The organism is Psychrobacter nivimaris (genome assembly GCF_904846365.1).
Lineage (GTDB): Bacteria > Pseudomonadota > Gammaproteobacteria > Pseudomonadales > Moraxellaceae > Psychrobacter > Psychrobacter nivimaris_B.
This window is the reverse complement of the sequence record NZ_CAJHAL010000001.1, coordinates 57,672-115,342: the sequence shown is the minus strand read 5'-3', so window position 1 is coordinate 115,342 and position 57,671 is coordinate 57,672. Positions and strand designations below refer to the sequence as shown.

The window sequence follows — 57,671 nt, the reverse complement described above, 5'->3', positions numbered from 1 at the left end:
ACGATGATGAGCGGCTATAAACACTATAAAACGTTCTCATATATTCGTTGCTTTTTACGATTATCACCCCATTATTAGTAGGGAGAATGTTAGAATAGCTATTTTTTAAAATAGTCTATTGGTCATGGCTTTATATCGCTCTGACTCAATCACATAACACGATAGTCAACTTCACATAAATTAGATGCAGGTTTGTTTAGTCTACTATTTGTAGTACCTTTGCTTGTATCAAGATTATGTTGAACCAACTATATTTACAATCGATCATTTGGTAAGCAGATTAGAAGATTTTCTATCGAATTTTCTATCCGCTATTTACTGACATTGATAACATCATACACTCATATACCTCGACGCTAGAGGTGTTTGTTCATCATGCCAGCAGACTGATTCTTTTTTTAAAGAGGCACGTTTATGTCAGCACAACAATCCAATAAAATTCCTGTACAACAAGTCGATCTTGATGCAACCAAGCATCGTGTACACCCAAGGTTTGTCACAGGTTTTTATCAAAATATTCGTGTCATCACGATGTATGCTCTTTTGGTGGCTTTTTTACTTTTGCCATGGCTGCGCTATAATGATAGACAAGCGATATGGTTTGATGTGCCATCACAGCATTACTATATTTTTGGCATGACATTTTTGACGCAAGATTTCTATTTTATTGCTGCATTTGCCATTATTGCCGCGTTTACGCTGTTTATGGTGACGGTATATGCAGGGCGCGTTTGGTGTGGTTATGCTTGTCCTCAAACGATATGGACGCATCTATACCAATATGTTGAAAAATGGGTGATTGGCGATCGTAATAAACGCATCAAGTTTGATAAAGCACCATTAAGTGCGAGCAAAGTATTCAAACGCACGGTTGTGTATTCAATTTGGTTCTTGCTTTCTGTGATTACAGCAGCGACCTTTGTTAGTTATGTAGCAGGGACAGATTCTCTATATCATAGCTGGCAGTCAATAGGAATGATTCCGTTCCCTGATTGGCCAACATGGGTATGGGTCTCAATGTTTATTTTCACCTTTGCTACTTATGCCAATGCAGGCTACATGCGTGAGCAGATGTGTGTACAGATTTGTCCTTATGGCCGTTTTCAGAGTGTGATGTTTGATAAAGACACATTGATCGTATCTTATGATTATGAACGCGGTGAGCCGCGCGGTGCCCGTAAAAAAGGCACAAATCCAGAGCACCTGGGCGACTGCATTGAATGTACCATGTGTGTGCAGGTCTGCCCTACTGGTATCGATATTCGTGATGGTTTGCAAGTTGGCTGTATCCAGTGTGCAGCTTGTATTGATGCCTGTAACGAAGTGATGGACAAGGTCGGCTATCCGCGTGGACTGATTCGTTATACGACCGAACGTCAGTTAGCAGAAAAAGAGCCAAGCCGCGTACTACGCCCACGATTATTTGCTTATTTGACATTATTAGCTGTGCTATGTGGCGGTGTTATATATGCATTAACCGATCGCGTGCCCTTAGAGATTGATATCCGCCGTGACCGTAATCAGTTGTCATCTATCAACAATCAAGGCATGATCGAAAACAGCTATATCGTTAAACTAACTAATAAGACACAGGATGCTCATACCTACACGATAACACTAGCACCGCAAAAAGGGCTGAGCTTAGAGCTGCGCTTTAACGATGTACCATTAGAAGCGGGCGAAAGCTTTGATATGCCAGTTAGTATTTATGGTGATCCTGATGTGATAGAGTTTGGCCAAACGCCTGTCACGCTAAATGTGAGCAGCGAAAACGGTAAGTACAAGGTAAGCAAACAAAATATCTTTACGACCCAAGGTCAGTAAGTGATTAGCAGACCTATTGTTTAATTTCATGTATATCATTCGGTAGTCTGTAGCTAGTGCAAGTAGTTAAATAACTAATTGTTCTAGCGAAAGGCTATTGGATACACGTTTTATCATTAAACTGGCAGCGCTTAGCCGCCAAATTATCCGTTGATACCATTTGTAGATGTCTAATGAACAGCTATCTATCGAATGCGTATCTGATGCATAGGTATTTTATGTCTACTCCAGCACCGAACTTTAAACATCAAGATAAGCAGCCATGGTATAAAAATTACATGGTCGTTATCTTTGTGATTGGCATGCCTGCTGCGGTCGTGATCGCTTGTATTTGGTTTGTTTATTACTCTTACCAGATCCGTGATAGCGTGGTACGTGATGACTGGTATATGGATGGCAAAACGCTCTATCATGATGTGTCTCGTGACAAGCTCACGTATGATTTAGACTTGCATGGACAAATGCAGTTTGCAGAAAATGGCGATATTGTGTTTTATCTCAACTACCCTGAGCAAAGCGTCCAGTCAGGCAAGCTGCTAAACGGCACACCACTTACTTATCCTGATACGTTAGAACTTTCTATTTCTCATGCAACGGATATCAAAAAAGACCGCGATGTTGTCCTTAAGCATGTTGAGGGCAATAAATACAGCGCCCAAGTTGATATTGACCCTGTAAAAGCCAAGTATTACCTTCAGGTTAGCAATGACGGTAAAGATGATTGGCGTATGCAAGATGTCGCAAAACTGCCTCGTTCAAAGGTCAGCTTTGACCCACTACCAGTTTTTGCTAAAAGTTAATACTGTTAGTAGCACTTAGACGTGAAAAAACCAGCCACTCGTCAGAGATCGGCTGGTTTTTTTTGAGCTATTTAATATTCTACTAATGAATAGGTACTATTTAATATGACCCTGATTCATAACTACTAAATCACAGGGTTAATCGTTGGGATTTTCTGTGCTTTACGCTCGTTTTGCGCGGCTTTGTCCGTCTCTGTTGAATAAGACTTGTCACTAGCGAACTTAGGATTGAACGTTTGTGTCCTTGGCGATACAGGTAAACCAATCTCAGCCAAACTATCCGTCTGCCCAGCTTGAATATTGTCGCCTTCAAATAAACGCTCATCATTATCACGATCAAGAGTGAGTGTTTCAAAGTCAAATAGCTCACGATCAGCTAACTGTGATGGCGCTACGTTTTGCATGGCCTTAAAGATCGAAGCCAAACGCTGCGGGTGAGCATTATCCCATTCACGCAGCATATCGTTGATGATGGCGCGTTGTAGATTGGTCTGGCTGCCACATAGGTTACAAGGAATGATTGGGAATTCTTTTAATTTGGCGTACTCAATGATGTCTTTCTCTTCGACATAGGCCAATGGGCGAATCAGCATATTTTGCTTGTCATCACTCAGTAGCTTGGGCGGCATTGATTTGAGCGCACCACCATGGAATAAGTTCAAAAAGAAGGTCGCTAGCATATCATCACGATGATGACCAAGGGCAATCTTAGTCGCGCCAATTTGTTTGGCAAAGCCATATAGTGAGCCGCGGCGTAGACGTGAGCATGCCGAGCAGTAAGTCTTACCTTCTGGCACCACGCTTTTGACGATGCTATAGGTGTCTTTTTCTAAAATATAGTGGGCGATGCCCTGCTCGTTTAGATACGCAGGTAAAATGTCTTCCGGATAGCCTGGCTGCTTTTGATCAAGATTCACCGCGACGATATCAAAATGAATCGGTGCAATGCGTTTTAGCAGCAATAAAATATCGAGTAAGGTATAGCTGTCTTTACCACCCGAAACACAGACCATCACCACATCGCCATCTTCAATCATATTAAAATCGCGGATTGCCCAAGAGACTTGGCGACGCAGCTTCTTTTGTAGTTTACGAAAGTACGCTGATTCGGTAGGTGCTTTCGCATCGGCAAACTGCTCGTCAATCATGTCCTCATCACTGCCCTCTTCAAAGACGTCATCGTACTCTCTACTATCAGTATCGGTCTCCAAAGCCTGACTATCAAAGCTCATTGCATCAGATACATCATCAGCTTGAGAAGGAATATTTGGCGTAAATAAGGTTGCTGCGGTCATAAGTTACTCAATATCTTTATAAGGGTGATTTTACTATAAAGCGATTTTCGATAAGGCTTTTAAAGCATTATCACCGGCGTCATGTGACTGATACTTTAAAAGCTGCGATTATAACAAATATTGCTAACAGATTGAAAAGATGACAGTAATACCGACTTTATTTTATTACGATGCTGTTTAAATTTGCTTTGGCAGCTTAGTGACGGGTGATTGGTCGCTTCGTGGTTCTGTAGTAGACGTATTTTTGCTAAAATAGCCGTTTTCGTAAACCAATAATAGATATCACTATGACTAACGTTACTTTGCAAAACACTTCCAATCAAGCATCCGATGCTGACTTAGCTGCTCTTACCAAAAGCCAGAATGCGGTTGTCCTTTTATCAGGCGGTCTCGATTCGGTGACTTGCTTACATTGGGCAAAAGCGCGCTATGCATCAGTGACAGCAGTCAGCTTTAACTATGGTCAACGTCATAATAGTGAACTTGTCGCCGCAAAGACGATCGCTGAGACAGCAGGTGTCAATCATAGAATCATCGATATTGATATCGCACAACTGGGTGGTTCATCACTCACCGATCACAGCATGATCGTACCAGACGGTGATTCAGACAAATTCCCTAGCAAAAAACGCGACGAAATCGATAACGACGCTATCCCAAATACCTATGTGCCTGCGCGCAACACTATCTTCTTATCGTACGCGTTAGCAGTCGCCGAAGTCGCTGATGCCAATCATATCGTCATCGGTGTCAGCTCAGTTGATTACTCGGGCTACCCTGATTGTCGCCCAGAGTATATAGCTGCCTTTGAACATATGGCCAATCTCGCGACAAAAGCGGGCGTTACTGGTCATCGCTTATCGATTCAAACGCCATTGCAGCAATTATCAAAAGCCCAAACTATTGAGCTTGGTCTGTCACTAGGTGTCGATTACGGACAGACGATTTCTTGTTATCGCGCAGATGCCAATGGTCTTGCTTGCGGTGTTTGTGATAGCTGCGCATTACGTCGTCAGGGTTTTGCCCAAGCTGACGTAACCGACCCTACTCATTATCAGTCTTAATTAATTTTAGTCAGTCCTATATAAGTTGGATACGGTATAAGGCGCGCTTAGTCTACTACTTGTATTACGTCTACTCGCCTATCTTGTACCCAAATCATATAAGGCCGACTATGTATTAACGCTAAATGCTGCGTGGAATGGTGACACCCATCAACATTCGCGCAACATTCGCTTGCATTAACACAGCACGTCGTTCTTGTATTCTAATCGATATACTTGCTATCGTATGAACGATTATATTTATCGAAAGATGTACATGACGATATCGGTCACTCATATATTGATGAGTTGACTTTGCATTGAGCAAAAGATAAAAAATTGACGCTACCCGTAAGAGGAAATTTATGAAGTTGTTGCCAGTACTACCCCTAGCCTTAGCGGCCCTGTTTGCCTTGCCACAAGCCAACGCTGCTGACATTAAGCAAGACAATATCAATTCATGTGTCAATGGCGCAGTCAAATACAAAGTCGCTGACAAAAGCAACGCAACCAAACTATGTAACTGTACTATTGGTGTGCGCAGCAACATGACTATCGGTCAAATGTGGGAAATCGAAAGCTACGCAGAAGATAAGAAAGACCCTTCTAACCTGCCATATGTGAAAGCGATGCAAAAAGATTTGCAGCAGTGTACCGTTGGCTTAGATTTGAAGAAGCCGCAAAAACCTGCGTAACTTCTAATCGTTTGATATACAAAAGACTGGCCATTGCCAGTCTTTTTTGTTGCCAATGAATGGACAAAGTGTAAAACTGATTATTTATTTCTACTAATCTGCTTATAATAATAACACTATAAATAGAACCATCATTAAGCCAGTACACATAACTAAAATTAATAAGGATTTTACAATGGCCAAGCCAACGACAGAAACCATTCACCTACCTGATTTTCCAGTAACCATAGTACGCAAGCTTGCTGGTAATTTTATCCATGATGAAATTAATTTAAAAGAAATGGTCGCCAATACCGATAAAGGCCTTATTCTGTATTTTTATCCCAAAGACAACACGCCAGGCTGCACCACACAGGCAACAGAGTTTACCTCGCACCTTCATGACTTTGATGAATTGGGCTACGACATTATTGGCGTCTCTCGTGATAGTGTTGAATCTCATGAAAAATTTATCGACAAATATGACTTACAGATTCCAATCATCAGTGATACTGATGAAAAGCTATGCCAGTATTTTGATGTTATCAAAGAAAAAAATATGTACGGCAAAGTTACGTTAGGCCTTGTACGTTCGGCATTTGTATTCGATAAAAACAGTGAGCTGACTCATGCTCAGCGTAACTTACGTGCTAAAGACTATACCAGTCGCTTACTGACTATATTGGCGCCATAATTACTGGTTATGTACTTAAATCAGTATTATTGGCACTATAATTAAGTCAATATTCATCATAAGAACGATAAAAATAGAATAAAAAATATAAGCCGAGAATTTAGTCTATTACTGAATATAACCTTTACCCTATTAGAGAATAATATGAATAAACAATCTGGCACTACCACTGACGATACGCTAAGAGAAGTCACGCGCAAAGTATCTGTCGCTATTATTGGTGCTGGTACCGCAGGTCAAAATGCTTTTCGCCAAGCAAGTAAAATCAAAGATGATGTGGTCATTATTAATGAAGGGTTTTGGACCACGACCTGTATTGCGGTCGGCTGTATGCCTAGTAAGCTGCTAATTGCAGCTGCTGATCGCGCACACGATGCCAACCATTCTGCTGAATTTGGTATTCATGCAACCGCGCAAGTCGATGGCAAACAAGTCATGGAGCGTGTGCGTGACGAACGCAGTCATTTTGCCAGTTACATTAAAAAACAAGTAGACAGCTGGCCTGATCATAAGAAAATCGACGGTCGTGCTCGTATTAATGAGCAAGGCCTAATCGAGGTCAATGATGAGTTGATTGCTGCTGATCAAATCATTGTCGCCACAGGTAGCTCGCCGTTTATTCCTGATGGATGGGCGGATAAGCTTGGTGATACTATGCTCACTTCTGATAGTGTCTTTGAGCTTGAAGACTTACCAAAAACGATGGCTGTCGTCGGTGCTGGTGCCATCGGTCTAGAGCTTGCACAAGCGTTTACACGCTTGGGTGTAGAAGTCACGCTGCTAAACCGTGCCAAACAAGTGGCTGGTCTAAAAGATGATGATATTAATAATAAAGCCATGGATTGCTTAAGTCATGAATTGACCATGCATCTAGGCAGCGAAATTACCGATGTAGGTACACAAGCAGATGACGGTAATAAAAGTGCATTTATCAAATATAAAGATAGTGCTAGTGAGTCTCAGCAATGGCAAGGTGAGTACGTCTTAGTTGCTACTGGTCGTCGCAATGATATTAAGCAGCTAGGTGTCGAAAACTTAGGCGTTAAGCTAGACGATAAGAACCGTCCAAAAAACTTGAGTAAAAAAACAGGTCAGATTGGCGACTTAAACGTCTATATCGTTGGTGATGCCAATGCTAATATTCCGTTACTGCATGTGGCTAGCGATGAAGGCTATAGTGCGGGCAGTATGGTCTGCGAAAACACAGAAGCGGCCTATATTCGCCCACCTGCGACTCCTTTCTCTATCGTATTTTGCTCACCGCAAATCGTTAATGTTGGTATGTCGCTACCAGAAATTCAAAAAGATTCAGAACTCGAATTCGTTATCGGTAGCGTGAGCTTTGATAATCAAGGACGCAGCCGTGTGATGGGCGTCAATTGCGGATTGCTACATATCTATGGTTGCAAAAAGACAGACAGAATTTTAGGCGCTAGTATGGTCGGCCCTGACGCTGAATATATCGGTCATATACTTGCTACAGCAATTACCAATGACCTAAGTATCAAAGACATGCTCGACACTCCTTTTTATCATCCAACGATACTAGAGGGACTACGTACGGCTCTACGTGATGTACAGTACAAAATGGAGATACCTTTCCAATCTCAAGATGCTCAAGAAAACAATTTTTAATCTACTAATTGGTTAGTTCCTCAAGTCAGTAATAATTTCAAACTGGCACTAATGAGTTTGAAGCCTTGCCCCTATTTGATTGCCTTGACGACTTGAGGTAATTTATAAATAGATATTCGTTTACAACTTTTTGTACAAACACATCCTGCATGGACGAAAAAATGCCAATCGCTAGTGTTACCGACTTTTTTGAAGAGATCATTCGCGACTTACATACTAGCCTATATCTTGCTCTCGGCGGCTCTATAGATGAAGAGTCACTTAATTGGTCCTCTCAAGCAGTAGAACTGGCGAGCACTGGCATCAAAATCCTAATACTGCTTGCGGTATTGGGATTTTTTTATTGGTTGGCCAACTATATCCTTAGACAAAGCCGTGCCAAAATTCGATTAAATGAGCGCCGCACCAAGATTGTCCGTTCAGTTTTGCGCTATGTCTGGATTGTCGCCAGTCTGATAGCGATTATGAGTCAGATAAACTTTGAGCCAGAAACCATCAAAGCCACCGCGAAGGCAAGCACTTGGGCAGGTATCTATTACGTACTTTGGGCATCATCAGGACAAATCATTCACAGAGTCCTGCAGCATTATGGTCTCAATGCTTCCATAGAGCAGCTACTCAAAAATATTTTATCTGTACTACTATTGGTACTCGGGCTTGCCAGCGTCATGGCTCAATTTGGCTTTGACATCGTATCGTTAGTGGCGGGTTTGGGTATTGTTGGTTTGGCGGTTGGTTTCGCCGCTCAGTCTACCCTTGCTAATTTTATCGCTGGTATCACCATTCTGCTTGAGCAGTCTTTTCAAGTCGGTGATTGGATTCATATCAATGATAATGAAGGGCGGGTGGTACTCATCGCGTTACGCACCACTCATATTCTCACTCGAGACAATATCACTGTCATTATCCCGAACTCCAATGTTGCCTCATCAGAAGTCATCAACCTGACTTCCAAGAACTTTATCCGTTTTGATATTCGTGTACGTATCGCGTTCGAAGATGATATTGAGACAGCTCGCAAGGAAATCTTGCAAGTACTCAGCGATACCGATGCGGTGCTTAATCGTCCTGAGACCTCAGCTACTGTGGCAGAAATTGGTGAGTACGGGGTGTTCTTTATCGTACGTTTTTGGGTCAAACCAGCAGCCGTTGCCCGCATACCCAAAATTAAAGAAGTGCTGCAAGAAGAGATTAAAATTGCGTTTGATGCTGCCAACATTTCTACGCCCTATCCGCATATGCGATTGCTGATGCCAAAAGATGTTGACTACCCTATCGCGACTAAACCCTTTGCAACCACTACTCAAATCGTCCCAGAGGAATTACCACTGACGAAAGGTGAGTAGAGAATTTGTTTTCCCGTATTTGACTATCGCATCTTAAAATCTTAAACACGGCTACTTTGAACCATCCTACTGTGAATTATGGTAAAATTGCCGGTTACACCGATTATCTTATTATTTGCTTTTTTGTCAATTTAGCCCACAGGTACCCGTATGACCGAACAAACCGCGCCCGCATCTCTAACAGCAGCTTCACCAGAGTTGTCGCTTGATCTTATTATTACCTGTGCCGATGGGCTTGAGGCACCACTTCAGACTGAGCTAACCAGTTTTGGCATTGACAGCGAAATCAAAAGTACCGGCCGTCTAGCCGTAACTGGTGGCTTGCGTGAGCTATATACCATCTGCCTATGGTCACGCGTGGCCTCGCGGGTATTGATGCTGATTAAACGTAAAAACATCAATGCAGAATACGACGTTGCAGAGCAGCTATACGGCTTGGCAAAATCGGTCAATTGGACTGAGCAGTTTAGCCTAGAGCAAACCTTTGCTATTCGTCTGTCTGTCGATAAGCGTGTCGCTGTCAGTCAGCAGTTTGCGATGCTACGTATCAAAGATGCAATTGCCGATACGTTTAACGAAGTTTACGATAGCCGTCCTAACGTCGATAGCAAAAACCCAGACTTCTCTGTTTTTGCAACCATCAATGACAAGCAAGCTGAGTTGTATTTAGATTTATCTGGTACCAGTTTGCATCGCCGTGGTTACCGTGTGGCCATGACAGAAGCACCATTAAAAGAAAACTTGGCAGCCGCCCTACTCTATAGCGCTGGTTGGCACAAGAAAAATGAAGCCGGCGACGCACCTTTCTATAATGCGTTAATTGACCCAATGTGCGGCTCTGGAACGTTCCTTATCGAAGCGTTATTGATGCATTGTGACTATGCTGTGGGTATCGACAAAGCTGCCAATCAATTTGGTTTTTACCAGTGGCAGCATCATGATGAGACGCTATGGCAAGAGATGATTGATGATGCTCAAACGCGTTTCCGCGAAGCATTAGAGATTGCCAACGAGCAGCCTGATACGTTGCCACTTATGCTAGGCTTTGATGCTGATAGTGGTGCGATTCTTGCCACAGAAAAGAACTTAATTGCCGCAGGTCTACAGGACATTTTACCGCTACTCGATATCGAACATCGTGCGCTTGACCAACTCAGCAACGTGCTCAAGCCATTGGTTAATGATGGTCGATTGAGCAATCCTTTGGTCATTACCAACCCACCATATGGTGAGCGTTTGGGTGATGAGGACATGATTAAGCCGTTGTATCAAGCGATTGGGCTGATATTGCAAGACAGCTTTGCCGGTAGTGGCATTGACCCGATGCTTGGCATATTGGCCTCTCATGTTGAACAAGTAGATATTCTACCGATTAAAGAACCAAAAACCTTACGCTGTCATAATGGTGCTATCACCGTCTATTTCCGCTACGGAACGCTTATCGCTGGGCAAACGGGCAATCTTGTTAGTCGTTTTGAGAAACGCGAGATCGAAGTAGAAGATGGTCAAGACTTTATTAATCGTCTGCAAAAAAACCTTGCTAAACTCAAGAAACTGGCCAAAAAAGACAATGTAAGCAACGTTCGTGTTTACGATGCTGATTTACCTGATTTCAAAGTCGCGATCGACTTATACGGTGATTATGCGCATGTGCAAGAATATGCGCCGCCAAAGACCATCCCACCTGAAACTGCAAAGAAACGCTTTAACTTGGCATTGATGGGTATCCGTGAAGTCTTTGATATTAACCGTGAACAGATCTTTATCAAAACGCGTGCTCGTCAGTCTGGTAACGATCAGTACAGCAAGCAGAACACCACAGAAAAACGTGGCAAGTTTCATGTTGCGCGCGAAGATGGTGCCTACCTGTATGTCAACTTTACAGATTATTTAGATACTGGTCTGTTTATCGATCACCGTAATATGCGTGCTCGTATCAAAGATAACAGTCGCGGTAAAGCAGTACTTAACCTGTTCGCTTATACTTGTACCGCAAGTGTGCATGCAGCGCTTGCTGGTGCGAAAAAAGTCACTAGCGTCGATTTGTCACAGAACTATCTAGATTGGGGCAAACAAAACTTTGTCTTGAACGGTTTGGACGTTAGCCGCAATAAATACCAATTCGTTGCTGCCGATATCTTTGAGTGGATTAAAGACAATACCGAACAGTTCGATGTTATCTTTATTGATCCGCCGACTTTCTCAAACTCTAAAAAATTCCAAGGTACTTTTGATGTGCAACGTGATCATGCTGCATTGATTAATCGTGCGATGAACCGTCTAACCTCTGATGGTGTCTTGTACTTTTCTAACAACTTTACGCGTTTTGAGTTAGATGAGCAGTTGACTCAGCGTTATGACATCATTGATATCACGCAAAAAACCATTGGCTTTGATTTCAATATCAAAAAGCCGATTCATCAAAGCTTTGAGATTCGTCATCGTCAAAGTCTATAATTCGAAGTTTCAGATTTATAGTTTAGAATCTAAAGTCCGTAAATAGGATTTTGATAAATAAAACTATAGATTTATAGTGGCAGCATAAGTACCTGAAACTTCTGTTTTTTGCCAAATGTATATGAAATATAACAATGGCCCAATCAGCTTTGATTGGGCCATTTTTTGTTGCTATGATAGAGCGTTACTAGGCGATGGATTTGCGCAGTTATTGCGTAAGCATCGCCTTTTTTCGATGACCTTATAAAACCACTAACGTCTAATAAAAAGGATAACACCATGGCTTTATCACTTAATAAAGGCGGTAATTTATCGCTAACGAAAACCGACCCAAATTTAACCAAGTTACTTATCGGTCTTGGTTGGGATGAGCGCGCCACTTCTGGTGCGGAGTTCGATCTTGATGCTAGCGTATTTTTGCTAAATGGCGCGGGTAAAGTACGCGGCGATCATGACTTTATTTTCTATAATCAGCTGAAGTCTGACAATGGCGCTGTCGAGCATACTGGTGACAACCGTACTGGCGAAGGCGACGGTGATGATGAAGTTATCAAAGTAAATCTCACTCAAGTACCTGCAGACGTAGATAAAGTAGTCGTGACGGTGACTATTCATGATGCTGCAGCGCGTAGCCAGAACTTTGGTCAGGTCGCCAATGCCTTTATCCGTGTTGTTAATGAAGAAACAGGCACTGAAGTCGTACGTTTTGATTTAGCAGAAGACTACTCTGTAGAGACAGCAATGGTGTTTGGCGAAGTATATCGTCACAATGGTGAATGGAAATTCCGCGCTGTTGGTCAAGGCTATTCAGGCGGTTTGCAAGCGATGTGTCAGCAATACGGTGTCGATATTTAAAACCATTATTTACTGGTATTTAGTCAGTTATTAGTCACCGTCATCACGTCCAAAATAGCAAACCGCCATCGTTGCAAATAGTCACAATTTTTAATGGCCAAATGACTAGTAATGCTTTACGTTTCGTTTAAAATTATGCATAAAAAGTGGTTAGTAATAACCGCTTTTTTGCGGTTCATGCCTATACTAGGTAGACCTTAGCTTTACGCAACCATACAGGATGTGTCATGAGACATTTTTATTTAGACTTTATTTTCACCGCAATTGCTTTGGCAATAGCAGCATGGTGGGGATATTCACATGGCGGTATGGGTGGCATGATAGCCACTCTTTCTATTACCGCTATTTTGGCCGTCATGGAGATTTCATTATCTTTTGATAATGCGGTGGTCAATGCTTCAGTCCTTAAGGGCTGGGACGAATTTTGGAAAAAGATATTTTTAACCGTTGGTATCCTAATCGCCGTATTTGGTATGCGATTGGTCTTCCCTATTGTCATCGTCGCGGTTACTGCCGACCTTGGTATGATGGAAGTCATCAACTTGGCTTTATATAGCCCTGAAGAATACTCGGCAAGACTGATGGCACACCATGCGGAAATCTCAGCATTTGGTGGTATCTTCTTGCTATTGGTATTCTTGAACTTTATTTTTGATGACAAAGAAGTACATTGGTTTGACTGGCTTGAAAGCCGTTTAGCCAAGCTAGGCAAAGTCGATGCCATGAGCGTATTTGTAGCGCTTATCGTCTTGATGATTGCGGTATCGTGGGCTAATGCCGAGCAGTCAAGCGCTGTCCTAATCGCAGGTGTTTGGGGTATCTTGGTTTATCTGGGCGTACAGGTTGTATCAGGTATGCTTGAGGGCGATCTGGAAGAAGACCTAGAGAACGAAGAAAATGGTTCGGGCGCTGCGGCGACCAGTGCCATTATGAAAGGCGGTATCATTGGTTTCCTATACTTAGAAGTCCTAGATGCCTCATTCAGTTTCGATGGTGTGATTGGCGCATTTGCAATCACCAATGACGTGATTGTTATCATGTTAGGTCTTGCGATTGGTGCGATGTTTGTACGTTCTATGACTATCTTCTTGGTAGACAAAGGCACGCTTGACGAGTTCATCTATCTTGAGCACGGCGCACATTATGCTATCGGCGCACTGGCACTGATTATGCTATTATCAGTGAAGTTCCATGTGCCAGAGATTATCACTGGTTTGATTGGTATTGCCTTTATTGGTTGGGCGCTGCTAGCGTCACTTCAGCATCGTAAAGCTGAGAAAGCAAGCCTAAACTAAGGCGTGTTCTCAGTGTAGTCTGTATCTAGTTATACATTTAAGCAGGTCATATCATCAGGTATGGCCTGTTTTTTTTCACATTATTTCGCCATACTGTTAGGTCATATTGAAGCCTCAAGATATCGGAATAACCAATAATTAAGACAATCAATGGTTAAAATTACGTTTGCCCTGTTACTATTACCCTATCTTCAGTTAAAATCCTCGTCCTTAAATAACTTGTCGAAATAAGACCCTATAAACGATATGCAAAAAATTCTTGATGATATTGCCGCAGAGATGGCAAGAGAAACTGACCGCGGCAAAGTCGCAGATTATATCCCGCAATTGGCTCATATTGATCCTAATCAGTTCGGTATAGCCGTAGCGACTCCTGATGGGCATATGTATGCAGCAGGTGATGCCAGCACTCTGTTCTCCATCCAAAGTATCTCTAAGGTATTTACCTTAACCATTGGTCTTGGCAAACTAGGCGATACACTTTGGACACACGTCGGACGCGAACCATCTGGCGATCCTTTTAATTCAATTGTGATGCTCGAGCATGAGTCTGGCCGACCGCGCAACCCATTTATCAATGCTGGGGCAATCGCAGTTGTCGACGCCATCATGATGGGACATGAGCCAAAAGAAACACTGGGTGAAATCCTGCAGTTTATTCACCTCATTGCAGATGATGAGTCAATTCGCTTTGATCATAAAGTAGCGGCTTCTGAGATGGCGCACAAGGACCGAAATGCCTCTCTGGCGCACTTTATGAAATCCTTTGGTCGTTTAAAACACGATGTGGATAATGTATTGGGTACGTATTTTCATCAGTGCTCAATTGCAATGAACTGCCAACAGTTGGCCAGTGCCGGTCTTTATTTAGTGTCTAACGGAGTTGATAAGCACTCAGGAGTACGTGTAATCAATGAAAAACGAGCACGCCGTATTAACTCATTGATGATGATGTGTGGTCATTATGATGGTTCTGGCGAATTTGCTTACCGCGTGGGCTTACCAGGCAAAAGTGGTGTTGGTGGCGGTATTTTGACGATAGCACCTGGTAAAGGGTCTATCGCTGTCTGGTCACCAGGGCTTGATCATGTAGGTAACTCTAAGCTTGGACTAAAAGCACTAGAGCGCTTCGTACAAAAAACTGGCTGGTCGGTTTTTGCAGAATAAGAGATACATGTATATTTATCTAAATAGGTTTTTTATATAATGCCATGCTCTCATACTAGCTGCGAAGCATACCTAAGCCATGAGTTGGTTTATTCTAAGCCCATATAGTCAGTCGGTGCTTTTTAAAGCGATTGTTTTATCTAAGCTACCTTTGTGCTAAATCCCTTTTGTATGAAACATTACTTTTCATAACAATATCTTAACGACTATTGCTAAGTTGATTAGAAATTATCAAAGATACAGAAGTATTATGTCCCTTAGTAAGCATATAGTAAGCGCACAAAATACGCCTTGCTTAGTGAGCAAACGCTTAGTATAGTAAAACCTAATGATATGCAGGGCATAGGATACAAGTAAGTTTTTATTATTTGCTCTGAGATATCAGTCACTGCACAACTTTTAGTTTATTTTTTATCAATCAATCCACTTAACTATTAATCCAAAGGATATTTGTATGGCTATTAGCTTAACAAAAGGCGGCAACGTAAACTTATCAAAAGAAGCGCCAGGTTTAACTAACATTACAGTCGGTCTAGGCTGGGATCCACGTGCCACTGACGGCCAAGAGTTTGATTTAGATGCAATCGGTTTCTTGATTAACGAAGCAGGCAAAGTCCGTAACGACCAAGATTTTATCTTTTTCAATAACCTAAAATCAGACAACGGCGCTGTTGAGCATACTGGTGATAACCGTACTGGCGAAGGCGATGGCGATGATGAGAAAATCAAAATCAATCTTGCTAGCATCCCAGCTGACGTCAACAAAGTAGCTATCTGTGCCATCATCTATGAAGGCCAAGCGCGTAACCAAAACTTCGGTCAAGTTGGTGATGCTTATATCCGCGTTGTAAACGACAATGGCGAATCTGAAATCGCTCGTTATGACCTATCAGAAGATGGCAGCACTGAAACAGCGATGATTTTCGGTGAATTATATCGTCACAGCGGTGATTGGAAATTCCGTGCGGTCGGTCAAGGTTTCAGCGGTGGTCTTGGACCATTAGCAGCCTCTTATGGCGTAAATGTTTAACGTTAAAACCAACGTAAACGTTTAGCAAGCCAATTATCATAATCAGACGTCTGGTTATGATCCAATGAGCCATCAAGTGTGCCCCTTTAACGCATTTGATGGCTTTAAATTTAATTGGCTTACCATTAAAATCTATAAAGCATCTAAAAGCACACGCACACATTAAGAGCATTTAACAAAGATATTAGAATAAGGATTTGCAAGCCATGGCCGCAACATTCAGTTTAATCGGTACTATTGAACCTTTTTTGCATTGTAATCTTAAAAAAGGCGATTCAATTTATTGTGAAGCCAATGCAATGGTGATGATGGAGTCCAATCTTGAGCTAAAAGGTAAGCTACAAGGTGGCCTGATGCAGTCACTGATGCGCCGCTTTGCAAACGATGAATCGTTGTTTCAACAGCAGATTGAAGCGGTTAATGGTGAGGGCGACTGTCTGCTTGCGCCCACGCTTGATGGTGATATGCAAATCATAGAAGTTGGCAAACAGCAGTATACACTCAGCGATGGTGCGTTTGTCGCGGCCCAAACTGGCGTCGATATCAGAGCCAATATTCAGCGCAATTTAGGCGGTGCAGTGTTTGGTGATACAGGCGGCTTTATGGTGATGCAAACCCAAGGCCAAGGTCAAGTCGTGGTATCTGGTTTTGGCTCGTTGTTTGAAATTGATGTCACACCAGACAAAGATGTCATTATTGATAACGGTCATGTGGTCTGTTGGGACTCAAATCTTGAATACAAACTGTCCGTTTCGACCAGTAAGAAAAAAGGCATCATGAGCAATATTATCAACTCTGTTACTAGTGGCGAAGGTATGGTTCTGAACTTCTCAGGAAGTGGCAAAGTCATTATTTGTTCACGCAATCGTGACAATTATCAAGGTTGGATACAAAGCGTCCTAGGTAGTAGCTCAGGCGGACGTGGCGGCGGTGGTGGCTTTTTAGACAATATCTTATAGTGCATTTCGCAATTTATAACACTCTTTAACGTTATTTTTCAACGGTTTTACTCACAATTATTATAAGGATACTCACATGGCAGTTAGTCTTCAAAAAGGTCAAAAAATCTCCCTAAGCAAAGAAGCTGGTGGCGATCTTACTCAAGTTAAACTAGGTCTAGGCTGGGATGTTGCTCAAGGGCCACAAGATAAAAAAGGTGGTTTCTTAGGAAAATTATTCGGCGGCGGTTCTGATGGTGATTCTATCGATTTAGATGCTTCATGCATCATGTTCGATGCTAACAAGCAAGCGGTCGATGCCATTTGGTTCAGTCAGTTAAAATCGAAAGACGGCAGTATCGTGCATACTGGTGATAACCGTACTGGCGACGGTGATGGCGATGATGAAGTCATCAACGTCGATCTCTCAAGAGTACCTGCTAATGTGGTCTCATTGGTATTTACAGTCAATAGCTTTACTGGTCAAACGTTTGAGACAGTAGAAAATGCGTTTTGCCGTATCGTTAATGCCAATAACAATAGCGAAGTAGCACGTTATAACTTGTCTGCCCAAGGTGGACATACAGCGATGGTAATGGCAAAAGTTTATCGTCATAACAATGAATGGAAAATGCATGCGATTGGCGAGACAGCTTCTGGCCGTACTTTCCACGACTTAATGCCTGCTATCACACCGCATGCATAATGGACTTGAGACTTTAACTGGATTATTACCAATCTAGTTAAATAGTTTATTTCAAAAAAGAGCGGCCCATCTATCAATAGTTAGGCCGCTCTTTTTTGCTTATTATCTATAGTTAAGAATACTATTTACGTCCACGTTTCCAGCTAAAGCCCCAGTTAAACGCTTTGTCCATTTCTTGATGACCTTTGAAGTATTGGTTGATACGCTCAACATTGATACTGCCTTGTTGATTGACCAAACGGGCAATGGCACACATTGGTAGATTACCCGCACCTTCGGTCAAACGTGTCTCAATCGGTGATTGTTCTGGCACATGGATAGTCACAACCCCATCAGTTTTTTCCCAGTTGGGTGCGCCTTCGTAAATAAACGCAAAGATGAACACCTCTTCAATCTGCGACCATTGTTGACCGTTGATATCCAGCCATTCACCGCCACTTACCTGCCCCGTTCTATCATCCGCACGTAAGCAAACATAAGGCGCTGATTGTAAACTACCAAAGCGATTACCCAACGCTTGAATAAGGGTTTTTTCACCGTTTTTTAGATGAATCATAGCACCGACATCTAGATCGATACCACTTGATTGATGCTGCTTAAACAGATCTCCCAGTATGCCTTTTTTGGGCGCTGATTTATCATTTTTCGGGCGTTGGTTCCAATCTAAATTGACCGAAATTTTGCCAAAGTCATCACGTTTTTTAAGATTAATGCTAGATTTATTTTTAGTTAAGGTTATTTTACTTAAGTTAATTGAAGGGTTAGCAGGAATCGGTGGCGGGTTGTTAGCTTGAGACGTGTTGCCTGCTTTTTGTGTATTGATTGGTCGCTGCGTGTTGATAGGTTGAGGTTGGCTTGGTGCAGGACTATTATTTTGGGCAGGTGCGTCATCAGCGATTTCAACACCAAAATGCTCAGACAAAGGTTTTAACCCTCCTTCAAATCCTTGGGCGATAAAACGAAATTTCCAGCTTCCTTGTCTGCGATAGCATTCAGCCAATATAATGGCTTTTTCATTACGTCCAGCACTACTCAGCTGACAGGTCATCAGTACTTGACTACCCTGCAAGACTTGAATGTCCACATCGCCAACTTGCGACAGTGTTTGCGCACTAGAGAACGCTAGGGCAATTTTCTCAATAGTTGCAGGCTGTGCAGACAAATTGACATCAAAAAACCCATCACTGTCATGACCACGGAAGCTAACACTACCATCATCGCTACGTATCTGACCATAAAATATCATGTCACCATCACCACGTACTTTGCCGTCAGTAGTCAGACGATAAGCGGCACAATCAATAGCATTTTGGCTTAAAATACGAATGCTAATATTGTCAGTTGGCAGGGGCGCATTGGCACCTGCAATTAGTTTTTGAGGTTGGTTTTGACTCATCATACGTCCTTTAGATTATTTATTATACTGTTGTCATTGTCATGCCGACTATCATCATATAGTAGCATGGATATTATGAAAATTTTGAACTAGACAATCGCGATATAAGCGATAAAGTCGTCCTTACAAATCCCTATGACTATTTTATCAGAGGCGTTTATAACGCATATCATTTGTATATAATACGTCCTATTAAACCGTATACCTTTGCTAATATTACTACTAGATATGCAGTAACAGTATCGACTTGCCCATTCCCCTACACCTAATGATAACGCTGAGAGAATTATGAATAATCTTGCTGACAATAGTAACCCTTTAATACCAGTAGCGGCGTGGTTAGCTGAAGGTCAATCTAGCCAGCGTGATATGTTGGAGAGTTTACAAAGTCTAAAGAGCAAATCAAGCAGTCCTTCAAACAACCTTTTTCAAGTTATTGCCTCACACCGTCATGATAGACCTGAGATTTTCGAATTCGCCGATATGGTTTATCGCGAGCCATCTGACTCGATCGTAGATACTGATAACCAGATGACTAGCGAAACTGCTATACCACGCTGGCAGTTCGTATTAGAACAAGCTCAAAAGCATAACGTAAAAGTGCTGCTGACTGGACGCAATGGTATCGATTATGAAATGCATCGTGAGAAATTTGACGCTGCGGGTATTCGCTTATTGACGGGCGCAACCAGCGTAGCGGCACTAGAATCAATCGATGATAAATTTTCTTTTATGCAGCACTGTCACACTCACAATATTCCAGTGGCAGACGCATGGCGTTTTGACAATACGGCGGAGCTTGAGGCTTTATTAGCCGAGCATGGCGACCAGCCTCTATGTGTGAAACCTGTTGTCGGTATTTTTGCCCAAGGGTTTTGGCGACTAGACACGGGTAAAGCAGATAGTACTGCGTACGATAGCTTTGAGCACTTATATTTCACTGAAGAGAAAAAAATAAATACAGCCCAATTTGTGAATGCCTATGCTAACAGCGAAATGGTACACGATCGCCCTATTCCAATGTTGCTTATGCCTTATCTGTCAGGGCAAGAGTACTCTATCGATGTGGTTTGTGAATATGGCGAAGTTCTAGCTGCTGTCACTCGTCATAAAACAGGAAAAATACAACATGTTGGTTATGAGCAGTCTGTCATGGATGTCGTAATCCCACTGATTAGGGCTTTTGGCTGTGATGGCATCGTCAGTGTACAAACTAAGGCTGATGATAGCGGTCAGCACCGTGTTCTTGAGATCAATAGTCGTCCATCAGGTGGTATTGGTTATACATCTCATAGTGGGATTGATTTGACGCAAGTCGGATTTTCTTATTGGTTGGGGTTATCAGAGAGACCTAACTTAGAGACCAATATTCAGCATATTGAACCATGCCAAGTACGCTCTATTATGATGAGTGTGAAAATTGAAAAAGGTGATGAATAAATAGTCTGCTAAGCATGCACGTGGTTAGCAAATGATTTGAATAGGCATAAAAAAGGTTTTTAGATTAATATCTAAAAACCTTTTTTATTATCTTCATTCTTGAAAAGTATTAAAAATCAATGTTTAAAATTATTCACCAAATGCTAGTGTTGCTTGCTTAGGTGCATTTTTAGAAGCAATAACCCATAGTAAGCTCAATACGATTGCTGAACCGATGAAGATCATAATTGATGAAGAGATAGCACCTGCATGCGTATAATCCATAGACATCGAGTGATTAGTCATCGTCATTTCCATCGCGGCTATACCAGTGTAATGCATACCACAAACTGCCAAACCCATGATAAACGCACTACCAAAACGCTGTAATGTACCACGTAGATTGAATGCCAACCATAGCGCAGCGATAGCGGCTGCAATAGCAATCACAATCGATAGGATAAGCAGCGGTATATTGTATGACATGGTAGCGTCCATCTGCATAGAGGCCATACCAGTATAATGCATGGCTGCAACACCCAGCCCAGTAAGTATGCCGCCACCGATTAACTTAGCAACGCTTGGTTCACCGCGACCTACGATGACAATACCAATTGCAACAAAACAAATCGCGAGTAGCATTGAGACAATCGTCAGACCCAAGTCATAAGTCACAGGCATTTTCATATCTACTGCCATCATACCGATATAGTGCATAGACCAAATCGCACCACCGATAGCAATCGATGATAGCGCTACCCAAAAATACAAGTCCGTTCCTGGCTTAGCAGAAGGTACTCGAATGGCAAGGTTTAAGCCAACATAAGAACCAAATACTGCAATGGCGTATGAGACCAACACCAAAAGTAAGTTATATTCAACTTCCATCATTTTTTTGCCTTTTATCTATCATAAGAATTGAGTCAAATAACGTTACTTTTATTGCAACACGGTGCGTCATTCGCTCGTTGATTTTTTTGCATAGACATAAAATTATCTACACACAGTTTTTCTTACCCAATGGTAAATTCACAAATATTGGTACTACCTGCGCCGCAGTTAGTCTCTTCAACCTGAACCACATCTATAGCGGGGTTGCTTGCCAAAAAGCCTTCTATATAACCTACAATAAAATGGCATCCTGAGTGAGTATGATCTGACGACTTACAGAACGGACATTTGATTAAATAAATTACATTATTCTTTGCTTTAACTTTAGACAGGCCTTTTAGTGCTGGCACAAGCTCACGAGTAATCGTAGTAGGCATCTTCAGTGGGCTACCAAGTGAATAATCACGCTGGTAAATACCGCCACCAACCTTACGACCCAACTCTTGCAATGCAGTCACACGTCGCTCAATAGGCAAACTATCTTCATACTGACTGACAATATCTGCTATTTTAGGGTAATAAGCACCGATGGCTGATAAGACGCTTTTCTCATCCAATGTCTTCTTTGCAGGGGCAGCTGACGAGCCGCCCTCTTCATCGATTTCTAGATTAAAAAGCGTACAGCCTTCAATTGAAGACAAGTCATCGATTAGATCTGCTTGCGTTTTAGAGCCTAGGCTTCTTGCGATCACATGAATGATATTACCACCATTCTCTGAAGCCTCTTGTCTTTGGGAGACCAGCTGATAACCTGCTTTGATAAGCGGCGAAATAACATTGACCAGACGAATACGTTCAGAAGACGTTTCTAATGCACAAGAGAATTTCACAGAGCACTCCTTTTCTTAAAATACTGCTACGCTTTCTTATATCAAGCCATCTAGATAAGCTAATGTGAATAACGTTTCAAAGGTCCGACCAACTGGCTTTCTCACAATATAAAAGATATGCAGACATCAACCATATGATAGTTTTTATATATCTTTTATATTATAAGAAATGAACTATATTCAGTAGATGAAACTTCGATTTTTATAGTTATTAGGCATATAAGCGCTCTAACTACTAGAAATTCATTAATCGAGAAACAGCAATCAGCTTGAAAATAAGATTAGAATTAATAGGTTTAAATCAAATACTATATTTAGAATTTACAGATAACACTTAGTCACAGTAGAGTTACTAAATAGCAATAGATTTTGATTGTATTATCACCGGAATCTTGTTTTGTAGCAATACACTATATGGCTTTGTCCGATAAGTGGCTACATTAACCGACAAATGGCTAGACTATAAAACCCCATCATTATTTTCTAAAAGTAATTAATTATTAAAACGAATCCCGAAACTATTTAAACCTATATATCTTGATATATCTATTATGCAATTAATCTTAACTATATATTAAAACACCTATTAACATTTTCTCTTTGTAGAATAATAGGTTCAAAATAAAATAAAAAACCTTTGTATAGTCAGACTTTAGTCTCAAGGATAAAATCATTAAACAATAAAAATAATTATAATCACGCAAATAAACTAAGGAAATGTGATGTTGAAGCAAGTCGAATTAGTGCTAGGAGCCAATACGGTTATCGAAAATACAAAGTGTTCGATCGCATTTTCTACTACTAAATCATTGGGATTTGGACAGCAGCTTGGGCTATTGTGGTTGCCATTAGATGCCTATCGTAAAGCCGTTTGTAGTCCTGCTTATTTACATGAGTCTAAAGACTGGGCTCAGCTCGATAACAAGGATAATCCAAGTACATGGCAGTTAGATTTACCCCAGCTATTTGATACGCTTGGCGTTAGTTTCTTACAACTGATTGCTTATATTTATCATGAGCCAAGCCTAAACTTGCCAGCGGTAGAGTTAAACGACGTAAGCCTCACGCTCAACAACGGGGATATTCGCTATAACTTCACAACAAACGAGCGGCATATCAAAGCGGCGATTATATTAGAAATATATCAACGTAATGGACAGTTCAAATGTCGAGCGCTTGGCGAGGCATCAACGCATGGCTTAGCGAGCCTTGAACATCATGTACAGGTTAGTCTGGATGTTCGTCCACCTAGCACACATACGCTTATTCAAGAAGCTCAACAGCAGCAGCGTACTCAACCAAACAACGAAGCTCGCCCTCCCCGTCATGTACAAGCAGGCGAAACTTGGACAGGAACAGCGTTTGCTATTGCTCCCTATCATTTGCTCACCTGCTATCATGTGATTGAGTCAGCAGCGATGGTTGGCGTACGTCAGCAAGGTCAGCCTGATCGCGAGGCACAAGTCGTACTCAGCGATATCGGAAGCGACTCAGCTATTATTAGAGTTAGTGATCCTTTGCCTAGCTACCTCCCATTGGCGCAGCAATGTGTTGATATATTGGGTGAGACCATTACCACACTGGGGTTTCCGTTATCAGGACTGAGTAGCCAACTGCAAGTCACTCAAGGCTGTATATCAGGATTGACAGGCTTAAATAACGATATCCGTCACGTGCAATTCACCGCACCCATTCAGCCTGGTTCTAGTGGTAGTCCTTTATTATTGCCGACTGGAGAGGTTGTCGGCATGGTCACATCAAGTCTGGTTCATGAACATGCACAAAATATGAACTATGCGGTGAAATTTCAGTTATTATCTGCCCTACTGGCGAGTGCTGGCATCAGTTTGGAGAACACGTCTGATTTGACCAGTGCTACGCCTCTTACAACACCTCAGCTAAGCAAGCAAAGTCGCAGTGCCTTATGGCTAGTTGGCTGTCAGGGTTAAAAATCTACGATGACATATAATTAAAAGCGCCAAGGAATATGAATGTTAAATGAGCAACACAGTACGACCATCACCCTACCCCGTGGTACGCTAGATCTAACTTATCAAACCAACTCAGCTGCTAATAAATCAGCCACCAATAAAAATGGCGCAGAACAACACGCCCATTATCAGTTAGAAGATTTACTTGGATTTGCACAGCGTATTAATCCAAAACGGGCGTTTTTGTTTGTCTCAAAAGTGCTAGGTCGTCATATTCCCGTTGCGCCAAGCATCATGCGAGAGGCATTTACTGATTTGGCTGATTTAGTGCCTAATAACTTGCCTGAGCCAGTTCTAGTCATTGGTATGGCAGAGACCGCTGTTGGTCTATCTGCTGGTGTCCATCAAGCGTTACAAACGCGCTATCCTCAAGCTCTGCTATTGAACTCTACGCGTCATGCACAGCACGATGAGAGTAGTGATGCAAATGGTACCGACTCCTTGCTGACGACATTTTGTGAAGACCACAGTCATGCCAGCCAGCATTTGATTTATCAAAGCAAAGATAGCGTTACTCAAGCGCAGCTACTGGCTAGTAAAACACTGATTATGGTCGATGATGAAGCCTCAACGGGTAATACCTGTGTGAATGTCGTCACTGCCTTACGTGAAGCAGGACTGAGCCAGTTAGAGCAAGTGCATCTAACAACATTGGTCGACTGGTCATTAGATCAAGAAACACCTAATCCACAGTCAGATGCTAAGCCTGCACGTATGGCGAATCGTCTCGCTGGTATTGAGTTTCATCGTCATCATTTACTGTCTGGTGCATGGCAATGGACAGATGCACCCAATCCTGAACCCATCACGATGCCATCGGTTGATACTACTGCCGCTGGTAGTCAGGCGCTCGGTGTTACGGGCAACTGGGGGCGTTTTCCAACGCTAGACAGTACAGATGGTTTTGCTAACTATCTTTCAAGTTTTCAGACTGCTTTTACGCGCTTCGATGGCCAAGAAAACTTTGATGTTACTCAGCTACCAAAAAGAATCCTAGTATTGGGTAGCAATGAGTTTGTTTGGTTGCCATTTTTATTGGCTGAATGGCTTGAATTAGAGTCTAAAAAACTGAGCGGAGATACAGCGTCCATGGTTAATTTTAGCGCATTAACCCGCTCACCGATTGCGCTTGGTGGAGCGATTACTACGATGCTAAGCTTTAGCGACAATTACGGGCTTGGTATGACCAATTTTGCTTATAACGTTGAGCCTAGTGATTGGGATTTGATAGTGTTGTGTATAGAAACATCAGCTGATAGTGTGGATGCTATGTGGCGAGGTTTGGATAGCGTGCTAGTGGTGAGCCCTAGTCTTTAAACTGCTCTCTAACTTTCAAACCTATTATTTACGGACGACGCCATGACTACCTCATTTTTTAAAGCCAACCCAGATATCATCAAGCCTTATGCCTTGATGGATTTGGACGACACATTATTTCAAACCCAGCGCAAAATTGATGCATGGGACTTGCCCACTACTGAACCTGAAACTTTGGTATGTGCGACGGTCAATAAACAAGACGAACCACTGAGCTTTATGAGCCAGCGCCAAGCAACCTTTTTTAACTGGCTACTTGCCAGTACTGAATTAATTGTAGTGACGGCGCGAGATCGTAGTGAGATTAAACGCGTTAAGCTGCCATTTGATAGCTGGCAAGTATTGACCCATGGAGCGATTATTTTAACGTCTGACGGAGCACTTCTGAGCAGTTGGCAGCAGCATATGTATAGTAAGCTTGCGCCATTGCAAGATAAGCTTAACCAGTTAAGTCAATTGTTTGCCAGTCATAGTCAAAGCGAGCAAAGTCATCTAGTATTTACACCGCATATCGATAGCTTTAACAATGGTTCTACGGATAAAGAGCTAACCATTTATCTGGCTATCAAACATGCACAGAAAAACCATCAAGCGCTCGTAGATTTAGCTGAGAAACTGCCCACTCTGATACGTGATTTTGATCAAGATTTCTATGTACATGTGAATGCTAATAACCTAGCGATATTGCCCCATGCGGTTCATAAGCGTCATGCGGTACAGTTTTTATTAGAGCATCATTTAGACCATCAGCGTCCCAGTTTTGGCTTTGGTGATAGCTTAGCTGATCTGCCTTTCTTACAGTTATTGGACTGGTACGGTATGCCCAATCATGGCCAATTGCATGAGCAATACCAGTCTAAATCATCAGCTTAAACTGCAGCCACGCAAATCCACTGTTATCATCACGAGTGCTATTATTCATACTATGACTTTACCTAATATACAGACAAAAAGAGCTACTCTGCAAAACTATGGCTCAGGCAGCTATCTTGCAAGCGATGTGACTGTCCTACTCGATATGGTGGATAAAGACGCGGTTGCCGATGTGCCCGTCAGTCAAAAAGAAGCCCTTATCCAAAGCGGCCAACGCCATTACTCTGACATGCTGACTTTAGAGCAAGCACCTACTGCAATGCATGAGCAGCTATACAAGCAGGCATTAGAGCAAGGGTCAACAAGAACCGCGACCGATATCGCTCATTTATCTCATACGCTATATCATGTTTTTCAGCAGAATGTGAGTGATGAACATCCACTGATTTTGGTCAGCTTGGTGCGAGCTGGTCTGCCAATTGGGGTGTTATTGCAGCGTGCGCTATCGGATACAGACAGTAGCTATCACCTGCCAAGTGTACATTATGGCATCAGTATCATTCGGGATCGTGGTCTTGATCCAGTGGCCCTGCAAATGCTACTGGAGGCTTATCCAAATAGTCCGATTGTATTCGTCGATGGTTGGACAGGTAAAGGCGCTATTTATCAAGAGTTGGCTCGCAGTCTAGAGACGTTTAGTGATTCTACTCATGTTAATTTTGCCAACATTTTTCATCAAGGCGCTAACGTCATTCCGTTACTGACCCTTGCTGATCCGGCTGGCGTTGCTTGGCTCGCGGCAAGTGAAGAAGACTGGTTAATCCCATCGGGTTTGTTGAACAGTACCGTATCAGGGCTTATTTCACGTAGCTTGTATACAGAGCCGTCATCAGGCCTGCATCGCAGTGTCTTTTATGATGATTTAATTGAGGTAGATCACAGCCTGGCATTCGTCGAGCGTATCGATGCCGTGAGACGATCATTGGCTACTACTCCAGCACGTTTACCGATTTACCAGCAGCCACGCTACCAGACTGCGGCGTTGATAGAGACGTTGGCAGCAGACTATAAAATTATCAATCGTAACCGTATTAAACCAACAATTGCCGAGGCAACACGTGCCATATTGCGCCGTGATCCCGAGCGTATATTGCTCGCCACTGCTGAGCACCCTGATACCGTACTGCTACGCCATTTATGTGCACAACGAAACATCAATATTAGTGTATTAGGTGATAAAATACTGCCTTATCAAGCCATCACGCTTATCAAGCAGCGCTCCCAAGACACTTAATACATTTAACGGTATTAAATACTTTCTTTTTCGTTCTCTTATACTCTCTACTTATGATGCCAATTATGTCAGATATGCTAAAAACCGAGTCAGACCTTTACAATGATACCCAATCTTATGCGCATCTGATCACTGAGCGTCATGCGATGGTCAAACCGCACACGCACCATCCATATCAGCTTGGTGCTAGCTTATACATGCCTGCGACTCGCCAAGATATTTGGCAAGTCATCAAGCGAGATAAATTACCGACGATTAATAGTATTATTATCTGTCTAGAGGATGCGGTCAGTCAGCAGGATGTAGAGTTGGCGCTTGAGCGTTTGCGCACCCTGCTGGATACTTGGGCTGAGCATGTGAATAGCATTAATGCGCCATCTAAATCAGCAAAGATTCATGCTCAGCATCCGACGCGTCCACTGGTTTTTATACGTCCACGTAGCCCGATGATGCTACAGCAACTGGCTGACTATACCCATATCGATCTTATCGATGGTTTCGTTATGCCAAAAGTTGATATGTATAGCTTATCTAACTGGCGCATGGCTTGTCAGAACCTAAAAGTAGATCAACTACTTATGCCGACGCTCGAAACCGCAGCGCTGTTTAATCCGCATCACAATCAGGAGCTTGCCATCGCTTTTAAAGAAGCGTTTAGCCAACCAGTTTTTGCATTGCGTATCGGCGGTAATGACTTATTCGCAGCACTGCGCTTACGTCGCCCAAAAAACAGTATTGTCTATGACTCGCCTATCGGTACGTTGGCTTATCAAATGCTGGGCTGTTTTGTGCCGCATGGTTTTTATCTTACCGCGCCAGTATTTGAGTACTTGGATCAGCCGACGCTATTTATGCAAGAGCTAAACCGAGATGTCAGCTTAGGCATGGTGGGCAAAACCGTCATTCATCCCAGCCAAATCGCCCTAGTACAGCAAGCGTACTGCGTGCCATTGAGTACACTGGATGAAGCACAAGCGATCCTTCACTCTGAGGCCAAAGCGGTGTTTAAGTACAATAATACGATGCTAGAGCCTGCGACGCACCGTGCTTGGGCGACTGAAATTGTTAATCGTGCAGAAGCCTTTGGAACCATCGATGACGGACATAGCCAATACAGCTCACGAATGTAGCTTTCATCTCTGATGATGGCTGTCTGCCGTTTAACAACTTGCACCATACAAAAAGCCACTATCAAATACAGGTAGCGGCTTTTTTATATAGATATCTGCTTAGGTTTTTCTATAAATATGAGGTTTTAAAGCTCTCAAACAATATCTACATTAAGCACAACTTTCCAAAAACTGACGAAGTACTTGGTTCACTTGATCAGGCTCTTCTACTGTCGATGTATGACCCGCACCTTTGATAATAGCAAGCTTGGACCCAGCGATAGCAAAATGCATGCGTTCAGATTTGGCATAAGGCGTGGCGGCATCTTCATCACCTACCACAATTAGTGTCGGCGTTGTAATCTCACCCAACTGCTCATAAGTACCTGTACGCTCAATCACACCCATTGTTGCTTTGACCACGCCGCCTTTGCGATTGCTTTGTAGCATAGTCAACCACTGCTTACGGTCGGATTTGCGCAGTTTGTCTGCCAAAAACGTACTGCCAAACATGATTGGCATCACTTTATTACTCACACGCTTCATACCCAACCAGCGAATCGCTTTCACCAGCTTGCGATACTGAGGTATGTTTTTTGGATCTTCAGGGTCAGCAGAGGTTTCTAACAGCGTTAATGACAACAGCAACTCAGGGCGTTTGAGCGCGATACGTTGAGCCACGAACCCGCCCATAGATAGCCCAACAAAGTGACATTTATCAATACCAAGCGTTGCAAGTAAGCCAAGCGTATCTTCAGTCAGCGTCTCCATATCATAGCCAGATTTGGTAACCTGCGACTGACCTTGCCCGCGAAAATCAAAAGCAATACAACGATAGTCTGTTTGAAAATGCTCCACTTGCTTGTCATACATCTGTGAGCTCCACAGTAGACCGTGAGCAAATACGATAACGGGCTTTTGTTTGTCATTCGGTGCACTGTCTTCGTAATAAATATCAGCGTTATTTACAGTGATAGTTGGCATAACCACATCCTTGTTTGATCAATGAAAAGTTCGAGCGTACCCTTGTGTCTTTTACGACTCTTTTACGCTCAACCTGGCATATTAGCATAATCCATTAGCCCCTTAGCTCATAGCCTTTTTACGAGCCAGTCGTTTTGTCCCATTAGCTAGCATCAGCTTTTACGATAGAATAGTAAAGTTTACCAGTATATAGATGTGTCTTAAGCGCCCACAAAACACGCTTTTATAATCATAGCAAGCTGCTATAGTAATCAGCATTGAACCATTTTCACCTTTATTTCGTACCATTGTCATTGATACAAAATATTAAAACAGTCATTTAAAATAAGGAAATCTCAAATGTCACAGTCTCTCGTCGATTATCAAGTTGCAGAGCACATTGCTACCATTACCTTTAACGATCCAAAAAGCTTAAACGCCTTTGGCACACCCTTAAAAAACCAAGTCTTGATAGCGCTAGATAAAGCAGCTGCAGATGATCAAGTACGAGTGATTATTTTGCAAGGGGCTGGTGGTAACTTCTCAAGCGGCGGCGATATTAAAGAGATGTTGTCTGAAGGATTAGACAAGGATATTGTTTCAAACAAATTAAGAGGTATGGTAGAAGGTGCAGGCGAAGTCAGTTTAAAATTACGTCATATCCATAAGCCGATTATTGCTAAATTAGAAGGTGCTGTGGCAGGGGCTGGCATGAACTTGGCGCTTACTTGTGATTTCCGAATTGCCGCAGACAATGCAAAATTTGTACAAGCGTTCGTCAATATCGGCCTAGTTCCAGATGCAGGTGGTATTTACTTATTAAACCAATTGGTAGGTGCAGCAAAAGCCACTGAGCTTGTAATGCTGGGTGATAAACTGAAAGCCGAAGACATGGCGCGCTTAAATCTGGTAAACAACGTGGTGAGTATTGACGAGCTAGAAGCCACCGTACAAGCATTGGCGCTACGATTGAGCCAACTACCAGGCAAAGCGTTGGCTGCTATGAAAGAGAGCTTCAACGTACACGCCTTCGCTGGTTTGAGCGCGGCGTTAGATACGGAAGTAGAGCAACAGACCGTAATGGCAAAAACTGATGACTTTATCGAAGGGGTTAGCGCCTTTATAGCAAAGCGTAAGCCTGTATATCAAGGTAAATAACAAGATAAACAATGATGCTATCAAAAAAGGGCTACCAATATGGTAGCCCTTTTTTTGTCAATATCTTTAGTTAAGAGGCAGTCGCGGGTTTAGAATGATGAGGTAAAGTAAATATCTTGTCAAAAATCAAGGTAAACGTAAACGTATAAACTAAGAAAAATAGCAGTAGCGCTACTTCCATCATAAAGGCTTTTACTAGACCAACATCGTACCAAATCATATACAGTGGCAAGCAGATCAACACTAGCCCGCCTTCAAAACCAAAAGCATGAATACTGCGTATCCATAACGTGCGACGTACAATACGTCTGCGGCGTTCCCACGCTTCAAAAGCGGTATTATATATAAAGTTCCAAATGATGGCAGCCAGCGATACCATCATCGCGACAGGCAACGATTCTGACGCATCACTGTTGCTGAGTTTCATTAATACAAAGGTAGAAGAGATAATTGCGACAATCTCGAACACAATCACGTAGACAATACGACGTTTGAGAGGTGATAACGTAATCATCAACCAAGACTCCAAAGCACCTGTTCTTAAACAAAGAAGTGCGTATCAAAGTATCGGTCCGTCCCGAGATAGAAAAGATAAAGGAAGTGCAGAGCCACGGTTTCCGCCTGCCCCTATATTATACATAACATAGCGTAGAAAATCAGCCAGTACATTTATACAGACGTAAACAGATTTATCAAAAACCGACTTTATCCTAGGCCAGACTATTTTGCTGGCGGGCCCCATTGATTGGTTTCAGGCTTAGTATCATTAGCACAAAATACAAGAAACACAATGCCGCCTATCAGTGGTATTAAGGATATTAAAAACCACCATCCTGAGCGACCCGTATCATGTAACCTGCGAATACCAACAGCAATACTGGGTAAAGCAAGACCAAGCGCTACAACTATATAAACAGGCCCTGTTTCTGCGTCAAAAATAATTGCATCTATTATCATCGCAAAAATTGCCAAGATCATATATACCAAAGAAAAATACCAAAACTCTTTACGGCGAGCACGACCAGAAAAATTCGTGTAATTTCTCATGCCCTTTTTAAACCAGTCAATGATGCCGTAATTTGCTTCAGCACTATGATTATTAGCCAACGTAGATCTAGGCAATGGCGGCGGTGTCGCTTTATCGAGCTTGATATTATTTTCCATAGGGCTTTTTATCTCAGTCGTGAAAAGTAGAAATCGTCAGTTGTAGAAATCGTCAGTGAAAATTATCAACCATTGGTTTTGATTATAGATACTCAATAAAAGTTTGTAAATGAATACTAGTTTTCTTAGAGTCATAAATAAAAAACCCCGCATCATGACGATACGGGGTTTTATTTATTCAAAAACGTTTTGCTTAAGCTGCAACCAAGATTAGGTCAACTGAGCAACGTTAATCTTGTCTGCTTCTTCAGTATAGTCTTCCATACGGTCGAAGTTCATGTATTGATAGACTTCATCACCCATGCTGTTTAGCATACCAGCATACTGCTGATACTCATCGTTAGTCGGCAATTTACCAAGTACCGCTGCGACTGCTGCAAGCTCTGCAGAAGCTAGGTATACGTTAGCGCCTTGACCTAGACGGTTCGGGAAGTTACGAGTTGAGGTCGATACCGCAGTAGATTTTGGTGCGATACGTGCTTGGTTACCCATACATAGTGAACAACCTGGCATTTCAGTTCGAGCGCCGGCTTGTGCATAGATGTTGTAGTAACCTTCTTCCATCAACTGACGTGCATCCATCTTAGTAGGTGGTGCAATCCATAGACGAGTTTTCAGGCTACCTGCTGGTACGTCTTGTAGCAATTTACCAGCGGCACGGAAGTGACCGATGTTAGTCATACATGAACCAATGAATACTTCATCAATGGTGTCACCAGCCACGTCTGCTAGCGTTTTTGCATCATCTGGATCGTTCGGGCAGCAAAGGATAGGCTCTTTGATTTCGCTCATATCGATAGTGATGTCGATCGCGTATTCAGCATCGTCGTCAGCACGCATGAGGCTTGGGTTAGCCAACCACTCTTGCATTTGCTCAACACGGCGGCTGATCGTACGTGCATCGCCATAGCCTTCTGAAATCATCCACTTAAGCAGCGTGATGTTTGAGTTTAGGTACTCAGTCACTGACGCTTCAGACAAAGTGATGGTACAACCAGCAGCACTACGCTCAGCTGAGGCATCAGATAATTCAAACGCTTGCTCAGCGGTCAAATCTTCTAGACCTTCGATTTCAAGAATACGGCCGTTGAACTCGTTGATTTTACCTTTCTTATCAACCGTCAGGTAACCTTCTTTGATCGCTTGATAAGGAATCGCATGTACTAGGTCACGTAGGGTGATACCCGCTTGACGCTCACCAACAAAACGAACACGAACAGATTCAGGCATATCAAGTGGCATTACACCAGTTGCCGCTGCGAAAGCAACTAGACCAGAACCCGCTGGGAACGAGATACCCATTGGGAAACGAGTATGCGAGTCACCACCAGTACCAACGGTATCTGGAAGTAGCATACGGTTCAACCATGAGTGAATGATACCATCACCTGGACGTAAGCTGACGCCGCCACGGTTCATGATAAAGTCAGGTAGTGTGTGCTGAGTTTCAACGTCAACTGGCTTTGGATAAGCAGCAGTATGACAGAATGACTGCATCACTAGGTCTGCTTGGAAACCCAAACATGCCAAGTCTTTTAGCTCATCACGCGTCATCGGACCAGTCGTATCCTGAGAACCGACAGTCGTCATCTTAGGCTCACAGTACATACCTGGACGTACGCCTGTCAGGCCACAAGCTTTACCAACCATTTTCTGGGCAAGCGTAAAGCCTTTACCAGTATCAGCTGGCTCTTCTGGCTTAGCAAAGATGTCTGAATGACCAAGACCCATGTATTCACGAGCACGGTTAGTCAAACCACGACCAACGATTAATGGAATACGGCCGCCAGCACGAACTTCATCAAGCAATGTTGGTGAGTTTAGTGAGAACGTTGATAGTACTTCGTCAGAGTCATGCTTAGTGATTTTGCCTTCGTACGGATAGATGTCAAACACATCACCCATGTTTAGGTTATCAACGGCAACTTTTTCGATTGGCAATGCGCCAGAATCTTCCATCGTGTTGAAGAAGATAGGAGCGATATTGTTACCAAGTACGAGACCGCCGCCACGTTTGTTTGGCACGTTAGGGATATCTTCACCCATCAACCACAATACTGAGTTGGTTGCAGACTTACGGCTAGAACCAGTACCAACAACATCACCAACATAGGCTAGCGGATGGCCTTTTTCTTTAAGCGCTTCGATTTGCTTCATTGGGCCAACAACGCCCTCTTCGTCAGCATTGATGCCGTCGCGAGAGTTTTTGTGCATGGCTAATGAATGCAATGGGATATCAGGACGGCTCCATGCGTCTTGCGCAGGTGACAAGTCATCCGTGTTGGTTTCGCCAGTGACTTTGAACGTCGTGTAAGTGGTTTTCTTTGGTACTTCAGCACGGTTCAAGAACCATTCTGCGTCAGCCCAAGACTGAATCACTTCTTTAGCAATAGTATTGCCAGCTTCTGCTTTTTCAGTCACGTCATTGAACGCGTCAAATACTAGCAAAGTTTTCTTTAATGCTTCAGCAGCGTCTTGTGCAACTTCGCTATCATCTAGTGCAGCAACTAGTGGCTGAACGTTGTAGCCACCTTGCATAGTGCCTAGAATTTCAACCGCTTTTTGCTTGCTGATAAGTGGTGATGATGTTTCACCCTTTAAGATAGCAGCCAAAAATGCCGCTTTAACGTATGCTGCTTGGTCAACACCAGCAGGGATACGGTTTTCTAATAGGTTCATCAAGAACGCATCTTCGCCTGCAGGCGGGTTCTTTAATAATTCAACCAACTCTACTACTTGTTTTTCATTTAGTGGTAGGGGTACAGTTCCTAGCTCAGCACGTTCTTCGACATGTTTACGATAAGCTTCTAACACAATAGTCGTCCTCGTCAGTTGGGGTGTAGCACATTACGTGGGTAGTCAGCATGACTGCCTGCGTCTATATACTATATGAAATAATTATCCGTGCAATCATAGCTTAAAACGCTTTAAATGTTAATGGCTCAGCCCTGAAAAGGCGCATTGTAAGGCCATATTGAACATTTATTATAAAAATAGTGCCATCAATAATATGATTGTAGCGCTCATTATAACTGGCATTTGCCTGATTACGCTTATCAATAAGCGCTTGCTTTATGACTGAGCAGGCACCATATGACTGATATACAATTTTGTAAGAAACAACTTCGATAGAATTCAGCTTAAAGAAATGTAGCAACTTAGATTTATTAATAGTCGATTGATTAGTAGTCGATTTGGTAAAAACATTTTGGTAAAAATATTAAGGACGACGATATGACTGATAGCAATACGGACAACAATCCTAACTATGATAATGGTCTCAAGGTACGCACTGAGGTGATGGGTGAGCAGCATGTCAAACGCTCGCTTGATGCGGCCACAGGATTTACCCAACCGCTGCAAGACTGGATTATTGAACACGCTTGGGGCAGCACTTGGCAAGATGACTCAGTATTACCACGCAAGTATCGCTCATTAATCACTATTGCCTTTTTAATTGCTCAAAAAAGCCCAAATGAGTTGAAAGGTCATATACGCGGTGCCATTAACAACGGGGCCAGTGTCGCCGAGATTAGAGAAGTGCTCATGCACAGCTTGCCGTACTGCGGTGCACCTGCTACTCAAGAAGCGTTTCGCGCTGCCATAGATATACTGAATGAGTTGGAAATCGATATAGATATTTAAAACTATGGTCGTCCGAGCAATCATAGTAATCTTAACAATATTGTTTAAAAATTGACGACCAAATTTCTGCTATAATATCTGCACTCATAAAACATTCTGATAATTCCATAAACCCTTATAATATAAAGGGTTAAGAGATAACTCCATTATGACAACTGCCGTACAAACACATGTACCTGCTGCTAAGGCCAAACCAAAAAAAGCCATCCAAGGCGAAAAGCTGCGTGGCTATGACAAAGTTGCCCGTATCCCAATTAAGGTGATCCCGACTGTCGAGGCAAAGAAAAAGCCTGATTGGATTCGGGTAAAAATGTCCTCGCCTGCTGAAGTCGCTCGTATCAAAGCAACCTTGCGTGAGCAAAAGCTTTATACCGTCTGTGAAGAAGCAGCCTGCCCTAACCTGCCACAGTGCTTCGCTGATGGTACAGCCACCTTTATGATCATGGGTGATATCTGTACGCGTCGCTGCCCGTTCTGTGATGTAGGTCATGGTCGTCCTAATGAGCTAGACAAGGATGAGCCGCGTCATACCGCTGAGACCATTCAAGGTCTACAGCTTAAGTATGCCGTAATCACCTCTGTCGATCGCGATGATCTAAAAGACGGCGGTGCGGGACATTTTGTAGAAGTGCTAAACGAGTCAAGAGCACTTAGCCCAAACTGCTTGATTGAAATCCTAGTACCAGATTTCCGTGGTCGTATGGATATTGCATTGGATTTATTGACAGAGACTGCACCAGATGTGTTTAACCACAACATCGAAACGGTGCCACGTCTATACAAAGCATTCCGTCCAGGTTCTGATTATCAGCATTCGCTAGATTTGCTTAAGATTTATAAAGAGCGTCGTCCTGATATCGCCACCAAGTGCGGCTTTATGGTTGGTCTTGGTGAGACAGAAGAAGAGATCTATGCGCTACTTGATGATCTAAAAGCGCATGACGTGGATATGATCACGATTGGTCAGTATCTACAGCCTAGCAAAAACCACGCCCCTGTTGATCGTTATGTCCATCCAGATGAGTTCCAACGCTATATGGACTACGGCAAAAAAATCGGCTTCTTTAGCATTTGGGCAGGCCCAATGGTACGCTCAAGCTACTTTGCCGATCGTCAGTACTATGGCGAAGATTGCCCAGCACCTATCCGTAGCAAAAAAGCATTAGAAGCTGAAGGCAAACTTGGCTGCTAATTTAGTAATAAAGTGATGTGAAAGTAGTTGCGAACAGCAGTCGCTAAAACATTTCTTAAGAATATTAAAAAGGGTGAATAACAAATTTGTTATTCACCCTTTTTTTGAACTTTGTTAGACTTACGAATGATTAAACCCAATGCTTTACACGGTTAAAGTAGGCGTTGGCTTTCCAGCTGTTTTTATATTGAATACAGCAATACCGAGGACAATAATACCACCTGCGATACCAGTCGTAATCTCAGGATAAATCAATAGCAAAGCACCAATAGCTAAGATGACACGAGTCACCGTATTCATACTGCCTCTAAAGTACCCTTCAAGTGCTGAGCTCAGCGCAATAACACCCGTCACCGAAGTCACTACCACTGTAATGATATCTAAAATAGGTGGCAGCGGGAAATCTTTTGCCGTGACTGCCAGGCCAGTTGGATCTATCATCAACATCGTTGGATTATAGATAAACATAAACGGCACGATGAATCCCGCGAGAGCAAGCTTGAGGGACAAGAACCCTGTTTTCATCGGATCACCACCGGATATACCTGCACCCGCAAAGGCTGCAAGACACACAGGCGGTGTAATATTGGCAAAGATACCAAAATAAAAAACAAACATGTGCGCTGACAAGATTGGAATATCAAAACCGGCCAATGCTGGCGCAGCCATCGTCGCCGTAATGATATAGGCAGGAATAGATGGCAGTCCCATGCCCAAAACCATAGATGCTAACATCGTTAAGATAAGCGTAAAGAATAGTGATCCTGCGCCTAGCGTGACGATAGAGGACGTCATTACCGTACCAAAACTGGTCAGACTCACAACCCCAATGATAATACCAACGACCGCACAAGCAGCCATGACCGCTAATGACTGGCGCGCACCATCTTCTAATGCACCCAAAATATCAGAAAAGCTCATGCGAGTTTCGGCACGTAGCATACTGATCACAACGGTAAAGCCAATGGTATAAGCTGCTGCATATCCCACAGGTACGTTTCTGATCAATAAGAAAATCAAAAAGACAATGGGCAATAGCATGTGACCGCGGGCTTTTAATACTTCTTTTACCGCTGGTAAATTTTCTTTAGCAATACCTTTTAGATCTCGACGTCCAGCACGGAAATGCACCTGCGCAATGACGCCTAAATAGTATAATATCGCTGGCAATAATGCTGCTAAGGCAATCGTGCTATACGGCAAGCCTGTTGTCTCAGCCATAATGAAAGCACTAGCACCCATAATCGGAGGCAAAATCTGTCCACCAACCGAGGCACTGGCTTCAACTGCACCTGCGAAATCTTTGTGATAGCCGACCTTCTTCATTAACGGAATAGTAAAGGCACCCGTACTAACCACATTTGATAAAGCTGAGCCATTGATACTGCCCATAAAGCCACTAGAGATGACTGCTACTTTTGCAGGTCCGCCCTTTTTATGACCAGCGATGGCCAATGCCAAATCATTAAATAACTGCCCCATTCCTGAACGTGCTAAGAACGCACCAAACAGAATGAATAAGAAGATAAAGGTGACCGATGCACCAATCGCAACAGAGTATAGACCTTCCGTTTTTAAGAATAATTGACCAAAGATATCACCCATATCATAAGGGCGAGTCAAAAGCCTGTCAGGCATAAAATCTAAATGACTAACAAATGGATAGGCCAAAAATATGCCGGCCAAGATTGGTAAAATCCAACCAGTGATACGGCGACTGCCTTCTAGTACGCAGACTACCGTAATTAAGGAAAATATCACATCGACCTGATTGGCCATACCGCCACGCGAGGTGACAATATCTTGATACTCATAGATGAGATAGCCCATACCGGATAGAGACAGAGCAAACCAAATCCAGTCATACCATGCCACACTTTTTCGGCTACTTTTTTTGCTAGCAGGAAATATCAAAAATATTAAGGCAAAACCAACACCCACGTGTACAGAGCGCTGTAACAGTGCTGGCATTGGATTAAAAGTGATATATAAATGAAACAGTGAATAGAGTATACAAATGCCAGCAATAAAATACTTTACTGGTCCTTGAGTGATATGACGCGTGATTGACTCTCGGTCATATTTTTCCAATACTGCTCGGTTGACCGCATCCGCCTCAGCATCGTTATCAACTTGAGCATCTGGCATGGTAGTCACACTACCTTGATCCGTCACTTGGGAGTTCATGACAAAAGTCCTTTTTAAATCTATCAATTAAATCATACGTCTTAGGCATGATCACCACTTCAGAATAGTCTGACACCCACTGGTGAATCAAGAAACGATGACCACCATAATCCATTTCACCTTTGGTCAGTCTGGATACGACCCAATTAAGGCGAGGCAATTTTTCGTTGATTTGATAACCCAGATAGCCAGGCTTTTGTATAGGAGCGAGCATTTCGGTGGAGGGCGTCCCTGCACCGAACGCTTCAAAATAGGTCGTGGTCAGTAACAGCTCCGCACCTTCTGTACTGCTGCCGTCTATGCGTTGATACTGCTCTTCCCACCACTGTTTTTCTACAGAATGTATCCAATGTAGCTGAAAGTCAGGCTCAGTGAAGTAACAAACCTTATCATCAGCACCGTCTACGCCTGCGACTCGCACTTCAACGACAAACTGAAGCGTAGAGCCTAACCATAGCGTAAAAAAAACCAGCGCTGCAATAAATGCCGCGCCAGTTGATAACCATAATGAATTACTTGGCTGCTTGTTCGTCATAGTACTTTTTAGCTCCAGGATGGATTGGGGCTACCATGCCATCACGAGCGGTTTCTAGACTGATATCATTGGCCGCTTGGTGAGCTGTTTTTAGACCATCTAAATTATCAAACAATGCTTTTGTTAGTTTATAACCATCCGCTTCAGAGAGGTCAGAGCTAACTAGTAATGCATTCATGATCGCTGCAGTTGGTACAGCTGTTTCGTTGCCATAAGTGCCAGCAGGAATCTCAAAGGTTTTGAAGTAAGGCTTGGTCGCAATGATTTCTTTTAGCTTGTCTTGGTTGATAGTGACAATCTGTAAATCTAAGCCTTGCTCTAGCTCCATCAAAGATGAGTTTGGTAGGCCACTACTAAAGAATGCCGCTTCAATCTTACCTGCTTTCATACCATCAGCAGCTTCAGCAAAGCCTAGATAATCAACGGTGACATCATCATATGTGATACCAAACCCTTCTAGTAAAGTACGAGCATTGACTTCAGTACCAGAACCTTGATCGCCTACAGCAATGCGCTTGCCTCGCAAATCTTCAATATTTTTGATACCAGATTTTTTCGAGGTCACGATTTGCACCACATTAGGGTACAAAACAGCAATCTGCTGAATGTTAGTGATTGGCTGCTCAAAGTTGTTTTTACCTTCGACAGCATCCGTCACCACGTCACTCAGTGCCAAGACCATGTCGACCTTGCCTTGAGTCAATAGATTGACGTTTTCAACTGATGCGCCAGTGGTTTGAGTTTTTGAGTTTACGCCAAAGGTTTTGACATAGACTTCAGACAATGAAGTACCAATGATGTTGTAAGGGCCAGACGCGCCGCCAGTAGCGATGGTCAAAAACTTAGTATCAAGCTTATCTACTGCAGTATCTGTTGCCGCACTATCTGCAGATGCAGTATCACTGCCCTCTGAGCTTGGAGATGAGCATGCAGTTAGACCTAAGGCAGCACTCAACATAGCTGACAAAAGTAATGGGGATTTTAAAGAATTAAGCATTGAATTCATCCTTGAAGTAATCGGTTTTATACGTTTAACAATATCCGTATTTATACATAAATACGTTACAGACGAGTAATAATATAGCAATTCTGTCAATAAATAAACCTTAGCTTACTTTCTCTTTTTCTTTCAATACCTTATATTTAAAGCTATTAGAGAAAATATAGGTCATTCATCAATTGTACTAATATATATATGTATGTTTTGCTATGCGAAACAAAGTTTCATTTAATAAATATTAAAACAAAAATTGTCGCTATTGTAAACCTTTATCGATATCTGAAAAATATTGTCATATCGCATTATTTCTTAGGAATCTTTAGATATAGCAAATTAATGAGAATTCTCTATTTATAACTATCTCAATTTATAACTATAAGGACAAAAGTTCTGCTATATTTTATCTGAGCTATTTTTTGGTTCAGGATGTTACATGGCACTAGTCTGTGTCTCTCTTTTATTAACCCATTCGGATAGTCCTTATGACAATACCCCACACGGAAGTACTGGCAACGTTATCTGCTGATATTGCTATCATCGGTGGCAGCGGTCTCTACCAAATGTCATCGCTGACCAACAAACGCAGTGTGACGATACAGACGCCTTATGGCAGTCCATCTGATGATATTGTCTTAGGTGAGCTTGAGGGAGTGACAGTCGCATTTCTAACACGGCATGGTCAGGGCCACAGACTGACCCCGTCTGAAGTGCCCTATCGTGCCAATATTTATGCACTAAAAACGCTTGGGGTACGCTATATCGTATCCGTATCAGCTGTTGGCTCATTGCAAGCGCATCTTAAGCCATTAGATATGGTCGTGCCTGATCAAATGATTGATATGACCAAGCAGCGAGTGAGTACGTTCTTCGGTGAAGGTGCCGTCGCCCATGTGTCGATGGCAGACCCACTATGCCCTGCCCTAGCAAACATCTTGACGCGCGCTTATGACAAAGCGGATATTACAGAAGGCACTAGTCACCCACAGGCGACTTATGTCTGTATCGAAGGGCCTCAATTCTCAACTCGGGCAGAGTCAGAATGGTATCGTCAGATGCAGGCAGATGTTATTGGCATGACCAATATGCCAGAAGCCAAATTGGCACGTGAAGCCAGTATTGCTTATGCCACGTTAGCTCTGGTGACAGACTTCGACTGTTGGCATCCAACGGAAGAAGCCGTCAGTGCCGACTATGCGATAAAGAACCTAATGAAAAATGCGGACAATGCTCAAAAAGTGATACAGAAAGCCGTGGCTTTGATTGCCGCTGAACTGCCTGATTCAATCGCTCACAATGCCCTCGCACAAGCGCTAGTCACACCTATAGATGCGATGGACGAGCATACCAAGATTAGACTGGCCGCCTTGCTAGCGTAATCTTGATATTTACTCTCCATCTTAAACTGACTACTTCTAATCGGTTTAGTCTTAATCTGACTTCAATCAAGTCAAAAAAGGCCATTAACTAAAATAATGGCCTTTTCTATAATTTAGCATGTATATTCGAAATTTATACTAGGGCGTGTCTTCAATTCATCTTACAATGAACGATAGTACACGCCAGATAAAGCATTGACTTAAAATTACGCGCTAACTTCTCATAGCGAGTGGCGATACTACGAAAGTGTTTAAGCCTTGCAAACATATTTTCAACAAGATGACGCAGCTTGTACAAATAGCTATCAAACTCTGGATTAGGCTGTTTGGCGTTCTTCCTTTTAGGAACGACAGGTATCATATTATGGCTGCGAGCTTTGTCTCTGATACACTCTGAGTCATAGCCTTTATCAGCGATAAAGTAATCTGCCTGTCCAATCATCTCAATCAATTCACCTGCAATTTGACTGTCGTGGACGTCACACCCAGTGATTTTAAAATGGAGCGGATATCCATCGGCATCACAGGATAGGTGTATCTTTGTAGTTGCTCCGCCACGGCTTTGTCCAATTGCTCGCTCTTCACCACGCCGAGCTCCACTTGCATGCTGATGACAGCGAACATAGCTTCCGTCTGTGAATACCCATTCCGTATCAACTTCTTTTCGTAAGCCAAAAAAAAATCCGCCCATAAGCCAGTTTTCGACCAGCGGTTGAAACGACTATAGGCTGTTTTCCACGAACATAATTCTTCAGGTATGTCACGCCAAGGCGCCCCTGTGCGTAGTTTCCACAGTATGGCTTCCATGATCTCTCGGCTGTTTTGAGTTTGATAGCAGCCGTACTTTATCATCGTCGATTGCAATTGATCCCAAAGCGTATCTGTTAATGCTTTTCTTGCCATAACTTGTATTTCTCGCATCGACTCAATAGATGCGGTATTGTAACTATTATTTAGGGCTTATCCAATTGAAGACACGCCCTAAATACATCACTTTGATATCAGCAACAACCGCCCAAGCCAGTTGCCAGCACCATAGGTTGAGTAAATGGCATTAACTCACCGCAACCTGCAAAAATACCGTAGTGACGACTGTAATCACCGATAAACTCAAAATGCGGCGCAAAGCGTGATTCTTGCAGCATGCGAAACGTATTGCCACATACTGGGAATACCCGACCAGCTTCGATAGCATGATGTTTATCTAAATCAAACCGATGCGGGGACTGCTCGATAGTTCCTTTATATATCACCGCTTGTCCGTGATCTTCGCAAGCATCCTCAAGCGAGTCGATTTTAAATAAGCGGTAAGTTGCAGAGAAAAACTGGATATCACCAATTTTGGCCGCCAAAGCAGGATCTGTAATCTCAAGCGGACGATCCTCGACCAAACGTACGTCTAAAAACCCTGCATCTCGTGACAAACGGGTAAAATCTTTCCAGTACAATGCGCCGCTGAAACACTCTCCATATAAGACTGGGTCATCGATCAGATGTTGCGGGATACGGCGATCAGCATAGACATCAGAAAAATAAAACTCTCCACCAGGTTTCAGTAAGCGCTGCACACTGGCCATGACCGCAGCTTTATCTGGTGATAGATTGATAACACAATTTGAGACGATAATATCAAAGCTATTAGCCTCAAGGTCTAGTTCATCTAGTTTCTCGATATAGCCATGTAAAAAAGTCACATTGTCATAACCAAAATTCTCGACATGATAAGCTTGGTGCTGTTTGGCAACGGCTAGCTGCTCATCGGTCATATCAACACCGACTACGTGGCCACTCTCGCCAACTAATTGTGCTAGTGCATAGACATCTCGGCCTGAACCACTGCCCAAATCTAAAATTCGGCAGCCTTCAAGCAGCGCTGGACACACCAGACCACAGCCGTAATAACGACTCAATACTTCATCGTGAATATTTGCGAGTAAGGGCTTGAGCCACTCAGGCATATTGCTAATATCACAACAAGCCGAGGTCTTTAAATCATCGGTACTCTGTAACTCTTTCCCATAGTAATTTTGCACGACGTCATGCATAACAATATCCTTATTGAATGTGCCATCCAGTTAAAAGTATTAGGGTCTGTTGAACATTCAAATATTAGAGCTGCTGGTTGCTAAAATTGCACCAAACTAGGCGCAAACCGACGATAATGTCGAGACCTTAACTAGGATTGCAACAACGTTTGGGGTGATTTTAGCATCAGCTTTTCAGGGCAGTACTCTTTTTTGCCAATATATGGCGAAATTGTTTAACCTAGAATGACTAGGCGTCAAAAATTTCACTGCATATTGTCTAAAAAATGGTGACTGCCAGCACCACATTTGAATGTTCAACAGATCCTAGTAAATCATCTTAGAATATACAGCTACGTTAGTGAGTTTGTTGATCTAGTTATCAATTATCCGTTATAGCTATCAGTCGTTATCGACTTTGACATTGAGTTGAGAATCTAGCCAGCCTGACGGTAAATGCACTAGATCTTTAGGCTCATCAATATCGTGCAAAGGATCAAATAGTGCAAGTGTCCAACCTAGTGCCGCTATGCGCTGCTTGGTAACAGCAGCAACACTAGCCGTACTCCAAACAATGTCCGAAAACAGGCTTTCATTAACTTGTCTAAACCCTAGCAGTACATAACCACCATCAGTCGCTGGAATCATGATCGCATCGTGTTGATTTAGCTGCTGTATCGCTGTCTGAATACGTACTGTCGTAAGACTAGGACAGTCCGTACCAATTAACACAACCTTGTCAAAACGTTGCAATACGCGCTGACTGGCTATCAACATACGCAAACCCAAATCACCATCAGCCTGCGCAGACCAACGCAATGAGTCAGGCAAATCAAATGTTTGCCAGCATGGATCTGTTGGTGCTGGACTCATACATAACTCAACGGAAAATCCCGTATCAATAGCCTGCTCAATACTATGCAGTAATAGTTGCCTCGCCATACGTGCAGCACCATCTACCCCTAACGCTGGCTGCAAACGAGTCTTTGCCTTATTAGGCGCTGGATATTTTGCAAACAGAAGGATGCAGATATCTTGCTGTTTTGCAGATGAATCAGCTGTCACTATAACGGTCTCTCAATTGGTCAAATGTACAAGGACAAACTCTTTCTTCTTTTGTCTATCATGTTGATAAACCAAATAACTTCACTAATTATAGTAGCGTTGCTTTAAGACGCTAGGCGATACGCCTCGCCAATAATCAAAGCGCAACTGCCACATCAAAAAAATCGTCCGCCATGTACCATGCTGCTGCCAACGCCGCGCTGAGGTCGTGACTTTAGTTTTTAGACAAGCTGGTCGAGCAATTTTCTTTAGCCGTTTACACAGTTCGATATCTTCCATCAGTGGCTGATCAGGATAGCCATGCATTCGCCCAAACAAAGACTTTTTGATAAAAATTGCTTGATCGCCAGTGGCTATACCCATTAAGCGCGAGCGTTGATTTATCATGAACCCGACGATTTTTAACAATGGCTCATGACTATCTAAACGGACATCAAAACGTCCCCAATCGTACTGAGCTATTGCCTGCTGAACGCTATCTATCGCGTCAGCAGGCAGCTCGGTATCGGCATGTAAAAATAGCAACATATCACCTGTTGCCAACATAGCGCCCGCATTCATCTGCTGTGCACGCCCTACCGTAGATTCGATAATATGCCAGTCGATAGCTGATTGAGCAATCTCTGTACTTTTGAGCATCTCTTTAGCGACAGTAACCGAATCATCTACTGAACCACCATCAACCAATATCACTTGTTGCGGTGTTGGATTGAGACGGATAATATGAGCCACAAGCTTAGTCAAGTTATCCGCTTCATTTAATATCGGAATGATGATGGAGAGTTTCAATGAATATACCGTCACGTTAATCAGCAATTAAGATTAAAAACTGGCTTATTTTTTATTCAAATTCCAGTTGTAGTCGGTATAGATTATTTTTATCTTGCCTTGTTTGATATCCGCTGTCTGAGCTTTGCTCAATCCTAATGACGAGCTATAACGACCTAGAAACCCTGCCAAATCTTTTGTACTGCGCCAGTTGGTTGCAAAATCTTCTTTATACCATTTAAAAATTGGTGACACTCTTAGCGTATCGCCTTTGAGACTGTTGCGGCTACTGTCTGCTAAAAACTTAGACGTTGCCTGCTCTAATTGACTGTCTAAACGCTTGCCGGTAAAGGCATCATCTTGCAATGCAGGGCAACCAATACTGGCACAATTGACCGCAAAGTGAATGCGCGGATCGTTGTAACGTTTAGAACCACGAATGAGGTTGTGCTCGATATCATCAAGTGAGCGCGTCTTACCAAGTACCGAAACAAAATCTTGCTTCCATGGTGACCCAAACAGTCCGCCGATATCTTTGATAGATTTGACGTTTGGATATTTCGTCAATACCAAATCAACCGTACCAGCGTTATAAACGTTGATTAAAAATGCCAACTGCTCGTTTTTACTCCAACGATTAAACTCTGATTGAGATACCTTGCTCGTCGCTTCCAGATAGCTTGTCAGCTTACTTTGATCTGCTTTCATGCCAGCATAATTGACCACTGAAGCTTTGCCACCATTGGTCATGGTCACATGCTTATTTAGTAAGCTATCCCAGCTCTGATGGTTGAAGTCAGCATGAGCAGCCACGCTTGCTAATAAAATAGTCGTGGCAATCACTGGTTGGGCGAAAAAAGTCTTCGCTGAAAAGTTAAATACTGACATAGGACTTACTCCGTTTACACTGATTGTTTTTTATCTAAATTTTTATGTATGCTAAAAGCACCTATGTTTAAAGTACTTAGGCTTAAAGCATCTATGTTTAAAGTGCTTATATTGAAAGTGCTTACATTAGAATAGCTAAGGCGTGTCTACTAGCACTGGCTCTACCGTCTCTTCTTCTAACGCGCCGCCACAACTACTGCCCTGTCCTGCTGTACAACCATAGCAGTGGTCAGCAATGGCAATATCATCACCAGAAGGGTTTTGCGTTAACAAATCACTTAGGTGTCGCCGTGACTTGTTGGGGACAGGTATCTCTAACTGCTGATTGAAATCACAATCAAACAGCTCACCCAACCAATTGACACTAATGGTCGAACGGCACATGACCTCGGCCAAATTGGCAGCCATATAATTAGCTTTGAGCAAATCCATATACGGATGGAACTGGTCTTTTGCCAATAGCACCGCACCAAAACGCTGAATCGGCATATTTGTTAGAGCAAATAAATGGTTAAACTCAATATCAAAGTGCGCCTTTAACTCCCGCTTATAGTCGGCTTCAAGCTGTTGTTGATTGGGCGGTAGCGTCGCGCCTTGCGGATTGAAAACCAAGTTTAATGTCAAATCTGAATCAGGCTTGCCGTACCCCAAGCTGTTGAGCTTCTGCAATCCTAATATACTGTCGTCAAACGCGCCTTTACCGCGCTGCTTATCTACATTTTCTAGGGAATAGCAAGGCAAAGAAGCCACCACTTCCACTTGATTGTCTGCTAAAAACTGCGCCATATCCTCATAACCCTCTTCCATCAGAATGGTCAGATTACAGCGGTCTATTACTTTGACACCTAATGCCCGAGCGGCCGTGACCAAATACTTAAAATCCTCATGCATTTCAGGCGCACCGCCCGTCAAATCAAGCGTATCGATGTTTTGTGCTTGCAATACCTCTGGTATCAGCTCAACCAACTCACGTGACATCATTTCAGTACGATAAGGGCTTGCAGCCACATGACAGTGCACACAGGACATATTGCATAAGTAGCCCATATTGACTTGTAATATCGTCAATTGACGTCGTTTTATCGCTGGAAAATCAGTATGCTCAAGTAACTCGATAGTTGATTTCATGGTGGTCTAAAATCCTGTTAGCAGTACAACTAAAAAAGGATAGCAACGTGACATTAAAGATTAGAAAACACAGATAGCGCATTGCTTTTACTGTTTATTTATAAGATTTACAACGTAAAACCTGATTGCTCACTTTACGGTTTATCTAATCAATCATACCTGATTATCAATAAGCATTGACAACTAATCATATGGATTTTATGGTTTATTCTAAATGAGCATTAACCTTCGTTAGTTCTTATCAGCTTCGTCAATTCTTATTAACTTCGATAAAACGCTTATCGATATACTTCTTGAGATGCCATACCCAGCGGCCTTGTAGGTTTACATTACCCCAACTACCAATGGCGTATTTGTCACCGCAAGACAGCAGATATAGCGTGCGTGATTTTGGCTGATAACTCCTCATTACGTTGTCACCCAGATAGGCCAATAGATTATCGGCTTCGACAGCACCACCATGCACCGAGTGAACCCCCGAGTGCGCCACGTATTTATCGATTCGTGTCGCTACATCACCAACCGCAAACACATTAGAATGAGAGACGCTCTGTTGCTTATCGTTTACCGCGACAAACCCATCACCTTCTATATCCAAATCCGTAGAAGCGGTCCATGCCGACCCTATGACGCCAGTCGCAGCGATGACAGCATTGATGGACAATGATTTATGCGTAGTTGATAATTTACCGTCACGATAATCGCTCGCTCGTTCTCGAACTATCGTAATGTCATGACGATGTAACTGCTGAACAACCCGTTGTCGAAAGCCTGAGTTAAACCCTGACAATAGATTCTCACCGCATACTAATGTCACCTGATGATTACGATTGATGTTCCGTAGCGCGACTTGGGCTGCCATCACCAATTCTATGGCCGCAGCACCTGCTCCGATAATAGCCAATTGATACTTTTCAGACTGCTGAGCGGCCTTTAGAATCCGCTGCCATTGAGTGATAAATGTTGATAATGGTCGTATGGCAATCACGTTAGTATTAGCAGCGCCAGTATTGTTATCGTCATTATCGCTTCTGTACTCGTTGTAGCTATTGTGGTCAGGTTGCCAACGCATGTCTGTATCTGCGCCCGTATTTAAAGACAAGACATCATAGTCAAAATCCGTTTGTGCATCGCCAGTCGTAACCACCTTGTTTGACGCTGCGTTTACTTTTACAAGCGACTGCTGAATGAATCTCACACCTGCTCGCACACAAAGCGATTTGATATCGATACTGATATCATGCAGCTGATAATGCCCTGCCATCCAACCCGGTAACATGCCAGAATAGATGGTTTGCGGTTGCTCACTAATTAAATGAATATCTGCCTCTATCGTGTCGGCATCCTTTAAACGCGCGGCGCTAAGTCGGCGCAACATACCAATGTGAGCATGACCTGCGCCTGCCAATAGTAGTATCTTTTTCGGTAAAAATTTTGTCATAGATGATTTTATCAAAGCGGTTGGCGGTTGGTTGCTGTTAGTGTTTGATGGGATGTTGATTGATATAAATGACTTTAAAAACTCATTTAAAAGTATCATATAAATAAGACCAGTCTGTTGCGGGCGAACAGTAAGAGCGTAAATGGCTTATATGTGGTTTATACGGATTCAGCGATAGTCACTGCGTCAACCGTTATTAGTAGAACGATATTTTGTATAACTGAATTAAAATCATAAAATAAGATGAAATTATTTATCATCGCCCAGTACAATAGGACAGTATAAGAGCCGCATGATAAATTGCGCTGCTTGACCCATTATTTGAGAAACATCATCAAAACCGTTAATGAAAATTATAAGTAATCAAGGAACATTACATGAGTACCAATATCGATACCAGTAACGATCACATTTTGTCTTCTGACAATATTCACTACTTGCACCATGATTTTTTTGAACCAAATAGCAAAGACGTCGAGATTAGCGCGACTTTACTGATTGTGCATGGCATGGCAGAGCACAGCGGTCGCTATAGTGATTTTGCACAGTTTTTGGCAGATAATGGTATCGCTGTGGCGACTTATGACCATTTGGGTCATGGACAGACTATCAAGACTGAGGCCGATCTTGGGTTTTTCGGTGAAGAGCATCCAGTACAGTCACTTTTGAAAGACGTGATTGTGATGGCCGATAGCCTAAAAGAGCGTCATCCAGACGTCCCGCATTTTGTGATGGGTCACTCGATGGGCTCATTTATCGTGCGCAATGTACTCAAGCATCATGCGCATAATTTCACAGGCGCCATTCTAATGGGTTCCGCAGACGCCAACCCACTGGCTAAGGTTTTATTACCTATTAACAAGCTACTGGCCAGAGTCGCCCCACGACAACCGAATACAGTTTTTGCCAAGGTGATGAACAAAGTCCTTAACAGCCAACTATCTGATCGCAATTCTTCCTCACAGTTTGCGTGGCTCAGTGAAAATACCGCAAACATTGAAGCCTATGAAGCCGATCCTAAGACTGGTTTTGACTTTACCAATAATGGCTTTATGACATTGTTTACGCTCATGGATACTGGACTAAATAAAAATTGGGCTACCACTATTGCCAAAAACTTCCCGATGCTGTTTATCAGCGGTGAAGATGATCCGATTGGTGAAATGGGTCGCGGTATACGTAGGGTTGTCACGCGTCTGGACAAGCGTCATTTCAGTCATGTCGATATTCAGCTGTATCCTAATATGCGTCATGAAGTGCTGCACGAAAAGGATAAGCAGACCGTTTATCAAGATATTTTAGAGTGGATAGAGACCAACACGACAGACGATTAAATCATGATCAATGAGTTGTTTTGAGTGAATACCTGGAAACAACTCATTCAATATTGTCACAATAAGACCCTCAACGCGTTTGCTAAAAGTGGTCAAATTAGCGACAATACGGCAAGCAAGTTTTTGGACCAAGCCACCCCTTGAGTTTTCTTTAGGCTGGGTCATATAAGCCTTTAACCATAACATTAAGATCACCCTCCCTTTCATTCATTTTAGGAACCTTTATGTCATTACAACAAACCATCGAACAAGCATTTGAAAATCGCAACGAATACAGCCCAGCCAATATGCCACAAGACGTGCGTGATGCTATCAATCAAGTACTTGAGCAACTAGACAACGGTAGCCTGCGCGTAGCAGAAAAGAAAGATGGTGAATGGGTTGTCAATCAGTGGGCCAAAAAAGCCGTATTATTGTCTTTCCGTCTAAACGACAACTACGTCCAAGCTGCTGGCGAACACGTACAGTTCTATGACAAAGTACCGACTAAATTTGCTAATTGGACTGAAGCACAGTTTAAAGAAGCAGGCGTACGCGTTGTACCCCCAGCTGTCGCTCGTAAAGGTTCATTCATCGCAGCAGGCGCAGTATTGATGCCGTCATACGTCAACATCGGTGCCTATGTCGATCAAGGCGCGATGGTTGATACGTGGGCGACTGTTGGTTCATGTGCTCAAATCGGTAAAAACGTGCATCTATCAGGCGGCGTTGGCATCGGCGGCGTATTAGAGCCATTGCAAGCAAACCCTACTATCATCGAAGACAACTGCTTCATCGGTGCACGCTCTGAAATCGTTGAAGGCGTTATCGTTGAAGAAGGCGCTGTCATCTCTATGGGTGTCTATATCGGTCAATCGACGCGCATCTATGATCGCGAAACTGGCGAGATTCATCGTGGTCGTGTACCAGCAGGTTCTGTTGTTGTACCAGGTAGCTTACCGTCAGAAGATGGCACGCACAGCTTGTACGCCGCTATCATCGTGAAAAAAGTTGACGCGCAAACTCGTGCAAAAACATCAGTAAACGAGCTATTACGCCTAGCCTAAATATTTGGTAAGTACCGTTGTTTATTGAATAATATTGTTTTATATGAAGATGCTGGAGTATGACTCCAGCATCTTTTTTGCAGCTTAATATAACGCGTTACGTTATAATCCTCTTTTAGTTTGTCTTTATACAAACACAAAATCATTCGTACCATCCCCTGCCTTTTTATTACGATTGATAAGCGCTTCATCGCCTTATCGACCTTTAACTGTATTTGAAATATTATGAGTGAATCATCATTACGCACCGCCGCTATCCCTGTCACTGACCCTGAAGCAGGGTTACGTCTGACTGAGATTTTTTATTCCTTACAAGGTGAGGCAATCACCTCAGGCTTGCCGACGATATTTGTACGTCTAACAGGCTGTCCGCTGCGCTGCGTCTATTGTGATACCGAATATGCTTTTACTGGCGGCGAACGACAATCATTAGAAACCATCATAGAAACCATCAAAGGTTATCCGTGCAAGCGCATCTGTCTGACTGGTGGTGAACCATTAGCACAGCCAAATGCCATTGAGTTGATGAAACGTTTGCTGAGCGATGGGTATGAGATATCCCTTGAGACCGCAGGCGCACTCACGGTAGAAAACGTGCCAGCAGCAGTCAGTAAGGTAATGGATCTCAAAACGCCAAGCTCAGGCGAAGTCGATAAAAATCTATGGTCAAACCTCGACTATCTCACTCAGCATGACCAAATCAAGTTTGTCATTATGAATCGTACAGATTACGACTGGGCAAAAGCTAAATTGACCGAGTATAAGCTAAACGAACTGGTCGGCACGGTGTGGTTCTCTCCAATGTTTAACGTCGCAGATGATGTCGATGAACAGCTTAGCCCTGAAGTACCTGTATTGGCGCGCGAGCTAGCAGAGTGGATGTTGGCTGATGCCTTGCCAGTTCGCTTTCAGCTGCAATTGCATAAGATCATCTGGGCAGATGCCAAAGGCAAGTAACTATCAGCAAGTAATTATCAGCAAGTAACAAACAAAAAGTGTGAACACGTTGAGTGCCATGGATAAGGTAGCGGTATGATCAAACTCATTTTACTGGGCTTGCTAGCAGGTGCGTTTTTTAGCTCGACATTTATCTTAAATGAGCTTATGAGTAGCGCAGGTGGACATTGGTTTTGGTCAGCGAGTCTACGCTATGTCTTTATGCTATTGATTATCACCGCCATTATTGCGATGCAACATGGCTTTGGTCGTATTAAAGCGCTAATAATGATTTTTCTACAGCATTGGGGCTTTTGGTGCATTACTGGCAGTATTGGGTTTGGACTGTTTTACACCGGTATTTGCTATGCCGCAGATCATGTTGCGGGATGGGTAGTAGCGGCTACCTTTATGTTTACCGTCGTCACCAGTCTGCTTGTGCTATTGGCATTTGGTCAACGTTTTGATAAAAAATTTATCGTATATGCTGTCATTGTCTTTATCGGTGTGGCGCTCGTCAATATCAGCGAAGGTCTGCATGCTGCTTCTATAACCGACACCGTCCCCATGTCTGACATGCTGCTTTACGGTGCGCTACCTGCTCTTATCGCTGCTTTTAGCTACCCAATTGGCAACCAGCTGGTTTGGCAGGCTTCTCATAATGCCCGCCGGCGCAATACTGAATTACAGAAGGCAGCAGAGTTGAACGCTCAAAAAGCTAGTATTGGTATTGATATCAGTGAGCAGAGTGAACCGCTCATATCCGAAGCTTATGATTTGCCCGCTACGACATATGATGCCACCGATATTGATAGCGTACTTCAAAGTAACAACACTGCGGCAACCTCATCCCTACAAAATCTAATTGCTCGTATTCCTTCTATCGAAACCACGCTACTGCAAAATGCCTTTAACAAAGTGTGGCTAATGACTCTTGGGTGTTTGCCATTTTGGCTGTTTTTGGGCATTATAGTGCGCCCTGACCAGCCCCACGCCTCACAAATAATCAATACGTTGCTCGTTGCTCTATTAGCAGGCGTGGCAGCGACCACTATATTTTTGTATGCGCGCGAGCAAGCTGTTACTTCAAGCGAGGTTGCAGGCGTTGACTCAACCCAAGCCAGTGAAGTTATCTTTGCTTTGATTGGGGGTATATTATTGTTAGATAACGCCATACCTTCGGCGATGGGACTGGTCGGTATAGGGCTGATTATTGTAGGGCTGATATTATTTGCAAAAGACGGCTAAATGGCACTATAACACTACGCCCATTTCGTCACAGTTATGCATTGAATAGCCACCTAAAAAACACCTATCACTTTGATGATCTCGATTTGGCACTATAACCATGGGTAATGCTTTGATTTTTCCTGATATTCTATTATATTTATTGGACATGGTTGGCATTGTTGCCTGCGCGATTGCAGGGACTTTGCTTGCGCAGCATAAAGGCTTTGATATTGCTGGGTGTATCTTGGTGGCGATGGTCAATGCCATCGGCGGTGGTACTTTACGTGATATGGCTCTCGACCGTCATCCTCTATTTTGGATGACTGATCTTAATTACGTGATCGTTATCACGGTGACCTCTCTTATTTTACAAATCTTCTTTCATCTTTATCATAAGATTGATAATGCGTTAAAGCTCTTTGATGCCATTGGTTTGGCCGCTTTTAGTGTCATTGGTTTTAAGGTGGCCTTAACCCTAGACATGTCTCCCCTCATTGCTATTATGATGGGCGTCTGGACTGCCATTATCGGTGGTTTGCTACGTGATATCATTTGTAATGAGATTCCGCTAGTACTACAGCGTGAGATTTATATTACTGCCAGTATCGCAGGGTCTGTGACTTATTTATGCTTACAGTATTTCGGAGTCGGTGCCAGTCTCAACGAATTTATTATGCTGTTTGTGATCTTTGCAGTTCGTATGCTCGCGCTCAGATTCGACTGGCATCTGCCTTCTATTCGACTCGTAAACTGATTAATTGAGCAAGACTCTACGTAGATAGCCTTTGTTTGACTGACAATAATTGAAAATAGTGAGAACTGCCCATGTTGGCTATCGTATTGGACCCTACCGTACTGATCACTACTTTTGACCCGCGCTCTTTGATATATTTCTTCGATATGATTGGCATTATCGCCTGTAGCGTTTCGGGCACGATACTTGCCAAGCACAAAAACTTCGACGTCTTCGGCTGTCTTCTCGTGTCTATTGTCACTGCTATCGGCGGCGGCACGGTACGTGATGTCATTCTCGATCGCCATCCGTTATTTTGGATGGTAGATATGAGCTATCTGACCCTTATTACGATTTCATCGCTAGCGATGCAGATATTTTTTCATCCAAACTCTAGACGAGTGGATAAGTTCCTCAAGCTTTCTGACACCATTGGTCTGTCAGCATTTACACTGATCGGTATCAAAGTCGCTGACAGTATGGGCGCCAATGTGCCTGTAGCGCTATTATTAGGTGTAATTACTATCGTGGTTGGTGGCATCATTCGCGATATGATTTGCAATGAGATTCCATTGGTACTACAGCAAGAGATTTATATCACGGCAGCGTTGACGGGTGGCGTGCTGTACTTTGCTCTAAAGAATTTAGGCGTGACAGATTGGGTAGCTGACATCTCTACGATGAGTACGATTTTTACTTTGCGTATGCTTGCTATTCGTTACGATTGGCAGTTCCCCACACTAGAGTGGAAATACTGATACTAGGGCGTGTCTTCATTTCAAAAATACCAACGCACCCATATTTGAGCGCGTCTAGTATTATCGGTTTGACATTGTCGCTTTACCCTTGCTCTACCACAGCCAAATCTTTAACCATCAGCTGTAAGCTTTGTTTGCCATTCCATTCATTGATGTCTAGCTGAAACAACAAATGGACTTGCTTAGCACGGTAATCCCACGCCTCATTATCGAAGTTAAAGTAAATTGCCTCTATTGGATATTGAACGTCTGGATAGCGCAGCGATAACTTAAGATGTTTGTCTTTTAAAATCTTAAAGCTCAGTACCTCAAACACACCATCAAATATTGGGGGTGCAAACCCATGACCCCAGATACTGGCATCGGCTAAATGCTCGGCAAACCATAAGCTAAAATCGCTTGCTTGCAAAGGTCCATCGGTGAATTTTTGCTCTGCAAATACCTCATCATCCATCTGAGCCATCACTTCATTAAAAGCTGTGACAAATGCCTCAAAGTTGCGGCGCTTGAGGGTCAGGCCTGCTGCCATCGCATGCCCGCCGAAATGACTGATTAAGTCTGGATAACGCTCAGCAACTTGTTCAATCGTATCACGGATATGTACGCCAGCGATAGAACGTGCAGAGCCTTTAATGGCACTATCTTCATCTGTTTGTTCATTATCTGCTGGTGCAAAAACGATACTGGGTAAATAATGGCTTTCTTTTAAGCGACCAGCGACAATGCCAATAACTCCTTGATGCCAGTCATCTTGGTACAGAATAATGCTACGAGCGCCTGAATTGTTGGCTTTAGCAGTAGAGACAGCTTGAGTAATTATGTCATTGTTACTCGCATTGTTATCGCTATCACCATTCGCCCTATCGTCTTTATTATCTTCAGTGGCCAATGCTTGTACGATACTATCAGCTTGCGCACGCATCTCGCCCTCTACATGACGACGCGTACGGTTCAGCTGTTCAAGCTCTTGTGCCAAACGTTGTGCAGTACTCCAGTCCTCAGTCAATAAGCATTCGATACCGATGCGCATATTATCCATGCGCCCAGCAGCATTGATACGTGGGCCTAATACAAAACCGAAATCCTGCGCATGAAGCTGCTTGGGATCACGGCCCGCTTGCTCAAGCAATGCCAATATTCCCATACAGCAGCGGCCTTGACGAATAGCTGACAATCCGTGATGTACCAAGATACGGTTGTTTTTATCCAGTACCCCAACGTCTGCAATCGTCCCAAGTGCGACCAAATCTAAATATTGGCTCACCTGTACCGTAGACTTGCTAGCTTCGCGGCGCAGCTTTGCTAATCGTCCGAGCACATAGAACGCAACTCCAACTCCGACCAATGCTTTACTAGCAAAGTTACAACCTAGCTGATTGGGATTGACTACCGCTTCAGCATGTGGCGTCTCTTTGGTCGTGAGATGATGGTCGGTGATAATTACCGTGATACCATCAGCTTGGGCGCGTGCCACCCCTTCATGACTTGAGATACCATTATCAACAGTCACTATCATATCTGGCTGAAAAGTCTCAATACCTAACTCGACAATCTCTGGCGTCAGGCCATAACCGTACTTAAAACGATCTGGTACTAGGAAATCAACGACCGCACCCATCTTTGTGAGCGCGCGCATCATTAAAGCTGTACTGGTGGCACCGTCACAGTCGAAGTCACCAACGATCAAGATACGCTGACGCTCATCAATCGCCACATCTAATAAGCGCACGGCTTCAATGACACCGTGCAGGGCCTCAGCAGGCAATAGACCTGACAGGCTAGTCTCCAGCTCATCAGGCGCAGTGATACCTCGCCCTGCATACAGACGGGCAAGCGTGAATGATTGAGCGGCAAATGGTTGCAGCGCGGCGGGCAACTCGTCGATGCGAGTGCTGGTATAACGGGGGGTTAAATTTAGCATGAGCGTATTCTACTGGCTTTAGTAGAGGCTCACAATGACAATTTATACTACCTTTGTATATCATTAGGCATTGTGCAACCTGATGAATAATGTCCATACATTAATGATAATTGATACCGCCATTTTTATAGCTCATGTAAATCACCTTCGTTTAATCACTTACAAAAAAGGTGCACAGTGTGAGTAATTTCATTCATTTTGCTACAAAGCAATGATTGTAAGCCACGCATAAATCCATAAAATAGTAAGCAACTGAAGGATTTGTTATCTATTGAACTTTTTATCATTTATATTTTAATTATTTATAAGGACACTTTATGAAAACCACGCCACTTGCTGAAAAACTTCCAAATACTATCG

51 protein-coding genes (1 of these 51 only partly in view) are annotated in these 57,671 nt (G+C 43.0%); 31 read left to right on the top strand and 20 right to left on the bottom strand.

Annotated elements, in window-relative coordinates; genetic code table 11:
• The first annotated feature begins 414 nt into the window (after window positions 1-414).
• Both ccoG and JMX63_RS00505 read left to right on the top strand, forming a co-directional pair.
• The gene (gene ccoG / locus JMX63_RS00510; protein ID WP_201569992.1) at window positions 415-1,824 is read left to right on the top strand and encodes a cytochrome c oxidase accessory protein CcoG; all 1,410 of its coding nucleotides are present in this window, start codon (window positions 415-417) and stop codon (window positions 1,822-1,824) included.
• 218 nt (window positions 1,825-2,042) lie between these two features.
• Window positions 2,043-2,624 (top strand): FixH family protein, encoded by a 582-nt coding sequence (locus JMX63_RS00505; protein ID WP_057760810.1) that lies wholly within the window; start codon window positions 2,043-2,045, stop codon window positions 2,622-2,624.
• A gap of 125 nt (window positions 2,625-2,749) precedes the next feature.
• Here the strand turns inward: JMX63_RS00505 and ttcA are convergent, their stop codons facing one another.
• A complete protein-coding gene (gene ttcA / locus JMX63_RS00500) occupies window positions 2,750-3,772 on the bottom strand; it encodes a tRNA 2-thiocytidine(32) synthetase TtcA (RefSeq protein ID WP_227673198.1) in 1,023 nt (340 codons plus the stop codon).
• Between the two features lie 434 nt (window positions 3,773-4,206).
• Between ttcA and queC the strand changes: the two genes are divergently transcribed.
• The 12 genes from queC (at window position 4,207) to JMX63_RS00440 (ending at window position 17,759) form a co-directional block, all read left to right on the top strand.
• The gene (gene queC / locus JMX63_RS00495) at window positions 4,207-4,983 is read left to right on the top strand and encodes a 7-cyano-7-deazaguanine synthase QueC (RefSeq protein ID WP_201569975.1); all 777 of its coding nucleotides are present in this window, start codon (window positions 4,207-4,209) and stop codon (window positions 4,981-4,983) included.
• Window positions 4,984-5,327: 344 nt separating this feature from the next.
• Window positions 5,328-5,657, top strand: coding sequence for a hypothetical protein (locus tag JMX63_RS00490; RefSeq protein WP_201569967.1), 330 nt, complete (start codon window positions 5,328-5,330; stop codon window positions 5,655-5,657).
• 175 nt (window positions 5,658-5,832) lie between these two features.
• Window positions 5,833-6,330, top strand: a complete 498-nt coding sequence (locus JMX63_RS00485) for a peroxiredoxin (RefSeq protein ID WP_201569965.1) — start codon at window positions 5,833-5,835, stop codon at window positions 6,328-6,330.
• Between the two features lie 144 nt (window positions 6,331-6,474).
• Window positions 6,475-7,965: a dihydrolipoyl dehydrogenase gene (locus JMX63_RS00480; protein WP_201569962.1), complete on the top strand. Its 1,491-nt coding sequence runs from the start codon at window positions 6,475-6,477 to the stop codon at window positions 7,963-7,965.
• Between the two features lie 161 nt (window positions 7,966-8,126).
• A complete protein-coding gene (locus tag JMX63_RS00475) occupies window positions 8,127-9,311 on the top strand; it encodes a mechanosensitive ion channel family protein (protein WP_227673188.1) in 1,185 nt (394 codons plus the stop codon).
• 150 nt (window positions 9,312-9,461) lie between these two features.
• Window positions 9,462-11,768, top strand: a complete 2,307-nt coding sequence (gene rlmKL / locus JMX63_RS00470; protein WP_201569960.1) for a bifunctional 23S rRNA (guanine(2069)-N(7))-methyltransferase RlmK/23S rRNA (guanine(2445)-N(2))-methyltransferase RlmL — start codon at window positions 9,462-9,464, stop codon at window positions 11,766-11,768.
• A gap of 279 nt (window positions 11,769-12,047) precedes the next feature.
• Window positions 12,048-12,623: a TerD family protein gene (locus tag JMX63_RS00465; RefSeq protein ID WP_057760825.1), complete on the top strand. Its 576-nt coding sequence runs from the start codon at window positions 12,048-12,050 to the stop codon at window positions 12,621-12,623.
• 227 nt (window positions 12,624-12,850) lie between these two features.
• The gene (locus JMX63_RS00460; protein WP_057760827.1) at window positions 12,851-13,918 is read left to right on the top strand and encodes a DUF475 domain-containing protein; all 1,068 of its coding nucleotides are present in this window, start codon (window positions 12,851-12,853) and stop codon (window positions 13,916-13,918) included.
• A gap of 246 nt (window positions 13,919-14,164) precedes the next feature.
• Window positions 14,165-15,085, top strand: coding sequence for a glutaminase (locus JMX63_RS00455; protein WP_201569951.1), 921 nt, complete (start codon window positions 14,165-14,167; stop codon window positions 15,083-15,085).
• Between the two features lie 454 nt (window positions 15,086-15,539).
• On the top strand, window positions 15,540-16,115 hold the full coding sequence (locus JMX63_RS00450; RefSeq protein ID WP_057760832.1) for a TerD family protein: 576 nt from the start codon (window positions 15,540-15,542) through the stop codon (window positions 16,113-16,115).
• 206 nt (window positions 16,116-16,321) lie between these two features.
• On the top strand, window positions 16,322-17,074 hold the full coding sequence (locus JMX63_RS00445; RefSeq protein ID WP_201569949.1) for a TIGR00266 family protein: 753 nt from the start codon (window positions 16,322-16,324) through the stop codon (window positions 17,072-17,074).
• Window positions 17,075-17,150: 76 nt separating this feature from the next.
• Window positions 17,151-17,759: a TerD family protein gene (locus JMX63_RS00440; RefSeq protein WP_201569947.1), complete on the top strand. Its 609-nt coding sequence runs from the start codon at window positions 17,151-17,153 to the stop codon at window positions 17,757-17,759.
• Between the two features lie 121 nt (window positions 17,760-17,880).
• On the opposite strand, the gene JMX63_RS00435 is transcribed toward JMX63_RS00440, so the two are convergent.
• Window positions 17,881-19,155, bottom strand: a complete 1,275-nt coding sequence (locus JMX63_RS00435; protein ID WP_201569945.1) for a TerD family protein — start codon at window positions 19,153-19,155, stop codon at window positions 17,881-17,883.
• Window positions 19,156-19,443: 288 nt separating this feature from the next.
• On the opposite strand from JMX63_RS00435, the gene JMX63_RS00430 reads away from it, so the two are divergent.
• Window positions 19,444-20,595 carry an ATP-grasp domain-containing protein gene (locus JMX63_RS00430; protein ID WP_201569935.1) on the top strand — a complete coding sequence of 384 codons (1,152 nt, stop codon included), beginning with the start codon at window positions 19,444-19,446 and terminating at the stop codon, window positions 20,593-20,595.
• A gap of 129 nt (window positions 20,596-20,724) precedes the next feature.
• Here the strand turns inward: JMX63_RS00430 and JMX63_RS00425 are convergent, their stop codons facing one another.
• On the bottom strand, window positions 20,725-21,465 hold the full coding sequence (locus JMX63_RS00425) for an MHYT domain-containing protein (protein WP_201569933.1): 741 nt from the start codon (window positions 21,463-21,465) through the stop codon (window positions 20,725-20,727).
• A 122-nt stretch (window positions 21,466-21,587) separates the two neighbouring features.
• Complete coding sequence (locus JMX63_RS00420) at window positions 21,588-22,295, bottom strand: hypothetical protein (RefSeq protein ID WP_165596808.1); 708 nt, start codon at window positions 22,293-22,295, stop codon at window positions 21,588-21,590.
• 722 nt (window positions 22,296-23,017) lie between these two features.
• Between JMX63_RS00420 and JMX63_RS00415 the strand changes: the two genes are divergently transcribed.
• From JMX63_RS00415 to JMX63_RS00395, 5 genes are all read left to right on the top strand, one after another.
• On the top strand, window positions 23,018-24,244 hold the full coding sequence (locus tag JMX63_RS00415; protein WP_201569931.1) for a S1 family peptidase: 1,227 nt from the start codon (window positions 23,018-23,020) through the stop codon (window positions 24,242-24,244).
• Window positions 24,245-24,286: 42 nt separating this feature from the next.
• Window positions 24,287-25,603: a phosphoribosyltransferase domain-containing protein gene (locus JMX63_RS00410; protein WP_201569929.1), complete on the top strand. Its 1,317-nt coding sequence runs from the start codon at window positions 24,287-24,289 to the stop codon at window positions 25,601-25,603.
• A gap of 42 nt (window positions 25,604-25,645) precedes the next feature.
• Window positions 25,646-26,476 carry an HAD hydrolase family protein gene (locus JMX63_RS00405; RefSeq protein ID WP_201569927.1) on the top strand — a complete coding sequence of 277 codons (831 nt, stop codon included), beginning with the start codon at window positions 25,646-25,648 and terminating at the stop codon, window positions 26,474-26,476.
• A gap of 52 nt (window positions 26,477-26,528) precedes the next feature.
• Window positions 26,529-27,710 carry a cysteine protease StiP domain-containing protein gene (locus JMX63_RS00400; RefSeq protein ID WP_201570230.1) on the top strand — a complete coding sequence of 394 codons (1,182 nt, stop codon included), beginning with the start codon at window positions 26,529-26,531 and terminating at the stop codon, window positions 27,708-27,710.
• A gap of 65 nt (window positions 27,711-27,775) precedes the next feature.
• The gene (locus JMX63_RS00395) at window positions 27,776-28,840 is read left to right on the top strand and encodes an HpcH/HpaI aldolase/citrate lyase family protein (protein ID WP_227511148.1); all 1,065 of its coding nucleotides are present in this window, start codon (window positions 27,776-27,778) and stop codon (window positions 28,838-28,840) included.
• A gap of 150 nt (window positions 28,841-28,990) precedes the next feature.
• On the opposite strand, the gene JMX63_RS00390 is transcribed toward JMX63_RS00395, so the two are convergent.
• Window positions 28,991-29,803 (bottom strand): alpha/beta fold hydrolase, encoded by an 813-nt coding sequence (locus tag JMX63_RS00390; RefSeq protein ID WP_201569925.1) that lies wholly within the window; start codon window positions 29,801-29,803, stop codon window positions 28,991-28,993.
• A gap of 339 nt (window positions 29,804-30,142) precedes the next feature.
• On the opposite strand from JMX63_RS00390, the gene JMX63_RS00385 reads away from it, so the two are divergent.
• Window positions 30,143-30,940 (top strand): enoyl-CoA hydratase/isomerase family protein, encoded by a 798-nt coding sequence (locus JMX63_RS00385; RefSeq protein ID WP_201567434.1) that lies wholly within the window; start codon window positions 30,143-30,145, stop codon window positions 30,938-30,940.
• 70 nt (window positions 30,941-31,010) lie between these two features.
• On the opposite strand, the gene JMX63_RS00380 is transcribed toward JMX63_RS00385, so the two are convergent.
• The 3 genes from JMX63_RS00380 to acnB all read right to left on the bottom strand — a co-directional run bounded on the left by JMX63_RS00380 (window position 31,011) and on the right by acnB (window position 34,918).
• The gene (locus tag JMX63_RS00380; protein WP_201569917.1) at window positions 31,011-31,454 is read right to left on the bottom strand and encodes a PACE efflux transporter; all 444 of its coding nucleotides are present in this window, start codon (window positions 31,452-31,454) and stop codon (window positions 31,011-31,013) included.
• Between the two features lie 206 nt (window positions 31,455-31,660).
• A complete protein-coding gene (locus JMX63_RS00375) occupies window positions 31,661-32,104 on the bottom strand; it encodes a DUF805 domain-containing protein (protein ID WP_201569908.1) in 444 nt (147 codons plus the stop codon).
• A gap of 210 nt (window positions 32,105-32,314) precedes the next feature.
• Complete coding sequence (acnB, locus tag JMX63_RS00370) at window positions 32,315-34,918, bottom strand: bifunctional aconitate hydratase 2/2-methylisocitrate dehydratase (RefSeq protein WP_057760857.1); 2,604 nt, start codon at window positions 34,916-34,918, stop codon at window positions 32,315-32,317.
• A 420-nt stretch (window positions 34,919-35,338) separates the two neighbouring features.
• Here acnB and JMX63_RS00365 point away from each other — a divergent pair, with 420 nt between their 5' ends.
• Together JMX63_RS00365 and lipA are read left to right on the top strand one after the other, a co-directional pair.
• Window positions 35,339-35,749 (top strand): carboxymuconolactone decarboxylase family protein, encoded by a 411-nt coding sequence (locus JMX63_RS00365; RefSeq protein ID WP_057760859.1) that lies wholly within the window; start codon window positions 35,339-35,341, stop codon window positions 35,747-35,749.
• Window positions 35,750-35,897: 148 nt separating this feature from the next.
• Window positions 35,898-36,941 carry a lipoyl synthase gene (gene lipA / locus JMX63_RS00360; RefSeq protein WP_057760861.1) on the top strand — a complete coding sequence of 348 codons (1,044 nt, stop codon included), beginning with the start codon at window positions 35,898-35,900 and terminating at the stop codon, window positions 36,939-36,941.
• Window positions 36,942-37,085: 144 nt separating this feature from the next.
• Here lipA and JMX63_RS00355 read toward each other — a convergent pair whose 3' ends face one another.
• Genes JMX63_RS00355 through JMX63_RS00345 form a run of 3 tightly spaced genes read right to left on the bottom strand, consistent with a single transcriptional unit; the run spans window position 37,086 to window position 40,660 of the window.
• Entirely contained in the window at window positions 37,086-39,089 is a 2,004-nt protein-coding gene (locus tag JMX63_RS00355; protein ID WP_201570228.1) for a TRAP transporter permease, read from the bottom strand.
• Between the two features lie 10 nt (window positions 39,090-39,099).
• Window positions 39,100-39,663 carry a DUF1850 domain-containing protein gene (locus JMX63_RS00350; RefSeq protein WP_201569906.1) on the bottom strand — a complete coding sequence of 188 codons (564 nt, stop codon included), beginning with the start codon at window positions 39,661-39,663 and terminating at the stop codon, window positions 39,100-39,102.
• Window positions 39,641-40,660, bottom strand: coding sequence for a TAXI family TRAP transporter solute-binding subunit (locus tag JMX63_RS00345; protein ID WP_201569904.1), 1,020 nt, complete (start codon window positions 40,658-40,660; stop codon window positions 39,641-39,643). The genes JMX63_RS00350 and JMX63_RS00345 overlap by 23 nt, the downstream gene beginning before the upstream one ends.
• 485 nt (window positions 40,661-41,145) lie before the next feature.
• On the opposite strand from JMX63_RS00345, the gene mtnP reads away from it, so the two are divergent.
• Entirely contained in the window at window positions 41,146-42,039 is an 894-nt protein-coding gene (mtnP, locus tag JMX63_RS00340; RefSeq protein ID WP_201569896.1) for an S-methyl-5'-thioadenosine phosphorylase, read from the top strand.
• A gap of 151 nt (window positions 42,040-42,190) precedes the next feature.
• On the opposite strand, the gene JMX63_RS00335 is transcribed toward mtnP, so the two are convergent.
• The 7 genes from JMX63_RS00335 to JMX63_RS00305 form a co-directional block, all read right to left on the bottom strand.
• A protein-coding gene (locus tag JMX63_RS00335; RefSeq protein WP_201569849.1) for an IS5 family transposase occupies window positions 42,191-42,942 on the bottom strand; the annotation gives its coding sequence in 2 pieces (ribosomal slippage) (window positions 42,191-42,735 and window positions 42,735-42,942; 753 coding nt in all).
• Window positions 42,943-43,040: 98 nt separating this feature from the next.
• Window positions 43,041-44,084, bottom strand: a complete 1,044-nt coding sequence (locus tag JMX63_RS00330; RefSeq protein ID WP_201569887.1) for a methyltransferase domain-containing protein — start codon at window positions 44,082-44,084, stop codon at window positions 43,041-43,043.
• Between the two features lie 381 nt (window positions 44,085-44,465).
• The gene (locus tag JMX63_RS00325; protein ID WP_227673187.1) at window positions 44,466-45,128 is read right to left on the bottom strand and encodes a TIGR04282 family arsenosugar biosynthesis glycosyltransferase; all 663 of its coding nucleotides are present in this window, start codon (window positions 45,126-45,128) and stop codon (window positions 44,466-44,468) included.
• Between the two features lie 84 nt (window positions 45,129-45,212).
• On the bottom strand, window positions 45,213-45,917 hold the full coding sequence (locus tag JMX63_RS00320) for a TIGR04283 family arsenosugar biosynthesis glycosyltransferase (RefSeq protein WP_227673186.1): 705 nt from the start codon (window positions 45,915-45,917) through the stop codon (window positions 45,213-45,215).
• Window positions 45,918-45,962: 45 nt separating this feature from the next.
• Window positions 45,963-46,784 (bottom strand): DUF547 domain-containing protein, encoded by an 822-nt coding sequence (locus JMX63_RS00315; protein WP_201569876.1) that lies wholly within the window; start codon window positions 46,782-46,784, stop codon window positions 45,963-45,965.
• A 135-nt stretch (window positions 46,785-46,919) separates the two neighbouring features.
• On the bottom strand, window positions 46,920-47,912 hold the full coding sequence (gene arsS / locus JMX63_RS00310; protein ID WP_201569874.1) for an arsenosugar biosynthesis radical SAM (seleno)protein ArsS: 993 nt from the start codon (window positions 47,910-47,912) through the stop codon (window positions 46,920-46,922).
• 250 nt (window positions 47,913-48,162) lie between these two features.
• Window positions 48,163-49,353: an FAD-dependent oxidoreductase gene (locus tag JMX63_RS00305; RefSeq protein ID WP_201569863.1), complete on the bottom strand. Its 1,191-nt coding sequence runs from the start codon at window positions 49,351-49,353 to the stop codon at window positions 48,163-48,165.
• Window positions 49,354-49,730: 377 nt separating this feature from the next.
• Here JMX63_RS00305 and JMX63_RS00300 point away from each other — a divergent pair, with 377 nt between their 5' ends.
• Window positions 49,731-50,687 carry an alpha/beta fold hydrolase gene (locus JMX63_RS00300; protein WP_201569861.1) on the top strand — a complete coding sequence of 319 codons (957 nt, stop codon included), beginning with the start codon at window positions 49,731-49,733 and terminating at the stop codon, window positions 50,685-50,687.
• Here JMX63_RS00300 and JMX63_RS00295 read toward each other — a convergent pair.
• Window positions 50,652-50,852 (bottom strand): hypothetical protein, encoded by a 201-nt coding sequence (locus tag JMX63_RS00295; RefSeq protein ID WP_201569859.1) that lies wholly within the window; start codon window positions 50,850-50,852, stop codon window positions 50,652-50,654. The two genes, JMX63_RS00300 and JMX63_RS00295, sit on opposite strands and share 36 nt — an antisense overlap.
• Before the next feature lie 59 nt (window positions 50,853-50,911).
• Between JMX63_RS00295 and dapD the strand changes: the two genes are divergently transcribed.
• The 5 genes from dapD to JMX63_RS00270 all read left to right on the top strand — a co-directional run bounded on the left by dapD (window position 50,912) and on the right by JMX63_RS00270 (window position 55,390).
• Window positions 50,912-51,733, top strand: a complete 822-nt coding sequence (gene dapD / locus JMX63_RS00290; RefSeq protein ID WP_201569857.1) for a 2,3,4,5-tetrahydropyridine-2,6-dicarboxylate N-succinyltransferase — start codon at window positions 50,912-50,914, stop codon at window positions 51,731-51,733.
• Between the two features lie 225 nt (window positions 51,734-51,958).
• Window positions 51,959-52,690 carry a 7-carboxy-7-deazaguanine synthase QueE gene (queE, locus tag JMX63_RS00285; protein ID WP_057760883.1) on the top strand — a complete coding sequence of 244 codons (732 nt, stop codon included), beginning with the start codon at window positions 51,959-51,961 and terminating at the stop codon, window positions 52,688-52,690.
• A gap of 75 nt (window positions 52,691-52,765) precedes the next feature.
• The gene (locus JMX63_RS00280) at window positions 52,766-53,917 is read left to right on the top strand and encodes a multidrug resistance efflux transporter family protein (protein WP_201569855.1); all 1,152 of its coding nucleotides are present in this window, start codon (window positions 52,766-52,768) and stop codon (window positions 53,915-53,917) included.
• A 100-nt stretch (window positions 53,918-54,017) separates the two neighbouring features.
• Complete coding sequence (locus tag JMX63_RS00275; protein WP_057760886.1) at window positions 54,018-54,653, top strand: trimeric intracellular cation channel family protein; 636 nt, start codon at window positions 54,018-54,020, stop codon at window positions 54,651-54,653.
• Between the two features lie 71 nt (window positions 54,654-54,724).
• Window positions 54,725-55,390: a trimeric intracellular cation channel family protein gene (locus JMX63_RS00270; protein WP_057760888.1), complete on the top strand. Its 666-nt coding sequence runs from the start codon at window positions 54,725-54,727 to the stop codon at window positions 55,388-55,390.
• Between the two features lie 82 nt (window positions 55,391-55,472).
• Here JMX63_RS00270 and recJ read toward each other — a convergent pair whose 3' ends face one another.
• Window positions 55,473-57,311, bottom strand: a complete 1,839-nt coding sequence (recJ, locus tag JMX63_RS00265) for a single-stranded-DNA-specific exonuclease RecJ (protein WP_201569853.1) — start codon at window positions 57,309-57,311, stop codon at window positions 55,473-55,475.
• Window positions 57,312-57,628: 317 nt separating this feature from the next.
• Here recJ and JMX63_RS00260 point away from each other — a divergent pair, with 317 nt between their 5' ends.
• Window positions 57,629-57,671: the 5' end (the start) of a hypothetical protein gene (locus JMX63_RS00260; RefSeq protein WP_057760892.1), read on the top strand. The gene runs 473 nt beyond the window's last position; only the first 43 of its 516 coding nucleotides appear in the window; its start codon is at window positions 57,629-57,631; its stop codon lies off the right edge, out of view.

Coding starts and splice junctions, on each gene's coding strand:
- JMX63_RS00315 (WP_201569876.1), bottom strand. CDS start 46,784: ATGTCAGTATTTAACTTTTCAGCGAAGACTTTTTTCGCCCAACCAGTG.
- JMX63_RS00305 (WP_201569863.1), bottom strand. CDS start 49,353: ATGACAAAATTTTTACCGAAAAAGATACTACTATTGGCAGGCGCAGGT.
- JMX63_RS00460 (WP_057760827.1), top strand. CDS start 12,851: ATGAGACATTTTTATTTAGACTTTATTTTCACCGCAATTGCTTTGGCA.
- JMX63_RS00345 (WP_201569904.1), bottom strand. CDS start 40,660: ATGCTTAATTCTTTAAAATCCCCATTACTTTTGTCAGCTATGTTGAGT.
- JMX63_RS00330 (WP_201569887.1), bottom strand. CDS start 44,084: ATGCATGACGTCGTGCAAAATTACTATGGGAAAGAGTTACAGAGTACC.
- lipA (WP_057760861.1), top strand. CDS start 35,898: ATGACAACTGCCGTACAAACACATGTACCTGCTGCTAAGGCCAAACCA.
- JMX63_RS00435 (WP_201569945.1), bottom strand. CDS start 19,155: ATGAGTCAAAACCAACCTCAAAAACTAATTGCAGGTGCCAATGCGCCC.
- JMX63_RS00385 (WP_201567434.1), top strand. CDS start 30,143: ATGTCACAGTCTCTCGTCGATTATCAAGTTGCAGAGCACATTGCTACC.
- JMX63_RS00355 (WP_201570228.1), bottom strand. CDS start 39,089: ATGCCAGATGCTCAAGTTGATAACGATGCTGAGGCGGATGCGGTCAAC.
- ttcA (WP_227673198.1), bottom strand. CDS start 3,772: ATGATTGACGAGCAGTTTGCCGATGCGAAAGCACCTACCGAATCAGCG.
- queE (WP_057760883.1), top strand. CDS start 51,959: ATGAGTGAATCATCATTACGCACCGCCGCTATCCCTGTCACTGACCCT.
- JMX63_RS00425 (WP_201569933.1), bottom strand. CDS start 21,465: ATGATGGAAGTTGAATATAACTTACTTTTGGTGTTGGTCTCATACGCC.
- JMX63_RS00490 (WP_201569967.1), top strand. CDS start 5,328: ATGAAGTTGTTGCCAGTACTACCCCTAGCCTTAGCGGCCCTGTTTGCC.
- JMX63_RS00405 (WP_201569927.1), top strand. CDS start 25,646: ATGACTACCTCATTTTTTAAAGCCAACCCAGATATCATCAAGCCTTAT.
- JMX63_RS00375 (WP_201569908.1), bottom strand. CDS start 32,104: ATGGAAAATAATATCAAGCTCGATAAAGCGACACCGCCGCCATTGCCT.
- JMX63_RS00445 (WP_201569949.1), top strand. CDS start 16,322: ATGGCCGCAACATTCAGTTTAATCGGTACTATTGAACCTTTTTTGCAT.
- JMX63_RS00270 (WP_057760888.1), top strand. CDS start 54,725: ATGTTGGCTATCGTATTGGACCCTACCGTACTGATCACTACTTTTGAC.
- ccoG (WP_201569992.1), top strand. CDS start 415: ATGTCAGCACAACAATCCAATAAAATTCCTGTACAACAAGTCGATCTT.
- JMX63_RS00275 (WP_057760886.1), top strand. CDS start 54,018: ATGGGTAATGCTTTGATTTTTCCTGATATTCTATTATATTTATTGGAC.
- JMX63_RS00455 (WP_201569951.1), top strand. CDS start 14,165: ATGCAAAAAATTCTTGATGATATTGCCGCAGAGATGGCAAGAGAAACT.
- JMX63_RS00450 (WP_057760832.1), top strand. CDS start 15,540: ATGGCTATTAGCTTAACAAAAGGCGGCAACGTAAACTTATCAAAAGAA.
- JMX63_RS00485 (WP_201569965.1), top strand. CDS start 5,833: ATGGCCAAGCCAACGACAGAAACCATTCACCTACCTGATTTTCCAGTA.
- dapD (WP_201569857.1), top strand. CDS start 50,912: ATGTCATTACAACAAACCATCGAACAAGCATTTGAAAATCGCAACGAA.
- JMX63_RS00415 (WP_201569931.1), top strand. CDS start 23,018: ATGTTGAAGCAAGTCGAATTAGTGCTAGGAGCCAATACGGTTATCGAA.
- arsS (WP_201569874.1), bottom strand. CDS start 47,912: ATGAAATCAACTATCGAGTTACTTGAGCATACTGATTTTCCAGCGATA.
- JMX63_RS00505 (WP_057760810.1), top strand. CDS start 2,043: ATGTCTACTCCAGCACCGAACTTTAAACATCAAGATAAGCAGCCATGG.
- JMX63_RS00465 (WP_057760825.1), top strand. CDS start 12,048: ATGGCTTTATCACTTAATAAAGGCGGTAATTTATCGCTAACGAAAACC.
- JMX63_RS00410 (WP_201569929.1), top strand. CDS start 24,287: ATGTTAAATGAGCAACACAGTACGACCATCACCCTACCCCGTGGTACG.
- JMX63_RS00395 (WP_227511148.1), top strand. CDS start 27,776: ATGTCAGATATGCTAAAAACCGAGTCAGACCTTTACAATGATACCCAA.
- JMX63_RS00400 (WP_201570230.1), top strand. CDS start 26,529: ATGACTTTACCTAATATACAGACAAAAAGAGCTACTCTGCAAAACTAT.
- JMX63_RS00480 (WP_201569962.1), top strand. CDS start 6,475: ATGAATAAACAATCTGGCACTACCACTGACGATACGCTAAGAGAAGTC.
- JMX63_RS00295 (WP_201569859.1), bottom strand. CDS start 50,852: ATGACCCAGCCTAAAGAAAACTCAAGGGGTGGCTTGGTCCAAAAACTT.
- JMX63_RS00300 (WP_201569861.1), top strand. CDS start 49,731: ATGAGTACCAATATCGATACCAGTAACGATCACATTTTGTCTTCTGAC.
- JMX63_RS00430 (WP_201569935.1), top strand. CDS start 19,444: ATGAATAATCTTGCTGACAATAGTAACCCTTTAATACCAGTAGCGGCG.
- queC (WP_201569975.1), top strand. CDS start 4,207: ATGACTAACGTTACTTTGCAAAACACTTCCAATCAAGCATCCGATGCT.
- JMX63_RS00350 (WP_201569906.1), bottom strand. CDS start 39,663: ATGACGAACAAGCAGCCAAGTAATTCATTATGGTTATCAACTGGCGCG.
- JMX63_RS00390 (WP_201569925.1), bottom strand. CDS start 29,803: ATGCCAACTATCACTGTAAATAACGCTGATATTTATTACGAAGACAGT.
- JMX63_RS00380 (WP_201569917.1), bottom strand. CDS start 31,454: ATGATTACGTTATCACCTCTCAAACGTCGTATTGTCTACGTGATTGTG.
- rlmKL (WP_201569960.1), top strand. CDS start 9,462: ATGACCGAACAAACCGCGCCCGCATCTCTAACAGCAGCTTCACCAGAG.
- JMX63_RS00440 (WP_201569947.1), top strand. CDS start 17,151: ATGGCAGTTAGTCTTCAAAAAGGTCAAAAAATCTCCCTAAGCAAAGAA.
- mtnP (WP_201569896.1), top strand. CDS start 41,146: ATGACAATACCCCACACGGAAGTACTGGCAACGTTATCTGCTGATATT.
- JMX63_RS00365 (WP_057760859.1), top strand. CDS start 35,339: ATGACTGATAGCAATACGGACAACAATCCTAACTATGATAATGGTCTC.
- JMX63_RS00280 (WP_201569855.1), top strand. CDS start 52,766: ATGATCAAACTCATTTTACTGGGCTTGCTAGCAGGTGCGTTTTTTAGC.
- JMX63_RS00475 (WP_227673188.1), top strand. CDS start 8,127: ATGCCAATCGCTAGTGTTACCGACTTTTTTGAAGAGATCATTCGCGAC.
- recJ (WP_201569853.1), bottom strand. CDS start 57,311: ATGCTAAATTTAACCCCCCGTTATACCAGCACTCGCATCGACGAGTTG.